63 protein-coding genes (2 of these 63 running past the window's edge) are annotated in these 54883 nt (G+C 61.0%); 49 read left to right on the top strand and 14 right to left on the bottom strand.

The window, feature by feature from the left end; all coding sequences use genetic code 11:
• Both Q1A07_RS15280 and Q1A07_RS15285 read left to right on the top strand, forming a co-directional pair.
• Window positions 1-266, top strand: the 3' portion of a protein-coding gene (locus Q1A07_RS15280; protein ID WP_299782821.1) for an FAD-binding oxidoreductase. 1081 nt of this gene lie to the left of the window's left edge; the window shows 266 of its 1347 coding nt (coding positions 1082-1347); its start codon lies off the left edge, out of view; it ends in the stop codon at window positions 264-266.
• Window positions 267-451: 185 nt separating this feature from the next.
• Complete coding sequence (locus Q1A07_RS15285; RefSeq protein ID WP_299782823.1) at window positions 452-1618, top strand: M20 aminoacylase family protein; 1167 nt, start codon at window positions 452-454, stop codon at window positions 1616-1618.
• A gap of 23 nt (window positions 1619-1641) precedes the next feature.
• Here the strand turns inward: Q1A07_RS15285 and Q1A07_RS15290 are convergent, their stop codons facing one another.
• Genes Q1A07_RS15290 through moaA form a run of 3 tightly spaced genes read right to left on the bottom strand, consistent with a single transcriptional unit; the run spans window position 1642 to window position 5020 of the window.
• Window positions 1642-2709, bottom strand: coding sequence for a glycosyltransferase family 4 protein (locus Q1A07_RS15290; RefSeq protein ID WP_299782825.1), 1068 nt, complete (start codon window positions 2707-2709; stop codon window positions 1642-1644).
• A complete protein-coding gene (locus Q1A07_RS15295; protein ID WP_299782827.1) occupies window positions 2706-4004 on the bottom strand; it encodes a 3-deoxy-D-manno-octulosonic acid transferase in 1299 nt (432 codons plus the stop codon). Before Q1A07_RS15295 ends, Q1A07_RS15290 begins: the two co-directional genes overlap by 4 nt.
• Before the next feature lie 8 nt (window positions 4005-4012).
• On the bottom strand, window positions 4013-5020 hold the full coding sequence (moaA, locus tag Q1A07_RS15300) for a GTP 3',8-cyclase MoaA (protein ID WP_299782829.1): 1008 nt from the start codon (window positions 5018-5020) through the stop codon (window positions 4013-4015).
• Window positions 5021-5104: 84 nt separating this feature from the next.
• Between moaA and Q1A07_RS15305 the strand changes: the two genes are divergently transcribed.
• Window positions 5105-5590, top strand: coding sequence for a hypothetical protein (locus tag Q1A07_RS15305; RefSeq protein ID WP_299782832.1), 486 nt, complete (start codon window positions 5105-5107; stop codon window positions 5588-5590).
• Between the two features lie 2 nt (window positions 5591-5592).
• On the opposite strand, the gene Q1A07_RS15310 is transcribed toward Q1A07_RS15305, so the two are convergent.
• From Q1A07_RS15310 to glmU, 3 genes are read right to left on the bottom strand one after another with little or no spacing between them, the layout of a single operon-like run.
• On the bottom strand, window positions 5593-6147 hold the full coding sequence (locus Q1A07_RS15310; RefSeq protein ID WP_299782834.1) for a pyridoxamine 5'-phosphate oxidase family protein: 555 nt from the start codon (window positions 6145-6147) through the stop codon (window positions 5593-5595).
• A 3-nt stretch (window positions 6148-6150) separates the two neighbouring features.
• Window positions 6151-7971 carry a glutamine--fructose-6-phosphate transaminase (isomerizing) gene (glmS, locus tag Q1A07_RS15315; protein WP_299782836.1) on the bottom strand — a complete coding sequence of 607 codons (1821 nt, stop codon included), beginning with the start codon at window positions 7969-7971 and terminating at the stop codon, window positions 6151-6153.
• A 2-nt stretch (window positions 7972-7973) separates the two neighbouring features.
• Window positions 7974-9326, bottom strand: coding sequence for a bifunctional UDP-N-acetylglucosamine diphosphorylase/glucosamine-1-phosphate N-acetyltransferase GlmU (gene glmU, locus Q1A07_RS15320; protein WP_299782839.1), 1353 nt, complete (start codon window positions 9324-9326; stop codon window positions 7974-7976).
• A 138-nt stretch (window positions 9327-9464) separates the two neighbouring features.
• On the opposite strand from glmU, the gene Q1A07_RS15325 reads away from it, so the two are divergent.
• The 3 genes from Q1A07_RS15325 to Q1A07_RS15335 all read left to right on the top strand — a co-directional run bounded on the left by Q1A07_RS15325 (window position 9465) and on the right by Q1A07_RS15335 (window position 12643).
• A complete protein-coding gene (locus tag Q1A07_RS15325) occupies window positions 9465-10130 on the top strand; it encodes an HAD-IA family hydrolase (RefSeq protein ID WP_299782841.1) in 666 nt (221 codons plus the stop codon).
• 48 nt (window positions 10131-10178) lie between these two features.
• On the top strand, window positions 10179-11387 hold the full coding sequence (locus Q1A07_RS15330; RefSeq protein ID WP_299782843.1) for an aminotransferase class I/II-fold pyridoxal phosphate-dependent enzyme: 1209 nt from the start codon (window positions 10179-10181) through the stop codon (window positions 11385-11387).
• Between the two features lie 92 nt (window positions 11388-11479).
• Entirely contained in the window at window positions 11480-12643 is a 1164-nt protein-coding gene (locus tag Q1A07_RS15335) for an isovaleryl-CoA dehydrogenase (protein WP_299782845.1), read from the top strand.
• 46 nt (window positions 12644-12689) lie between these two features.
• On the opposite strand, the gene Q1A07_RS15340 is transcribed toward Q1A07_RS15335, so the two are convergent.
• A complete protein-coding gene (locus Q1A07_RS15340; protein ID WP_299782847.1) occupies window positions 12690-13295 on the bottom strand; it encodes an OmpW family outer membrane protein in 606 nt (201 codons plus the stop codon).
• A gap of 200 nt (window positions 13296-13495) precedes the next feature.
• On the opposite strand from Q1A07_RS15340, the gene Q1A07_RS15345 reads away from it, so the two are divergent.
• The 7 genes from Q1A07_RS15345 (at window position 13496) to Q1A07_RS15375 (ending at window position 20404) form a co-directional block, all read left to right on the top strand.
• The gene (locus tag Q1A07_RS15345) at window positions 13496-13813 is read left to right on the top strand and encodes a hypothetical protein (RefSeq protein ID WP_299782849.1); all 318 of its coding nucleotides are present in this window, start codon (window positions 13496-13498) and stop codon (window positions 13811-13813) included.
• A gap of 40 nt (window positions 13814-13853) precedes the next feature.
• Complete coding sequence (locus Q1A07_RS15350) at window positions 13854-15458, top strand: carboxyl transferase domain-containing protein (protein ID WP_299782851.1); 1605 nt, start codon at window positions 13854-13856, stop codon at window positions 15456-15458.
• 153 nt (window positions 15459-15611) lie between these two features.
• Window positions 15612-17552, top strand: a complete 1941-nt coding sequence (locus tag Q1A07_RS15355; protein WP_299782854.1) for an acetyl/propionyl/methylcrotonyl-CoA carboxylase subunit alpha — start codon at window positions 15612-15614, stop codon at window positions 17550-17552.
• On the top strand, window positions 17549-18214 hold the full coding sequence (locus tag Q1A07_RS15360) for a glutathione S-transferase family protein (RefSeq protein WP_299782855.1): 666 nt from the start codon (window positions 17549-17551) through the stop codon (window positions 18212-18214). Before Q1A07_RS15355 ends, Q1A07_RS15360 begins: the two co-directional genes overlap by 4 nt.
• A 28-nt stretch (window positions 18215-18242) precedes the next feature.
• A complete protein-coding gene (locus Q1A07_RS15365) occupies window positions 18243-19100 on the top strand; it encodes a hydroxymethylglutaryl-CoA lyase (RefSeq protein WP_299782856.1) in 858 nt (285 codons plus the stop codon).
• 10 nt (window positions 19101-19110) lie between these two features.
• A complete protein-coding gene (locus Q1A07_RS15370; protein WP_299782857.1) occupies window positions 19111-19626 on the top strand; it encodes a DUF6653 family protein in 516 nt (171 codons plus the stop codon).
• Entirely contained in the window at window positions 19619-20404 is a 786-nt protein-coding gene (locus Q1A07_RS15375) for a crotonase/enoyl-CoA hydratase family protein (RefSeq protein ID WP_299782858.1), read from the top strand. Before Q1A07_RS15370 ends, Q1A07_RS15375 begins: the two co-directional genes overlap by 8 nt.
• Window positions 20405-20501: 97 nt before the next feature.
• Here Q1A07_RS15375 and Q1A07_RS15380 read toward each other — a convergent pair whose 3' ends face one another.
• Window positions 20502-21083, bottom strand: coding sequence for a periplasmic heavy metal sensor (locus Q1A07_RS15380; protein WP_299782859.1), 582 nt, complete (start codon window positions 21081-21083; stop codon window positions 20502-20504).
• A gap of 66 nt (window positions 21084-21149) precedes the next feature.
• Between Q1A07_RS15380 and Q1A07_RS15385 the strand changes: the two genes are divergently transcribed.
• On the top strand, window positions 21150-21680 hold the full coding sequence (locus tag Q1A07_RS15385) for a Crp/Fnr family transcriptional regulator (RefSeq protein ID WP_299782860.1): 531 nt from the start codon (window positions 21150-21152) through the stop codon (window positions 21678-21680).
• 17 nt (window positions 21681-21697) lie between these two features.
• Here Q1A07_RS15385 and Q1A07_RS15390 read toward each other — a convergent pair whose 3' ends face one another.
• The gene (locus tag Q1A07_RS15390; protein WP_299782861.1) at window positions 21698-22141 is read right to left on the bottom strand and encodes a cytochrome c; all 444 of its coding nucleotides are present in this window, start codon (window positions 22139-22141) and stop codon (window positions 21698-21700) included.
• Window positions 22142-22439: 298 nt separating this feature from the next.
• Here Q1A07_RS15390 and Q1A07_RS15395 point away from each other — a divergent pair, with 298 nt between their 5' ends.
• The 4 genes from Q1A07_RS15395 to Q1A07_RS15410 all read left to right on the top strand — a co-directional run bounded on the left by Q1A07_RS15395 (window position 22440) and on the right by Q1A07_RS15410 (window position 25640).
• Complete coding sequence (locus tag Q1A07_RS15395) at window positions 22440-22787, top strand: copper resistance CopC family protein (protein ID WP_299782863.1); 348 nt, start codon at window positions 22440-22442, stop codon at window positions 22785-22787.
• A 147-nt stretch (window positions 22788-22934) separates the two neighbouring features.
• The gene (locus tag Q1A07_RS15400) at window positions 22935-23753 is read left to right on the top strand and encodes a CopD family protein (RefSeq protein ID WP_299782864.1); all 819 of its coding nucleotides are present in this window, start codon (window positions 22935-22937) and stop codon (window positions 23751-23753) included.
• Window positions 23750-25138, top strand: a complete 1389-nt coding sequence (locus Q1A07_RS15405; protein WP_299782865.1) for a multicopper oxidase family protein — start codon at window positions 23750-23752, stop codon at window positions 25136-25138. Before Q1A07_RS15400 ends, Q1A07_RS15405 begins: the two co-directional genes overlap by 4 nt.
• A 40-nt stretch (window positions 25139-25178) precedes the next feature.
• On the top strand, window positions 25179-25640 hold the full coding sequence (locus Q1A07_RS15410; RefSeq protein WP_299782866.1) for a DUF411 domain-containing protein: 462 nt from the start codon (window positions 25179-25181) through the stop codon (window positions 25638-25640).
• A 295-nt stretch (window positions 25641-25935) separates the two neighbouring features.
• On the opposite strand, the gene Q1A07_RS15415 is transcribed toward Q1A07_RS15410, so the two are convergent.
• The gene (locus Q1A07_RS15415; protein ID WP_299782867.1) at window positions 25936-26229 is read right to left on the bottom strand and encodes a DUF1330 domain-containing protein; all 294 of its coding nucleotides are present in this window, start codon (window positions 26227-26229) and stop codon (window positions 25936-25938) included.
• A gap of 11 nt (window positions 26230-26240) precedes the next feature.
• Window positions 26241-26699, bottom strand: a complete 459-nt coding sequence (locus Q1A07_RS15420) for a globin family protein (RefSeq protein ID WP_299782868.1) — start codon at window positions 26697-26699, stop codon at window positions 26241-26243.
• A gap of 126 nt (window positions 26700-26825) precedes the next feature.
• On the opposite strand from Q1A07_RS15420, the gene Q1A07_RS15425 reads away from it, so the two are divergent.
• Window positions 26826-27683 carry a LysR substrate-binding domain-containing protein gene (locus Q1A07_RS15425; protein WP_299782869.1) on the top strand — a complete coding sequence of 286 codons (858 nt, stop codon included), beginning with the start codon at window positions 26826-26828 and terminating at the stop codon, window positions 27681-27683.
• A gap of 207 nt (window positions 27684-27890) precedes the next feature.
• On the opposite strand, the gene Q1A07_RS15430 is transcribed toward Q1A07_RS15425, so the two are convergent.
• A complete protein-coding gene (locus Q1A07_RS15430) occupies window positions 27891-28397 on the bottom strand; it encodes a fasciclin domain-containing protein (RefSeq protein WP_299782870.1) in 507 nt (168 codons plus the stop codon).
• Between the two features lie 307 nt (window positions 28398-28704).
• Here Q1A07_RS15430 and Q1A07_RS15435 point away from each other — a divergent pair, with 307 nt between their 5' ends.
• The 30 genes from Q1A07_RS15435 (at window position 28705) to Q1A07_RS15580 (ending at window position 52732) form a co-directional block, all read left to right on the top strand.
• Window positions 28705-29070: an NADH-quinone oxidoreductase subunit A gene (locus Q1A07_RS15435; RefSeq protein WP_195820540.1), complete on the top strand. Its 366-nt coding sequence runs from the start codon at window positions 28705-28707 to the stop codon at window positions 29068-29070.
• On the top strand, window positions 29061-29594 hold the full coding sequence (locus Q1A07_RS15440; RefSeq protein WP_195820539.1) for an NADH-quinone oxidoreductase subunit B family protein: 534 nt from the start codon (window positions 29061-29063) through the stop codon (window positions 29592-29594). The genes Q1A07_RS15435 and Q1A07_RS15440 overlap by 10 nt, the downstream gene beginning before the upstream one ends.
• 9 nt (window positions 29595-29603) lie before the next feature.
• A complete protein-coding gene (locus tag Q1A07_RS15445) occupies window positions 29604-30209 on the top strand; it encodes an NADH-quinone oxidoreductase subunit C (RefSeq protein WP_299782871.1) in 606 nt (201 codons plus the stop codon).
• Window positions 30209-30382, top strand: a complete 174-nt coding sequence (locus tag Q1A07_RS15450) for a hypothetical protein (RefSeq protein WP_299782872.1) — start codon at window positions 30209-30211, stop codon at window positions 30380-30382. The genes Q1A07_RS15445 and Q1A07_RS15450 overlap by 1 nt, the downstream gene beginning before the upstream one ends.
• The gene (locus Q1A07_RS15455; protein ID WP_299782873.1) at window positions 30382-30744 is read left to right on the top strand and encodes a hypothetical protein; all 363 of its coding nucleotides are present in this window, start codon (window positions 30382-30384) and stop codon (window positions 30742-30744) included. Before Q1A07_RS15450 ends, Q1A07_RS15455 begins: the two co-directional genes overlap by 1 nt.
• Window positions 30744-31967 (top strand): NADH-quinone oxidoreductase subunit D, encoded by a 1224-nt coding sequence (locus Q1A07_RS15460; RefSeq protein WP_299782875.1) that lies wholly within the window; start codon window positions 30744-30746, stop codon window positions 31965-31967. The genes Q1A07_RS15455 and Q1A07_RS15460 overlap by 1 nt, the downstream gene beginning before the upstream one ends.
• A complete protein-coding gene (locus tag Q1A07_RS15465) occupies window positions 31964-32503 on the top strand; it encodes a hypothetical protein (RefSeq protein WP_299782877.1) in 540 nt (179 codons plus the stop codon). Before Q1A07_RS15460 ends, Q1A07_RS15465 begins: the two co-directional genes overlap by 4 nt.
• Window positions 32503-33600, top strand: a complete 1098-nt coding sequence (locus tag Q1A07_RS15470; protein WP_299782879.1) for an NADH-quinone oxidoreductase subunit E — start codon at window positions 32503-32505, stop codon at window positions 33598-33600. Before Q1A07_RS15465 ends, Q1A07_RS15470 begins: the two co-directional genes overlap by 1 nt.
• Before the next feature lie 70 nt (window positions 33601-33670).
• Window positions 33671-34363, top strand: coding sequence for a hypothetical protein (locus tag Q1A07_RS15475; RefSeq protein ID WP_299782881.1), 693 nt, complete (start codon window positions 33671-33673; stop codon window positions 34361-34363).
• A 49-nt stretch (window positions 34364-34412) separates the two neighbouring features.
• The gene (locus Q1A07_RS15480) at window positions 34413-34661 is read left to right on the top strand and encodes a DUF5337 domain-containing protein (RefSeq protein ID WP_299782883.1); all 249 of its coding nucleotides are present in this window, start codon (window positions 34413-34415) and stop codon (window positions 34659-34661) included.
• A gap of 12 nt (window positions 34662-34673) precedes the next feature.
• On the top strand, window positions 34674-35969 hold the full coding sequence (gene nuoF, locus Q1A07_RS15485) for an NADH-quinone oxidoreductase subunit NuoF (protein ID WP_299782885.1): 1296 nt from the start codon (window positions 34674-34676) through the stop codon (window positions 35967-35969).
• Window positions 35970-36227: 258 nt separating this feature from the next.
• Complete coding sequence (locus tag Q1A07_RS15490) at window positions 36228-36710, top strand: DUF3291 domain-containing protein (RefSeq protein ID WP_299782887.1); 483 nt, start codon at window positions 36228-36230, stop codon at window positions 36708-36710.
• Window positions 36707-37201, top strand: coding sequence for a DUF3291 domain-containing protein (locus Q1A07_RS15495; protein ID WP_299782889.1), 495 nt, complete (start codon window positions 36707-36709; stop codon window positions 37199-37201). Before Q1A07_RS15490 ends, Q1A07_RS15495 begins: the two co-directional genes overlap by 4 nt.
• A 5-nt stretch (window positions 37202-37206) precedes the next feature.
• Window positions 37207-37530, top strand: a complete 324-nt coding sequence (locus Q1A07_RS15500) for a hypothetical protein (protein WP_299782891.1) — start codon at window positions 37207-37209, stop codon at window positions 37528-37530.
• A 110-nt stretch (window positions 37531-37640) separates the two neighbouring features.
• Window positions 37641-38048, top strand: coding sequence for a DUF5333 domain-containing protein (locus tag Q1A07_RS15505; protein WP_299782893.1), 408 nt, complete (start codon window positions 37641-37643; stop codon window positions 38046-38048).
• Between the two features lie 39 nt (window positions 38049-38087).
• Window positions 38088-40100 carry an NADH-quinone oxidoreductase subunit NuoG gene (gene nuoG / locus Q1A07_RS15510; protein ID WP_299782895.1) on the top strand — a complete coding sequence of 671 codons (2013 nt, stop codon included), beginning with the start codon at window positions 38088-38090 and terminating at the stop codon, window positions 40098-40100.
• A complete protein-coding gene (locus Q1A07_RS15515) occupies window positions 40097-40480 on the top strand; it encodes a hypothetical protein (RefSeq protein ID WP_299782897.1) in 384 nt (127 codons plus the stop codon). The genes nuoG and Q1A07_RS15515 overlap by 4 nt, the downstream gene beginning before the upstream one ends.
• A 6-nt stretch (window positions 40481-40486) precedes the next feature.
• A complete protein-coding gene (nuoH, locus tag Q1A07_RS15520; RefSeq protein WP_299782899.1) occupies window positions 40487-41524 on the top strand; it encodes an NADH-quinone oxidoreductase subunit NuoH in 1038 nt (345 codons plus the stop codon).
• Between the two features lie 2 nt (window positions 41525-41526).
• Complete coding sequence (locus Q1A07_RS15525) at window positions 41527-41934, top strand: hypothetical protein (protein WP_299782901.1); 408 nt, start codon at window positions 41527-41529, stop codon at window positions 41932-41934.
• A complete protein-coding gene (gene nuoI / locus Q1A07_RS15530) occupies window positions 41931-42425 on the top strand; it encodes an NADH-quinone oxidoreductase subunit NuoI (RefSeq protein WP_195820523.1) in 495 nt (164 codons plus the stop codon). Before Q1A07_RS15525 ends, nuoI begins: the two co-directional genes overlap by 4 nt.
• The gene (locus tag Q1A07_RS15535) at window positions 42422-42805 is read left to right on the top strand and encodes a carboxymuconolactone decarboxylase family protein (protein WP_299782904.1); all 384 of its coding nucleotides are present in this window, start codon (window positions 42422-42424) and stop codon (window positions 42803-42805) included. The genes nuoI and Q1A07_RS15535 overlap by 4 nt, the downstream gene beginning before the upstream one ends.
• Entirely contained in the window at window positions 42802-43221 is a 420-nt protein-coding gene (locus Q1A07_RS15540) for a carboxymuconolactone decarboxylase family protein (protein WP_299782906.1), read from the top strand. Before Q1A07_RS15535 ends, Q1A07_RS15540 begins: the two co-directional genes overlap by 4 nt.
• Entirely contained in the window at window positions 43218-43820 is a 603-nt protein-coding gene (locus Q1A07_RS15545; protein ID WP_299782908.1) for an NADH-quinone oxidoreductase subunit J, read from the top strand. Before Q1A07_RS15540 ends, Q1A07_RS15545 begins: the two co-directional genes overlap by 4 nt.
• Before the next feature lie 97 nt (window positions 43821-43917).
• Window positions 43918-44223 (top strand): NADH-quinone oxidoreductase subunit NuoK, encoded by a 306-nt coding sequence (nuoK, locus tag Q1A07_RS15550; RefSeq protein WP_011569388.1) that lies wholly within the window; start codon window positions 43918-43920, stop codon window positions 44221-44223.
• A 128-nt stretch (window positions 44224-44351) separates the two neighbouring features.
• Window positions 44352-46472, top strand: a complete 2121-nt coding sequence (nuoL, locus tag Q1A07_RS15555) for an NADH-quinone oxidoreductase subunit L (protein WP_299782911.1) — start codon at window positions 44352-44354, stop codon at window positions 46470-46472.
• On the top strand, window positions 46472-48013 hold the full coding sequence (locus Q1A07_RS15560) for an NADH-quinone oxidoreductase subunit M (protein ID WP_299782913.1): 1542 nt from the start codon (window positions 46472-46474) through the stop codon (window positions 48011-48013). The genes nuoL and Q1A07_RS15560 overlap by 1 nt, the downstream gene beginning before the upstream one ends.
• Window positions 48014-48024: 11 nt before the next feature.
• On the top strand, window positions 48025-49467 hold the full coding sequence (nuoN, locus tag Q1A07_RS15565) for an NADH-quinone oxidoreductase subunit NuoN (protein ID WP_299782915.1): 1443 nt from the start codon (window positions 48025-48027) through the stop codon (window positions 49465-49467).
• Between the two features lie 56 nt (window positions 49468-49523).
• Window positions 49524-50273 (top strand): biotin--[acetyl-CoA-carboxylase] ligase, encoded by a 750-nt coding sequence (locus Q1A07_RS15570; protein WP_299782917.1) that lies wholly within the window; start codon window positions 49524-49526, stop codon window positions 50271-50273.
• Window positions 50274-50285: 12 nt separating this feature from the next.
• Complete coding sequence (locus Q1A07_RS15575) at window positions 50286-51059, top strand: type III pantothenate kinase (RefSeq protein WP_299782919.1); 774 nt, start codon at window positions 50286-50288, stop codon at window positions 51057-51059.
• 5 nt (window positions 51060-51064) lie between these two features.
• Window positions 51065-52732 carry a ribonuclease J gene (locus Q1A07_RS15580; protein WP_299782920.1) on the top strand — a complete coding sequence of 556 codons (1668 nt, stop codon included), beginning with the start codon at window positions 51065-51067 and terminating at the stop codon, window positions 52730-52732.
• Window positions 52733-52807: 75 nt separating this feature from the next.
• Here the strand turns inward: Q1A07_RS15580 and Q1A07_RS15585 are convergent, their stop codons facing one another.
• Entirely contained in the window at window positions 52808-54265 is a 1458-nt protein-coding gene (locus Q1A07_RS15585) for a DEAD/DEAH box helicase (protein ID WP_299782921.1), read from the bottom strand.
• Window positions 54266-54539: 274 nt separating this feature from the next.
• On the bottom strand, window positions 54540-54883 hold the 3' portion of the coding sequence (locus tag Q1A07_RS15590) for a peptide chain release factor 3 (protein ID WP_299782923.1). 1264 nt of this gene lie beyond the right edge of the window; only the last 344 of its 1608 coding nucleotides appear in the window; its start codon lies off the right edge, out of view — the gene reads right to left on this strand; its stop codon occupies window positions 54540-54542.

Raw genomic sequence — 54883 nt, forward strand, 5'->3', positions numbered from 1 at the left:
AGCTCCCTCACTTCGATATCTCGCACGCCTGGGCGGGGATGATCGATACGATGCCCGATGTCGTGCCCGTCGTGGACCGTGTCTGCGCGCTGCCCGGCCTGACGCTGGGCACCGGGATGAGCGGTCATGGCTTTGGCATCGGACCTGCGATGGGCCGTATTCTGGCAGACATCGTGATGGGCAATCCGCCGGGTCATGATCTGACCCGGTTCCGGTTGGACCGCTTCACCGATGGCACGCCGATGGTGCTCGGACCGGCGCTGTAACGCTGCTGACGCACGCGTGTTCGGCTTCGGGTTGAAGCCGCCGGGCAGAGGATTAAGATAGCTGCAAGGGGCCAGAATCGTTCAGAGTTCCCGGTGCAGAACAACGCAGTCGTGTCCGTTTCAGATCAATATTCGACAGCGACATCAGCCCGAACGGCCCATGCCACCTCAAGGAGAGACATCCGATGCCCGTGAAAAACCGCTTTGCCGAATTGCACGATGAAATCACCGAATGGCGCCGCGATCTGCATGCACATCCGGAACTGCTCTTTGACACCCATCGCACCTCGGCGCTGGTTGCGGAAAAGCTCGCCGCATTCGGCTGCGACGAGGTGGTGCCCGGGATCGGGCGCACGGGTGTTGTCGGGGTGATCAAGGGAAAATCGGACACTTCGGGCAAGGTCATCGGGTTGCGCGCGGACATGGATGCGTTGCCCATTCTGGAACAGACAGGTGTGGAATACGCCTCCAAAACCCCCGGAGCCATGCATGCCTGCGGGCACGATGGGCACACCGCGATGTTGCTGGGGGCCGCGAAATACCTGGCTGAGACGCGTAACTTTGATGGTACCGCCGTTGTGATCTTTCAGCCAGCCGAAGAGGGCGGCGGCGGTGGGCGCGAGATGTGCGACGATGGCATGATGGCGCGGTTTGGTATTCAGGAAGTCTATGGCATGCACAACTGGCCGGGCCGCCCGATGGGTAGTTTTGCCATTCGTCCCGGTGCCTTCTTCGCGGCCACGGATATCTTCGAGATCGAGGTTGAGGGCCTTGGCGGGCACGCGGCGAAACCGCATGAGACCATCGACACGACCGTGGTGGCCAGCCACATTGTCATTGCCGCACAAACCATTGCCAGCCGCAATGCCGATCCAGTGGACCAGATTGTCGTTTCGGTCACCTCTTTCGAGACCTCTTCCAAGGCCTTCAACGTCATTCCGCAGCGTGTGACGCTCAAGGGTACCGTGCGCACGTTGTCGGATGAGATGCGCGACCTTGCAGAGATGCGCCTGAAAAAAATCGCCAAAGGTGTGGCCGAGAGTTTCGGAGCTCAGGTGCAGGTGGACTACACGCGCAACTATCCGGTGATGGTCAACCACCCCGAGCAGACGGAATTTGCGGCCGCCGTCGCAGCATCGGTCGCCGGGGCGTGCGAAGACGCGCCGCTGGTCATGGGCGGCGAGGACTTTGCCTTCATGCTTGAAGAGCGCCCCGGCGCCTATATTCTGGTGGGCAATGGCGACAGCGCGGCGGTGCATCACCCGGAATACAACTTCAACGACGACGCCATCCCGGCTGGCTGCAGCTGGTGGGCGGAAATCGTGGAACAGCGTCTGCCTGCCGCAGGCTAAACGCCAACGGCCTGGCCGGTGCGTCAGGCGGCGAGCAGGGCGCGATACATCGCGATAATGGCGGCGGCTTCCTGTTCGATCCGGAAATGGTCCAGCACGTTCTGCCGCGCTGCCTTCGACATGGTATCCAGTGCTTGGGGATCGGACAGCATACGACTGACGCGCTCGGCAATGGCGGCGGCGTCTTCGATGTCGACCAGATAGCCGGTTTCGCCTTCGATGATCAGTTCCTCGAAGGCGCCGACCCTGGTGGCGACAGCAGGTGCGCCGCAGGACATGGCCTCAAGCGGGGTCAGGCCGAACCCTTCCCAGCGTTGCGGGGCGACATAGAGGTCAAGCGCTTGAAAATGCTTTGAAAGGTCGGCAATCGGCACTTCGTCCCGGAAGAGGATGCGGTCCGTCAGACCGGCAGTCGCGACCTCCTCCTTGAGGGCTTTGAGGAAATCCTGATGCTCTGCCGTGGCGCGGCCCATGATCAACGCCTTGCCTTGCGGATGGCTTTTGAAGACCTCCACCATCGCGGTGACAAAAAGGTCATTGCCCTTTTGGTGCCGGATACGCCCGAAACAACCGATCAGCGGCCCGTCTTCCGGCAGATCCAGTGACCGGCGCAGGGCGGCACGGTCCGCCACGGGGGCGAATTGTTCACAATCCACGCCGTGCCGGATGACCGTCGCCTCGCGTTCGAGGTAGCCGGCGGATTTGGAAGAGGTGGCAATCACATCGTCCATCTGCCGGATAAGCCAGCGCGTGAACCCGGTGTGACGCCGCTGTGCAGCTGAGGTGAAAAGAAGTTTGAGACGTTTGCCCGCAAGGTATTTCAACGCCAGCCCCGCGAGCATTTCCACGTTCCGGCGGGCGTGCCAGACCCGCGCGCCGGAAGGTCCGGACCGGGGCAGCGACAGCAGGCGGGCGGGGGCGATGTTGGGCACTTCAGGCGGCAGATCGGGCGCCGAGGCGGTGATCGCGATATCCTGCGCCTGCAAGGGCACCAGACGGATCACCGTCGATGTCACGCCGGAATGACGGCGTTTGAAATTCGGGGCAATCACCTCGATGTCGCGCAAGGGCAGCGGGGCAGGCGGCGTCATCTGGCGTCATCCTCCAGCTTGAGCATGTGGACAAGGCGGGCTGCGATACTGCCAAGCGCCTCGGATTTGCCTTTTACAATGGTTGCTGCGGCCTGCAAGGCATCTGTGCGGGCGGCATGATCCCTTAACAGGGTATCGACACCTTGCGCCAACGCATGGGCGTCAGGAACGGTTTTCGCCGCCCCTGCCGCTTCCATATCGGCAAAGGTTTCTGCAAAGTTGGTCACATGTGGGCCGGTGAACACCGCGGCCCCGGCCTCGACGACTTCGAAAGGGTTGTGCCCACCGATGGGCAGCAGCGAGCCACCCAGAAATGCCGTATCCGTCAGGGCGTACCAATTGCCCAGCTCCCCCAGCGTGTCGGCAAGATAGACAGCTTCGCCTGCGCGGGGCCAGGCACCCTGTGAGCGCACCGCAAAGCTGAGGTCGCTTTGCCGGATCAGGTCGATCACCGCGTTACTGCGATCGGGATGGCGGGGCACGAGGATCAGCATCAGATCGGGATGATCCGCCAGCAAGGTCTTGTGCGCCGCCAGAACGATCTGCTCTTCCCCGGGGTGTGTAGAGGCGGCAACCCAAACGGGCCTTCCCTTGAGGGCGGCGCGTGCCTGCGCCAGCACCGCCGGATCGGTGGGCAGCGGGGCAGAGAGAGATTTGAGGTTGATGCCGCGCGCGACCCGGTCCACAGGCGCATGCATATCCACCATCGCCTGCGCCATTTCGTCATTCTGCGTCAGGATCAGGTCAAAGACCTGAAGGATATAGGCGGCCAACTCCGGGCGGCGTGCCCAGGCCGCGCGGGATTTGGCGCTGAGCCGCGCGTTCACCAACGCCATGGGGGTGCCGCGCTCGTGCGTCATCCGCAGCATGCGGGGCCAGAGCTCGCTTTCCACAAAAACCGCGGCATCCGGGCGCCAGTGTCCCAGAAACCGGCTCAGCGGCCCCTTGGCATCCAGCGGCGCGAACTGGTGTACGGTGCGGGGGGGCATACGGTCGGCCACCAGTTTCGCGGAGGTTGGCGTACCCGAGGTGATCAGGAAATGTGCGCGCGGCAACAGTTCGCCCATCCGGGTGATCAGAGCCAGCACCGACAGGCTTTCGCCAACGGAGGCCGCGTGAAACCAGATCAGCGGGCCACTGCCCGAGCGGGGCTGGCTGGCATGCCCCATTTTCTCATGAGCCCGCAGAGCGGAAACGCCTTGCCGGCGCAGCTTGCGGATTTCAGCCCAGGCTGCAAAGGGGGCAAGCAGCACCGTCGCCGCCACGTAAAGATGAAAGAGCGGCGGCGCGCGCATGGACGTATTCAGCCGCCTGTATGGCTCATGTGGCGTGGCATCTGCCCATCCAGCCGCTGGCGCGAATAGTCGAAGTCATGCCCCTTGGGCTTGAGGGCAATCGCCGCGCGGATCGCGTCTTCCAGCGGGCTGTCGTCATCAGGATGGGCACGCAGGGGCGCGCGCAGGTCGGCGGCGTCTTCCTGTCCGAGGCACATGAAAATCTCGCCGGTGCAGGTCACCCGCACCCGGTTGCAGCTTTCGCAGAAATTATGGCTGAGCGGGGTGATGAAGCCGATCTTCTGCCCGGTCTCTTCCAGCCGCACGTAGCGCGCGGGCCCGCCGGTGCGTTCCGCCAGATCGGTCACGGTGTAGTGTTCCGCATAGCGCGCCCGGACGTCTTTCAGTGACCAGTATTGCCCCAGCCGGTCCTCGTTGCCGATATCTCCCATGGGCATGACCTCAATCCACGTCAGGTCAATATCGCGTTCGGCGCACCATTCAGTGATATAGGGCAACTCGTCCTCGTTGAACCCTTTCAGGGCGACTGCGTTCAGTTTCACCCGCAACCCGGCGGCCTGGGCCGCATCGATCCCGCGCAGCACCTGCGGCAGGCGGCCCCAGCGGGTGATCTCTGCAAACTTCGTCTCATCCAGCGTATCGAGCGAGACATTTACCCGGCGGACACCCGCCGCATAGAGGTCGGTGGCAAAGCGCTCCAGCTGACTGCCGTTGGTCGTCAGCGTCAGCTCTTTTAGCGTGCCCGCCTCCAGATGTCGTGACATGCCCTGGAAGAAAGTCAGAATGCCCTTGCGCACCAAAGGCTCCCCCCCGGTGATCCGCAGCTTTTCCACGCCGAGCCCAACGAAGGTCGAGCACAGGCGATCAAGTTCTTCCAGCGTCAGCAATTCCTTTTTCGGCAAAAAGGTCATGTTCTCGGACATGCAGTAGACACATCGGAAGTCACACCGGTCGGTGACGGACACCCGAAGGTAGGTGATGGCGCGGGCAAAGGGATCAATCAATGGAGCTGTCATATCTTTATAGGTAATCCTCCCGGGCAGGCGCAGCAAGAGGTTAACGCCATTGATGCTGAATGGCGGCTATGGTTTAGAGAGAGCATGTCCCGCATCCTTTCATTTCGTCTGACTGCCCTTGCCGTCGTGCTGAGCCTGTCGGCCTGTGCGCAGCTGAACCAGATTAACCTGGCTTTGGGGGGTGGTGATCTGTTGGAAGAACCCGCCGTCTCTGCGCCTGCACAGACGCAGGCCATTCCGACCGGTTCCGCACGGACAGCCGAAGCGTTGGACCAGTCGACCGCACAGGAGCGCGTGGCCGCCACCCGCTCACGTGGGGCGGGCAGGGCTTTGGGGCAAACCGTGGCCTCTCTCGGCAGCCCATCCGAGCCCGGATTTTGGTTGAAGACGCCCCTTGTAAGCGCTCAATCGGCCGGACGGGTGAGAAATCCAGCAACCGGCAAATCCGTCGCCGTCACGCTGATCCCCATCGACGGGCCTGCAACCGCCGGCAGCCGCATCTCCCTCTCTGCGATGCGGGCGCTGGAGGTCAGCCTTGCCGATCTCGTCACCGTGGACGTCAGCTCGTAACCTCAGTCGCTGCCCTGCGCCAGAATATGCGTGGGCGCGCCGTCAATGGTGGTCTGGTTGCGCGTTTCCCAATACTCGGAAATCCCCTCGGCTCCGCGATCCTCGGTCCATTTTTCGAGCACGTCACGCTCGCCCTTGTACTCCATAAAGGGTACGGCATAGCCGCAGCTGGTCTGCACCAGATCCACCGCAACATCATAAATTTGCCGCGCGCCCTGCGAGCCCGGGAAGAGCGCGTTCAGCGCGTCAAATTCCGCGTCCCGCGGGTGCAGGGTCGTTGCGCTGCCGTAACAGCGCAGGATCATCGGCCTGGCCTCGAACCCGCACCACATCAGGGTCATCCGGTTGATCCGGGCCAGATGCCCGGCGGTTTCGTTCCCGGAGCCTGTGAGGTTGCGCCAGACGATGCGGTTAGGACCCAGCACCCGCAGGCTGTCCATGCCCTTGGGCGAAATATTGACCCGACCCTCCGGCGCGGCGGAGCCCACGAAAAACATGTGCTGATCTTCGACAAAACGGGTCAGCGCATCGCTCAGCGCATCAAATTGCTTGGCCATGGGTCATTCCACCGTGACGGATTTGGCAAGGTTGCGGGGCTGGTCCACATCCGTGCCCTTGGCCACAGCGGTGTGATAGGCCAGCAGCTGCGCCGGGATCGCATAGAGGATCGGCGTCATGATATCAGGCACCGTGGGCAGTTCGATGGTGGCAAAGGTGCCTTCGCCAGCCTCCTCGATCCCCTGCCTGTCGGAGACCAGGATCACGCGGCCCTTGCGGGCGATGACCTCCTGCATGTTGCTGACGGTCTTGTCGAACAGCGCGTCGCGGGGTGCCATTACAACGACAGGCACATATTTGTCGACAAGGGCGATGGGGCCGTGTTTGAGTTCGCCCGAAGCATAAGCCTCCGCGTGTATGTAGCTGATTTCCTTTAGTTTAAGTGCGCCCTCAAGGGCCAGCGGGAACATCATGCCCCGTCCCAGAAACAGTACATCACGTGCTTCGGCTATTTTGAGCGCGGCCTTTTGCATTGCTTTGTTCGCTTCCAACGCGGTCGAGAGCATGCTGGGCATGCCGCGCAGGGCCGACAGGTGATCGGCCAGTGTTTCGGCGTCGATTTCACCGCGATCCCGCGCAGCTTTGAGCGCCAGAATGAGCAACACCGCAAGCTGGCAGCTGAAAGCCTTGGTGGAAGCGACGCCGACCTCGACCCCCGCATGGATCGGCAGCACCAGATCACTTTCCCGCGCGATGGAGCTTTCCGGCACGTTGACCACAGAGACGATGCGGTCTGCTTTACCTTCGCAATACCGCAGAGCCGCCAGCGTGTCAGCGGTTTCACCCGACTGGCTGACAAAAAGCGCAGTTGTACGCGCTGGCACGGGCGGCTCGCGATAGCGGAACTCGGAGGCGACATCGACATCAACCGGCAAGCGCGCGATCTGCTCAAACCAGTATTTTGCCGTAAGGCAGGCATAGGAGGCGGTGCCACAGGCAACCATCGTCAGTCGGTCCACCTTTGAGAAATCCATACCGGGGTCGGGCAGGGTAATCTCGCCGTTCGCATCCAGGTAGTTCCCGAGCGCTTGCCCCATAACCGTCGGCTGCTCGGCAATTTCTTTGGCCATGAAGTGTTTGTGGCCTGCCTTGTCGATCCGTGTATCCCCGATTTGCACGGTTTTCACAGGACGATTGGCCAGCGTGCCATGCGCGTCGCGAATTTCGACACCTGTGCGTGTGATGACGGCGCGGTCGCCCTCTTCAAGATAGCTGATGCGGTCGGTAAGCGGTGCCAGCGCAATTGCATCCGAACCCACGAACATCTCGCCGTCGCCATGGCCGATGGCCAGCGGCGAGCCCTTCCGTGCTGCCACGATCAGGTCGTCCTCACCCGAGAACAGGAAGGCGAGGGCAAAAGCGCCGGTCAGGCGATCCAGCGTTTTGCTGGCTGCTTCGACCGGGTCCGAGCCTTCAGTCATGTAGTGTTCGGTCATCAACGCAATGGTTTCGGTGTCCGTTTGCGTCACGAACTCAACGCCATGCTCGGCCAGTTCCGCCCGCAGTTCGCGGAAATTCTCGATGATCCCGTTGTGTACCACCGCGACGCGGCCAGCCTGATGCGGATGCGCATTGACGACGGTGGGTGCGCCATGTGTCGCCCACCGCGTGTGACCAATGCCCGACTTTCCGGTCAGCGGTTCATGTACCAGCAAGTCCGAAAGATTAACCAGCTTGCCGACAGCGCGACGCCGGTCGAGAATGCCGTCTTCGACCGTGGCAATCCCGGCACTGTCATAGCCGCGGTATTCGAGCCGTTTTAGGGCTTCCACCAGAATGGGCGCTACTTCATGACTGCCCAGGACCCCTACAATTCCACACATTTTCAGCTGCCTCTTTGCAGTTTGGCTTTCTTGGCCTTTAAGATATCGAACAATTTCGTCGCCATACCCGGTTTCTCGACCTGTGGCGCACGGGCGATCGCAAGGGCGTCCGCGTCCACGTCCGAGGTAATGACCGACCCGCTCCCGGTCATGGCGCGGTCGCCGATGGACACCGGGGCCACCAGCATTGTGTTGGAGCCGATAAAGGCGTTATCTCCGATCTCGGTGCGGTGTTTCAGAACGCCGTCATAGTTGCAGGTGATCGTGCCCGCACCGACGTTCGTCTGCGCACCAAGCGTGGCATCGCCGATGTAGCTGAGGTGATTGACCTTGGTGCCTTCGCCGATCTGCGCGTTCTTGATCTCCACGAAATTACCGACCCGCACGTTCTCGCTGAGCTCGGCACCGGGGCGCAGCCGGGCATATGGCCCCACAACCGCACCACGGGCCACGTGACAGCCTTCGAGATGTGAAAACGCCCGTATGGTCGCGCCGGATTCTACGGTGACGCCGGGACCAAAGACGACATTTGGCTCAATGACCGTGTCGCGCCCGATCACGGTGTCAAAGGCGAAATGCACGGTGTCCGGCGCGGGCAGAGTGACACCGTCCTCAAAGGCGGCGGCGCGGGCGCGTGCCTGAAAGGCAGCTTCGGCGGCGGCCAGTTCGGTGCGGGAATTGATGCCCAGCGTTTCGCTTTCGTCGCAGGTGACAACGGTTGCGGAGAGGCCTTGGGACCGGGCGATGCCCACGATATCCGTCAAGTAGTATTCTTCCGCCGCGTTCTTGTTGTCGACCGCGTCAATCAGATCGAACAGCAACTCTGACCGGCAGGCAATGACCCCGCTGTTGCAAAGCGTGATGGCACGTTCCGCCGCATCGGCGTCCTTGAATTCGACGATCCGTTCCAGCGTCTCACCCTCAACGACCAGCCGCCCGTATCGGCCAGGATCGGCGGCTTCAAAGCCCAGAACGACCACATCATGCGTGGCTTGGGCCGCAATCATCGTCTCCAGCGTTTCCGGCTGGACGAAAGGCGTGTCGCCGAAGAGCACGATCACGGTACCGTCAAAGTCCTTCAAAAGCGGGGCGGCCTGTCCGGCCGCATGGGCCGTGCCAAATTGATCTGTCTGTTCCGCCACCAGGGCGGTTTCATCATGCGCCTGCGCGGCCTTGCGTACCGATGCGGCGCCATGACCGGCCACAACCACCGTGTGTTCGGGTGCAAGGCTGGCCCCGGCCTGCATTGCGTGGATCAAAAGCGGCGCACCTGCGAGCGGGTGGAGGACCTTGGGCAGGTCCGAGTTCATCCGGGTGCCTTTGCCTGCGGCGAGGATGACCAAAGCGGTTTTCATGTCGTTTCTCTTTGTGTTCTGCTTCGGCCCTGTTTATCCGTCTGGCGCAGCGGCGCAAGCCACGCAGGCATCAAAGAAGGTTGCGGCTTGCAACATGTCTGGGCGGTCATTCGCCCAAGGATGAGGCGGAGAACGGGCATGAAAACTGTTATTTTCGATCTGGATGGGACTTTGGCTGATACCAGTGGCGACCTGATTGCGGCGGCCAATCACTGTTTCCGGGCCATGGGCGAAGGCGATGTGCTGGACCCCGACGCTGATGCGGGCACGGCTCTGCGCGGCGGGCGGGCGATGCTGCGTGCCGGGCTGACGCGTCTTGGTCGCGAGGAAATGGAGCCGATAATTGATCACTACTATCCCCATTTGCTGGACGCCTATGGTGCCGCCATCGATGTCCACACGCAGGTCTATCCGCGGGCGATGGAGGCGGTCGAGCGGTTGAAATCCGGCGGCTACGGTGTCGGCATCTGCACCAACAAACCAGAGCGTCTTGCCGATGTCCTGTTGCAAAAGCTGGGCGTGCGGGATGCCTTTGCCTCGCTTGTGGGTGCCGATACGCTGTCGGTGCGCAAGCCGGACCCGGAGCCGCTACATGAGGCGGTGCGGCGGGCGGGCGGGGCCCCTGGGCGTAGCGTGCTCATTGGCGATTCCGATACGGACAGGAACACGGCGCGGGCGGCGCAGGTGCCTTGTGTGCTGGTCACCTTTGGTCCTGCGGGGGGCGATATGGCGGCATTGGAACCGGAAGGCCTGCTGGCGGATTACGCCGATCTGCCGCAGATGGTTGACCGTCTGCTGGCTTGACCGGAGCCGGGGCCATCGGCAAAGCTGCAATCAATCAAGGGGTGTCAGATGACAGAGATTTTCAGGGGCAGCTTCACCCAGCAGGAGCCCATCCCCGAAGCCGGTATCGAGGCCGCTCTCGCGGTACTGCGCCACGGTCGGCTTCACCGGTATAACACGTCCGCCGAGGAGCTCAGCGAAACGGCCCTGCTGGAGCAGGAGTTTGCCGCAGCAGTCGGTGCGAAGTACTGCCTGGCAGTCGCCTCGGGCGGGTACGCGATGGCCACGGCCCTGCGCGCGCTGGGCGTACAACCCGGTGACCCGGTGCTGTCCAATGCCTTCACGCTGGCGCCTGTTCCGGGGGCAATTGCCGCCGTCGGTGCCAAGCCAGCCTTTGTCGGCGTGACCGAGGCGCTGACCATTGATCTTGATGATCTGCGGGCCAAAGCGGGACAGGCGAAGGTGCTGCTGCTCAGCCATATGCGCGGTCACATCTGCGATATGGAGGCGCTGATGGACATCTGCGATGCCGCGGGCATCAAGGTGATCGAGGATTGCGCGCATACGATGGGCGCTGCGTGGAACGGGGTTCCCTCGGGGCGGCACGGGCTGGTCGGCTGCTATTCCTGCCAGACGTATAAACACGTCAATTCCGGCGAGGGTGGCTTTCTGGTCACCGATGATCCGGAGGTGGCCGCCCGCGCGGTGATGCTCTCGGGCTCCTACATGCTCTATGAACGGCATCTGGCGGCACCGCCAAAAGAGGCCTTTGAGACCATCCGTTATGAGACGCCGAACATCTCGGGCCGGATGGACAATCTGCGCGCCGCAATCCTGCGTCCGCAGGTGGCAGATCTGGCGACACAATGCGCCCGGTGGAATGATCGGTATCACCGGCTCGAAGCTGGGCTGCGCGGCACGCCGGGGCTGACCGTCATCGACCGACCCGAAGAGGAGACGATTGTCGGGTCGTCGATCCAGTTCCTGCTGCTCGACTGGGCAGGGGATGACGTCCGCAGGGTTCTGGCACGCTGCGCCGCGCGCGGGGTGGAGCTGAAGTGGTTTGGCGCGCCCGAGCCTTTGGGCTTCACCAGCCGCTACGACAGCTGGCGCTATGCCGAAACACCGCAGATGCCCGATTCCGACCGGGTATTGGCGGGGATCGTGGATATGCGCGTGCCCCTGACGTTCTCGCTGGAGGACTGTGACCTGATTGCGCGGATCATCCGCGCAGAGGTTGGCGCGGTCTATCAGAAGCAGTCGACTGCGGCCGAGTAACACGCACCGGGCGGCGTGTTATCTTGACCAATCAGGGTGCATGTGTCATTTATGAACGCGTGTTCAATAAATTCTGACGGGAGGGCGGCGCGATGTTTATGGCAACCATGGCTTTCGATCTGGGCGAGGATGTCAACGCGCTGCGCGACGTGGTGCACCGCTGGGCGCAGGACCGCGTCAAGCCGATGGCGGCGGATATCGACGAGAAAAACGCTTTTCCCCCAGAGCTTTGGCCGGAAATGGGCGAGCTGGGTCTGCTTGGCATTACCGTCGATGAAGAGTTTGGCGGGGCGGGCATGTCCTATCTGGCCCACACCGTTGCCATTGAGGAAATCGCCCGCGCCAGCGCGTCGGTGTCGCTGTCTTATGGCGCACATTCCAATCTTTGCGTGAACCAGATCAAGCTGAACGGCTCGCAGGAGCAAAAACAGAAATACCTGCCGGGCCTGATTTCCGGGACGCATGTGGGTGCCCTGGCAATGTCCGAAGCGGGTGCGGGATCAGACGTGGTGTCGATGAAACTGCGCGCGGAAAAGCGCAACGACCACTACCGGCTGAACGGCACCAAATACTGGATCACCAATGGCCCGGACGCGGATACGCTGGTGGTCTATGCCAAGACCGACCCGGAGGCCGGGTCAAAGGGCATCACCGCCTTTCTGATCGAAAAGGAGATGACCGGGTTTTCGACCTCCCCGCATTTTGACAAGCTGGGCATGCGCGGGTCGAACACCGCGGAGTTGATCTTTGAGGATGTCGAAGTGCCGTTCGAGAATGTGCTCGGCGAGGAGGGCAAAGGCGTGCGCGTGCTGATGTCAGGCCTCGACTACGAACGCGTTGTGCTGGCGGGCATCGGCACGGGGATCATGGCGGCCTGTCTCGACGCGATCATGCCGTACCTCTCCGAGCGCAAGCAGTTCGGCCAACCCATCGGGAATTTCCAGCTGATGCAGGGCAAGATCGCCGATATGTACACGGCGATGAACTCCGCGCGTGCCTATGTCTACGAGGTGGCCAAGGCTTGTGACCGCGGGGATGTGACCCGTCAGGATGCGGCGGCCTGCTGTCTTTATGCCTCGGAGGAGGCGATGAAACAGGCGCACCAGGCCGTGCAGGCGATGGGCGGCGCGGGGTTTTTGAACGATAGCCCCGTGGCGCGTCTCTTCCGGGATGCCAAGCTGATGGAAATCGGCGCAGGCACTTCCGAAATCAGGCGCATGCTTGTGGGCCGCGAGTTAATGGCGGCGATGGGCTGACCCGATGGGGAAAATCGGATCAACCCTTTCGCGTGCCTCCCGTGCGTCAGAATCTGTGGACGTAGGCGACACCAAAGAGGAAGGGATCAATCTCGGCAGTGCCGATGGATGCACCGTTGAGAGTGGCGTCAGTGTCGATGTCAAACCACCGAACGTTCAGCCGCAAGGACCCTGCATCGCTGATCTGGTAGTCGACACCGGCCTGCAGCGAGACACCCCAGGAATCATCCAGTTCGAGGGTGCCCAACGGGGATTCCTCTTCGAAGAATGTGGTGTAGTTGATCCCCGCACCAACATAGGGTTTCCATTTGCTCGCATTGGGGAAGTGATAGTTGACCGACAGGGTGGGCGGCAGATGCTTGGTGCTGCCAGCCGCGCCGATGCCGGCAATCGAGATGTCATGCTCGAACGGGGTCGCCGCCAGCAACTCGATTCCCAGATTGTCGCGGATGAAGTATTCGAAGGTGAAGGTAAAGCTGACATCGTCATCGATGTCCGCCTCGCCGCCAGCAAGGGTGCCATTGCCGGATTTCGGGTTCACGGTGGCGACACCAACACCGATTGTCCAATCGCCCTGGGATTGCGCCAGCGCGGGGCCGGTGACAAGCGCAAGCGCGCTGATCAGGAGGAGGGCTTTGATGGTGATCTTCATGATCTTTCTCTTTCCGTTTTTGAATTCTGGCCCCTGATGCGCCGGACCCGAAGTATGGGCATTGATGCAGATCAAGAGAGTGCGAAGACCGGCTGTGCAAAATTGCCGCAGGTGCGAAGAGCCGTTCGGAAACCGGTTCTGAGGATCTGCAAACGTGATGCGGCTGAAGGTGCACAACGGCCCTTCGGGCCCTGGCACTGATGCCGCGATGGTTATGGTTTACCCCTCTGGCCCTGCTGGTGGTCGCTGTCGCGATCTGGGCGTTTCGGCTTGGGTGGATCGCCGTCACCATTTCGGAATCCGACGTGATCAATACCTACGCACAGCGCTACCTGGAAGAGGCCGGTTCTACGGCGCTTCTGACCGACTGCACCGGTTTGTCGGGCACGGGCGACGGTGTCTGGATCATCGTCCGATGCACGCAGGCGGGACGACAGTTCGACTATCCGGTAGACCGTTTTGGGCGGTTGCTGGACCTGCCAGACGGGAGGACGCAACCCGGCGTCCCCCAGACATGAAAATGCCGCGCGGGCGAGGTCCTGCGATGAAGGAGGTTCCATGAAACTGACGTCACAGGCTTTGCCCGCCTCGGAAGGCTTCCAGGCCAATCGGTCCGCTCATCTGGCGGCATTGGAGGAGATTGCCGAGGCCGCTCAGGCTGCAGCACTAGGGGGTGGCGAGCGGTCGCGTGCCCGCCATGTGAGCCGGGGCAAGATGCTGCCGCGCGAGCGGGTGGCGAACCTGCTCGATCCCGGCAGCCCGTTTCTCGAAGTGGGGGCGACGGCGGCGCATGGGCTTTACGATGGCGCGGCGCCTTGCGCCGGGGTGATCGCCGGGGTTGGTCAAGTGCAGGGGCAGGAGGTCATGGTGGTCTGCAACGATGCCACCGTGAAGGGTGGCACGTATTACCCGATGACGGTGAAAAAACACCTGCGGGCGCAGGAGATCGCCCAAGAGAACCATTTGCCCTGTATCTACCTCGTCGATAGCGGCGGGGCCAACCTGCCCAATCAGGATGAGGTCTTCCCTGATCGCGATCACTTTGGCCGTATCTTCTACAATCAGGCGCGGATGTCGGCGCTGGGTATCCCGCAGATTGCCGTGGTCATGGGGTCCTGCACGGCGGGCGGCGCTTACGTGCCCGCCATGTCCGATGTGACGATCATCGTGCGTGATCAGGGCACGATCTTCCTCGCCGGGCCGCCGCTGGTGAAGGCGGCGACGGGTGAAGTCGTCAGCGCCGAGGACTTGGGCGGTGGCGATGTGCACACACGTCTCAGCGGTGTGGCGGATTATCTGGCGGAGGATGACGCACATGCACTGGCGCTGGCACGACGGGCAGTCGTTTCGCTGAACCGCGGCAAGCCCGCAACGGTGCAGTGGGAAAACCCGGAAGAGCCCGCCTACGACCCCGAGGAAATCCTGGGCGTGGTGCCCGCCGATCTGCGCACGCCCTACGATATCCGCGAGGTGATTGCGCGGCTGGTGGACGGCTCGCGGTTCGATGAGTTCAAACCGCGTTTCGGCGAAACCCTCGTCACCGGATTTGCGCATCTCAAGGGCTGCCCCATCGGGATCGTGGCCAACAATGGCGTGCTTTTTTCCGAGTCAGCGCAAAAGGGCGCGCATTTCGTCGAACTCTGCTCGCAGCGCCGTATCCCGCTGGTTTTCCTGCAGAATATCACTGGTTTTATGGTGGGGCGTAAATACGAGAATGAAGGTATCGCGCGTCACGGGGCCAAGATGGTCACGGCCGTGGCCTCCACGAATGTGCCCAAGATCACCATGCTGGTGGGTGGCTCTTTCGGCGCAGGCAACTACGGCATGGCCGGGCGCGCTTATTCTCCACGCTTCATGTGGACCTGGCCCAACAGCCGCATTTCGGTCATGGGCGGGCCGCAGGCTGCAGGCGTTCTGGCCACGGTCAAACGCGATGCGATCGAACGCGCGGGCGAGAGCTGGTCTGCCGAAGACGAGGCCGCCTTTAAACAACCGACCATTGATATGTTCGAGCGCCAGAGCCACCCGCTCTACGCTTCCGCGCGGCTTTGGGATGACGGCGTGATCGACCCGCGCAAGAGCCGAGATGTCCTCTTCCTGTCGCTATCCGCAGCGCTCAATGCCCCGATAGAGGAGACGCGGTTTGGCGTCTTCCGGATGTGAGGTGGCCCGTGGCAGATGCAGAGCACACATCCACGGTAGCTGCTGATCAGAGCGGCGCGACGAGGCACGGTGGCACATCGGGTTCCGTTTCGCGTGGGATCAACGAGCGTGTAAGGCCTTTCATCGGCTCAGGGTTAGATTTGGAGAATGGAAATGTTTGACACGATCCTGATTGCCAACCGGGGCGAGATCGCCTGCCGGGTCATGGAAACGGCACAGGCCATGGGTGTGCGCTGCGTCGCCGTGTATTCCGACGCCGATGCCGGGGCGAAACATGTCGCGCTGGCGGATAGGGCGGTGCATATCGGGAACTCTCCCCCGGCGGAAAGCTATCTGCGGGGCGAGGTGATTATTCAGGCCGCATTGGACAGTGGCGCGCAGGCCATTCACCCCGGATATGGCTTCCTCAGCGAGAACCCGGATTTTGTCGAGGCCGTTGAAGCCGCGGGCCTCGTCTTCATCGGTCCCTCCGCCTCTGCGATCCGCGCCATGGGCCTCAAGGATGCGGCCAAGGCGCTGATGATCGAGGCGGGCGTGCCGGTGGTGCCCGGCTATCACGGAGCAGATCAGGACGACGCCTTGCTGGCGCGGGAGGCTGAAAAGATCGGCTACCCGGTGTTGATCAAGGCCGTCGCGGGGGGCGGCGGCAAGGGCATGCGGCTTGTCGAGAAGGAAAGTGAATTCGCTGCCGCGCTTGCCTCCGCGAGGTCCGAAGCGCAGACCGCCTTTGGCAACCCTGACGTGCTGGTCGAGAAGTTCGTGACGCAACCGCGTCACATCGAAGTGCAGGTCTTTGGCGACGGCACCCGCGCGGTGCATCTCTTTGAACGCGATTGCTCCCTGCAGCGCCGCCATCAGAAGGTGATCGAAGAGGCGCCAGCGCCCGGTATGACCGAGGAGATGCGCAGTGCCATGGGGGAGGCGGCGGTGCGTGCGGCGGAGGCCATTGGCTACAGCGGCGCCGGAACCGTCGAGTTCATCGTGGACGGGTCGGGCGGGCTCAGCCCGGACGGCTTCTTCTTCATGGAGATGAACACCCGACTGCAGGTGGAACACCCTGTGACGGAGGCGATTACGGGCGTTGATCTCGTGGAGTGGCAGCTGCGGGTGGCCGCAGGCGAAGGCCTACCGACCGCGCAAGACCAACTGTCGATCAACGGACATGCATTCGAAGCGCGGCTCTATGCCGAGGACGTGCCCGCAGGCTTTCTGCCTGCAACAGGCACGCTGAGTCATCTGCGTTTTCCCGAGATGGTGCGCGCCGACAGTGGCGTACGCGCCGGGGACACCATCAGCCCGTTCTACGATCCGATGATTGCCAAGGTCATCGTGCATGGGCCGAACCGCGCCGTCGCACTCGCGCGCCTGCGGCAGGGGCTGGCGGGATGCGAGGTTGCAGGCACGGTGACCAACCTTGCCTTTCTCGGCGCGCTTGCCGCGCACAAGGGTTTTGGTCAGGGTGACGTTGACACCGGACTGATTGCCCGCGACATTGATGCGCTGACGGAAATACCGCTAGCGCAGCCGTGGCATCTCGCACTGGCAGGCATGGCCGCCCTTGATCTGACCGACCCTGATCCCGGCACCGGGTTCTCGCTGTGGGCGCCCCTGCGGCGCAGCGTGCAGCTGCTCTGGCGCGATGAAACGCATGCGCTGTCGGTGGAGGTGCTCTCTGCCGATCAACAGCGCTGGGACGTGGCTGGCACGCAGGTCTTGGCAGAGCGTCGCAACGGTCAGTGGGTTTTTGACGGACATGTCACACCGCAGGTGGCGGTGGCAGGCCACGACATCACGATTTTTGACTACTATGGGCTTGTCTTTACCTACATTGATCCGCTGGATCAGGCGGGCGGGGCAGCCGGGGACGGCAACCTCATCGAAGCGCCGATGCCGGGCCTTGTGAAAGCCATCGACGCCGCCATCGGCCAGACCGTCAGCGCAGGCGACAGTCTGGCCGTGCTGGAGGCGATGAAGATGGAACATGCGCTGCTGGCGGCCCGGGACGGCGTGGTGGCCGAGGTGCTGGCCAGAGCCGGCGATCAGGTCGAAGCGGGGGCCGCACTCATAAGGCTGGAGGCGGAAGAGAGCGCATGATCACCCTGCATCATTGTCCGCAGACCCGGTCCATGCGCACGCTCTGGCTGCTGCATGAACTGGATGTGCCGTTCCAGGTGCAGAGTTATCCGTTTGATCGCACGCTGCGCAGTCCTGAGTTTCTGAGCCTCTCGCCTGCAGGCCGCGTGCCCGCCCTTGATATCGATGGCGAACACATGTTCGAAACCGGCGCAATTACCCAGTATCTAAGCGAGCGGTTCAGCCCGGACGGGCTGGGACGGAGCCCGGGGTCGTTCGACCGGATGAGTTGGCTCGTTTGGTTGCATTTTGCGGAAACGATCAGCCAGCACGCGGCTGCGCTGACCCAGCAGCATGTGGCGCTCTATGAAGATCACATGCGCAGCCCCGTCGTGATGAAACTGGAGGCCGCGCGCGTGCGCAAATGCTACGCGGCAATCGAAGCGGGGCTCAGCACCCCCGGGGAGAATCGCGAGTACCTGCTGACGTCAGGCTTTTCAGCCGCTGATATCTCGGTGGGGCAGGCGGTTTACATGGCACGGCATTTCGCGACACTGGACGATTTTCCGGCAACAGCCGCGTGGTATGCGCGGATCACTGCGCGCGCAGGGTTTCAGGCCGCGTTGCCGCAGGGCGATGGAATTTATGCGCAAGACTTTTATGCGCCTTGGCCTGTAGACTAGGGTCAAACACGTCGGGGGAGGATGAAATATGAGCCTGGGGCCGTGTGAGATTTTCGAGGTCGGTCCGCGCGACGGGCTGCAGAATGAAAAGCGGGATATCCCCGTGACCGAAAAGGTGGCGCTTGTCGATTGCCTGAGCCGCGCGGGGTTCTCCCGGATCGAAGTGGCGAGCTTCGTTTCTCCTAAATGGGTGCCGCAGATGGCGGGCTCAGCGGAGGTCATGGCGGGGATCAACCGTGCGGAGGGCGTACGCTATGCGGCACTGACGCCAAATCCGCGCGGGTTCGAGGATGCCAAGGCGGCGGGTGTCGATGAAATCGCGGTTTTCGCATCAGCGTCAGAAGGGTTTTCCAAGGCCAATATCAACGCCAGTATCGCCGAGAGCATCGCCCGGTTCGAGCCGATCCTTGAAGAGGCGCGTCATATCGATCTGCCGGTGCGCGGCTATGTCTCCTGCGTGGTCGAATGCCCCTATGACGGGACCGTGGCCCCTGCTGCCGTGGCCGACGTGGCCGACCGGCTGTTCGCCCTGGGATGTTACGAGATCAGCCTTGGCGATACCATCGGCGCGGGCACGCCCGACAGCATCGCGCGCATGCTGCTGGCGGTGCGCGACGTGGTGCCGGTGGGGCGGCTTGCAGGCCACTACCACGACACTCATGGACGCGCGATCGAGAATATCGACACCTCGCTCAGCCTCGGCGTCCGGGTCTTTGATGCAGCGGTTGGTGGTCTGGGCGGATGCCCCTATGCACCGGGGGCGGCAGGCAACGTGGCGACCGAAGCGGTGGCGGAACATTTGGCCGCACTGGGCTATGACACAGGCCTCGACATCGAGATGATCAAGCAGGCGGCAGAGATGGCGCGCGCCATGCGCGAAGGCTGACGGCACAGGTATGGATATCTTCAAAGGTGCGGAACGGCTGATGTCCATGGATGACGCGGTCTGGCTGCGCCATGCGAACCCGTGGTCGGTCTGGACGCGGATGCTGACCGCCCTGCCATTGCTGGCGCTGGCGATCTGGAGCCGGGTCTGGCTGGGGGTCTGGGCGCTGATCCCCATCGTGCTGGCGTTGCTTTGGATCTGGATCAACCCGCGTGCTTTTCCGCCACCCCAACGTCTCGACAGCTGGGCCAGCAGGGGCGTGCTGGGAGAGCGTATCTTCCTGACGCACCGGAGCGAGATCGCGGCGCATCACCGGCGGGTTGCGGGTGTGCTGAGTGCGCTGAGCTTGCCGGGCGCGGGGATCATGATCTGGGGCCTCTACGTTTTGTGGTGGGAAGGGGCGGTCTTTGGGATGATCCTGACGGCGCTGCCCAAGATATGGTTCGTGGACCGCATGGTCTGGATTTATGACGATTGGGTGCGCGCGGGCCGCGCCGTGCCGGGACTGGAGAGCTTGGATGTTTGAGACCCTGACGATTGAGACAGATTTGCGTGGCGTGGCGACACTGACGTTGAACCGGCCGGAAAAGCATAATGCGATGTCGGCGCAGATGCTGGCGGACCTGACACAGGCGGCCGCCGATCTGGGCGCGGATGAAGCGGTGCGTGTTGTTGTTCTGACGGGCGCGGGCAAGAGCTTCTGCGCGGGCGGCGACCTTGCGTGGATGGCCGCTCAGCGCGAGATGGATGCGGAGACACGATCCGCAGAGGCACGCAAACTGGCGACGATGCTGGGCGCGCTCAACGCCTTGCCGAAACCGCTGATCGGCGCGGTGCAGGGCAATGCCTTTGGCGGCGGGGTGGGCATGGCCTGCGTCTGTGATGCGGCCATTGCAGTCGACAGCGCCAAGTTCGGTTTCACCGAAACCCGGTTGGGCATCATCCCCGCGACCATCGGACCCTATGTTCTGGCCCGCATGGGCGAGGGCCGCGCGCGACGGGTCTTCATGTCGGCGCGGATTTTTGGCGCGGCAGAGGCGGCAGAATTGGGTATTCTGGCCCGCGTTGTGCCTGCCAAGGCACTGGCCGAGGCGGTGGAGGCGGAGGTACAGCCCTATCTCGCCTGCGCGCCCGGCGCGGTAGCAGCGGCCAAGCAGCTGGCCCGCGATCTGGGACCGCGCATTGACGAGGCGGTGGTCGATCACACGATCACTGCTCTTGCCGCGCGTTGGGAGACCGAGGAGGCCGCCGAAGGCATCGGTGCGTTTTTCGACAAGCGCACGCCGGGGTGGGCCGTGGGCTAACTTTGGGCGCAGGACGCTTTCCCGGAGTGAGCAGCAGATGTCGCTACGCGGACAACATGCCGTTAAGGTCTTCTGGGTAAACGACCGCGTTGCGCGGTTAGCTGTCACACCCATTGTGACGTCGCCACATTTCTGCGTTATGACCTTCAGGGATCTTTGCGCAGGGGTCATTGGTGTAGCCACGCAGGTCGTTGTATTGTGCGACTTGCGCAGCACTAAGGACTTCCAGCGTCTCAAGATGACGCGACAAGTGTACAAATCGGAGATTGCTGCGCGCTTGACCGGCGGCATTGACCAAAACCTCCAACTCGGCAGCATCAAGCCCTCCGTTTGAGAAGGCTGTATCCAAAGCGCGTTCCGATGCGATGAAAACCGCTCCCGCGGCAATGGCTTCGGCTTGCATTGCCCCGAAGATGTCCTCCACGCGCGCGCGCTGCTTCGATGACAAACCCAGGTCTTCCGCAAGCTCCAAAACGTGCGCTGGCCCCGGATGCCCGTTCAATTCGGCGGCAAGCGCAAAACCCCAACCACGTCCCGCTTCGAGATCGGCAATATCGCTCTCTGACAGGGTTGCGATGTCCCGGGAGTCCAGCCCCGCATAAGGCGTATGGCTGTCATCGGCGAGAACGGGGGTGCTCAACACTGACGCCGCGAACCCAATAACAATGTGTCTTCTCATGATCCGATCCCGTTTTCATAGAACTTCTCATGGCGCGCGCCGCTCACACATGATTATGATCATGTCATGGACGATTTTCTGAAAGCGCTTTTTGACCATGGGGAACCAATGGAAATGGATGCCGGCGCTTATCTGTTTCACGCGGGTGACCCGGTGCGCTTTGTACATCTCGTTGAGACAGGCGGCGTTCATCTGGAACGGACGCAGATCAGTGGCCAAGTCATGTGCTTTCAAAGAGCGCGTCCGGGTGACATCCTCGCGGAGGCTTCGATTTATGCCGCAGCCTATCACTGCGACGCCAAGGTGATCGAACCGGCGCGCCTGGGAAAGCTTCGCGTCGGGCGTCTGATGGAAACGCTGGAGGCTGATCCTGAGACATCAACGGCTTGGGCTGCACATTTGGCACGGACCGTGCAAACGACCCGCCTGCTTGCGGAAATCAGAGGGTTGAAGACGGTCGAACAGCGCCTTGATGCCTGGATTGATCACAATGGCGCACTGCCCGCGAAGGGTCATTGGCAAACCGTGGCGCAGGAATTGGCGGTCACGCCAGAGGCCCTTTACCGCGAAATCGCGCGCCGCCGCAGCGCGCGGTGATCCGAAAGCCGCACGACCTAGCGCTGAGCTTCATCCTGCGCCGTGACTTGTGCCTGGTGCGCACGTTCCCGCTCCGGCCACTGCGTTTTGATCCATTCGAGGACGTCGCGCAGTTCATCCTCGGAATAGGTGTCTCCGAAGCCCGGCATGTTGCTTTCATAGCCTCTGCCGACGACCGCGGCCGTGCCACGCATGGTGATGTCCAAAAGCACCCGGTCGGAGTGGTGCCACGTGTGACCGGTCGCATCATGCGGTGGTGCTGGCAGCCTGCCATCCGGTCCGGGGGATCGCCAGTTCGGCTCGCCTTGCAGATTTGCGCCATGGCAGGCGGCACAAGCCTCCGCATAGATCGCTTCTCTGCGGGCCAGGTTCGGTTGATCGCTCACAGCAAGCGGCACCGACCCGCCCGTCAGAAGCACTCCGGAGAGTGCGACCAGCAACAGCAAAGCGCCAGATAACATGATCCATTTCCTCATTCCGCGGATACCTCTCACTGTGTTCTCGGGTTTGTACATCTGGGCTCGGCGGTCGCGGCGCACGCTCCCATGACGTTTTGAACTCTGACTACAGCTCGTAATGCGACCTCCAGTTGCTGGAAGGTCAAGCGGCATTTTGCTATTGACCTTCCAGCAACTGGAGGCTGCACACATATATTCGAAAGGCTTCCGGACCATAAGTCTCGGAGAAGTGTCATGTGCGAGCGATCTGCTTGCAAAGACGGCAACTTTGTCGTGCGGAATCGAAGAAGGAAGTTTCAAAGTGAAACGCGAACTCACGGCGATCGCCATCCTCCTATCTCTGAGCGGGGCGGCGGCTGCGCATTCCGAAAAGGAGGGCACGACGCCGGTTCACGGTGCACAACTGACCGAAACACCGGAAATGATCCACATGATCTTCGACGCCCCGATGCGCATCACCATGGTGCGATTGGTCAATGCCGAAGGCTCCGAGATGCCCATGGAGCGTGAAACCGGGCTGGAGCCAACACTTGAGTTCCACGCGGAGCCGGAACCACTGGCACCGGGAAATTATACCGTGGAGTGGCGCGGTCTGGCCTCGGACGGTCATGCCATGCAAGGCAGCTTCTCCTTCAAGTTGGCGAACTGACCCGTGATGCTGGCAACCCTCGCCATTGCCGACAGCGTCACATAGCTGTCGATCATCGTGAAGGCGTTTGCCTACGCGGCAACGCTGGTTGCTGTCGGCAGTGTGTTGGTGGTCATATCCTTGCGCGACCTGAGTGAGGATGGACGCGTGGCTCTTCGTCGAACGGCGGTTCTGTCAGCGTTCGCAGCAGCCATCTTTACCGGGCTGCGTCTTCCTGTGCGGGCAAGCTTCCTCATCGGCGGGACATGGGACGGTGCGATAGATCCCATGATCCTCGGAATGGTGGCGGAGAGCCCGCTTGGAACAAGTGCGGCTGTGCGTCTTACGGGGCTTGCGCTCATTTTCTGTATCCTGTGGCGCGCGCGGGCTGGCCACATCCTCGCACTTGTGGGCGCATTTCTTGCGTCCGCCTCCTTTGCGCTCCGCGGTCACGCGCTCGGCGAGCCGCAGGTGATCCTTGGCGGGCTCATCACCTTGCACATACTGTGCCTCGCTTTCTGGGTCGGCGCCTTCGCGCCGCTCCTGCGTGCGACACGGCGCGACCCACCCGCAAGCGCGGGAGCCTTGGCACATGAGTTCGGTCGCCGGGCGCTGTGGGTTGTCGGCCTGCTCGTCGTTGCGGGTGGGCTGGTCCTTATGCTTCTGGGTGCTGTGACACCCTCCGCTCTGTCCAGCCCCTACGGCCAGATGTTTGCGATCAAGCTCGTTCTCTTTGCGGGGGTCCTGTCTCTGGCTGCAGTGAACAAATTGAAACTGACACCTGAGCTTCTGGCATCGACGCCGGGCACGCGCAGGCGGCTCCGCCGATCAATTGGTTTTGAAGTGGCGCTTGTGGCCGGTATCCTGATCACGACCGCAGCGCTCACCACTGTTTCATCGCCACGCGGCGACGGAGAGAGCGAACAGGCCTCATTGGACACGCGACCGGCTGCGCCGGCGCGTCACACGTTTGGAGACGCTTCATGACACGTCTTAACCGCAGGCAATTCCATCAATCCGTCTTGGCGTCTGCAGCTGCCGCATCTCTGCCGAGCTTTGCGCGTGCAGAAGCCACGCCAATCCTAAATGCCCGGGAAGGCAGCGCGCGGCTTGCACCGGCCGAGTATCCGGAGACGCGCATATGGGGCTATGACGGCCTGACACCCGGCCCGATCCTAAGAGCGCGCCAGGGGGAAAGGATGACGCGGATGTTCCGGAATGACCTTCCGCAGGCCTCAACCGTGCACTGGCACGGTATCCGCATCGAAAACGCCATGGACGGTGTGGCTGGCATGACGCAACCCGCTGTCGAGCCGGGTGCAGACTTCCTCTACGACTTTGCGCTGCCGGATGCAGGCACCTACTGGTACCACCCACACAATCGAACCTACGAGCAGATGGCGCGTGGCCTTTACGGTGCGCTGATTGTCGATGAGCAAACCGGAACGCCGGAGGTCGATCTTGACGAGGTGCTCCTGCTCGACGACTGGCGCCTGACGGATGAGGCCCAGATCGCGGACGGCTTTGGCAATATGCATGATTGGTCCCATGGCGGACGGATCGGTAACTGGATCACGGTGAATGGCGATGGGGCTTGGTCGCGAGAGGTTCCGCGGTATGCGCGGATGCGCCTTCGTCTGATCAACACTGCAAATGCGCGGATTTTCTCGCTTGAAACGAAGGGCCTGGAAGGTTGGGTCGTCGCGCTTGATGGCATGCCGTTGGAGGCACCGCAGCCATTGGGAGACCTCACCCTTGCGCCAGCGCAGCGGGCGGACCTGATCGTCGATGTGGTCGCGGATGAGGGCGAGGAGGCCTTCCTTGTGAGCTTTGAACGCGACGGCGGTTATGCCATCGCGGCCTTCCCGGTTGGCGGTGCTGCTCGACAGACGCGCCGCGCCGCGCCGGACGCTCTCCCGCCAAATCCGGTGCCCGCACTCGGAGACCTTGAAACCGCCCGACACGCGGATCTGCGCATGGAAGGCGGCGCAATGGGCGGCATGCGTGGTGCGATGATGGGCGGTCGGATGATGGACATGCGTGACATGGCCGCCCAGGGCAAGGTCTGGGCCTTCAACGGCATGGCGGATATGGGTGATACGTCGTTGATCGACGCCGACCTTGGCGAGACCGTGCGGATCACCATGACCAACGACACTGCCTGGCCACACGGGATGCATTTGCACGGGCATCATTTCCGGCAGATCGCTTCGGACGGGTCCTCAGGCCCATTACGTGACACGATTTTGATGAACCGCGGCGAAACGGTCGAGATCGCCTTCGTTGCGGACAATCCTGGCGACTGGCTTTTGCATTGCCATATGCTGGAGCATTCCGCCGGCGGGATGATGACGTGGCTGCGTGTCTCATAACGGACAGCGCTAAGGACAATTGAGAAAGGAAGTACGGCACATGAATCGCAGAAACTTCATCCTCACCGGCCTCGCCTCAGGCATTGGCGCGGCTGCGCTGGCCCGCCCAACGCTGGCGATGTCTGGGCAAATGGAGGTCTTCAAAACACCGACATGCGGCTGCTGCTCAGCTTGGGTCGACCACATCGCCCGCGCGGGGTTCAATGTCACTGCACGCGACGTCGATCAGGAAACGCTTTGGACAATTAAAGATCGCGCAAACATTACACCAGAGTTGAGCTCTTGCCATACTGCCTTCATCGAGGGGTATTTCGTCGAGGGCCACGTACCTGCAGAAGACGTCCAGCGATTACTGTCGGAGCGCCCGGACGCAATTGGCTTAACAGTACCGGGCATGCCAATCGGTTCGCCGGGCATGGAGATGGGTAACCAACGCGATGCCTATGACACCTTGCTCGCCTTGCATGACGGCTCGGTCGAAGTGTTTATGAGCCACGCTTAGCTTAGCTCGACATGGGACAAACGAGAGCTGGATATCTGGATCAAGGATTTCAGGTCGAGCTGCTGCGTTGTGAGGTAGCCTTTTTTCGCCCAATGTCTGCTTTCGTTCCGACGCTACCGTTTATGCGGGGCGCAGCAAGTGGGAGGTAACCTGCAGGCGGTAGTTGCTTGGAAACGCGCATACCTTAACGGGGTGCCGGCATTGCAGACAAAGCCGCAGCTCATGATGGACCGGTGAACGACTGCATTCGGTATTGCCCTCCAGTTCCATCAAATTACTGCGGCAGCTTCAAAACCTACCCTCTGCCGCCTTCTACAATCAGGAAGTCCGTTTCAGCGTTCGCCATCCGGATATCCCGCGCTCTTTGGTATTCGGGTGACTGATAACAGGCCAGCGCCGTGTCGTAGTCCTGAAATTCCACCACAACATTTCTATCGCGCGGCGTGCCTTCCGGCGCTGTGTATTTGCCACCTCGAACCAAGAAACGCGCTTTAAACTTCTCGAACGCGGGTTTGGCCGCAGCCAGGTATGACGGGTAATTGTCAGCGTTCTTTACTGATACGCGTACGACCCAATATCCTTTAGACATAATATTTCCTTTCATCTCAATCCGTTGCGATAAGCTTGAACATAGTCGTCGCCCATTTCGGCACGGGCTGCGCCTTTGAGCATTTTTTGAGCAATCAGCCCATAAGCCGCCGCCCAAGCCTCTCGAACCTCGATCGACCAGATATCTGCAAGGCCCTTCTCAAGTGTCCAGAGCAAAGCCTTGCCGACCAGATCATAATGCTCTGGCTGAACGCCATATGTCGCATGCCGATGACCCAGCTCTTCCAAATCCCGGAATAATGTGGCCGGGGCGTGAAGGTCAGCAATTGTGGCGGCGAGCATCTGAAGGAGCTTTCCTTTTTGTGCCGAAAGGTCAGCGTTCTCAAATAGTGCCTTTACGCTCGGGTCGATCTCGAACAGCCGTTCGTAAAAGAGATCGGCGGCCACCTCGGCAATCGGCAGGACGTGCTGCCAAGTATCTTGTACAAGAATGATTTGCTCGCGTTGCATCTTGCGGTCCTATCATTGTTTCGAACAACGACTGGAGCGTCGGCCCCAGCCAACACGCCATATAAGGGTTTCCTAACGCGACAAAAAATGAATAATTAGGATTGTTTTAATCTCCAGGAGAGATGGATGGACCTGAGTGATTTGAGAATATTCACGGCGGTGGTGCGTGAGGGCGGGGTCACCAGAGCGGCGGAGCGCTTGAACCGCGTGCAATCCAATGTAACGACCCGCGTTCGTCAACTTGAAGATCGCCTGCAAACCAAGCTCTTCGATCGGCAGGGCAAACGGCTTATCCTGACGCCATCAGGCCGTGTGCTGCTCGACTACGCGGAACGGCTGCTTGCCCTGGCAAGCGAGGCGGAGGCTGCTTTGCATGATGATAACCCCAGAGGGTTATTTAGGTTGGGGTCGATGGAAAGCACCGCTGCGGTGCGTTTACCGGAACCGCTCTCGGTCTACACCGACCGCTTCCCCAATGTTGTTCTGGAAATGCGAACCGGAAACCCAACACAGCTGGCCACGGCTCTTCTTGCCGGCCACATCGACGCAGCTTTGGTCGCCGAACCCATAGCGGAAGCCAAGTTCGATTGGATCGTCGCGTTCGAGGAAGAAACGGTGATCGTTACTTCACAGGATCATCCGCCCATCAATGAGAAGACCGATGCTCCCCGGGCCATGATTGTTTTTGAGCACGGATGCCCCCACCGGCGCCGATTAGAGGAATGGTACGCCCAGAGGAAGGATTTGCCTGAACGCACAATCGAGCTGGGATCATACCACGCGATGTTGGGATGCGTTCTAACCGGCATGGGCGCCGCGCTTGTGCCCCACAGTGTCATTTCGACCTTCCCAGAAAGCAAACGCCTGCGCGTGACACGATTGCCGGAGGGGCAAAACAAATTGCGAACGCTGATGATCTGGCCAAAGGGGGTCAAATCACCCAAGGTGGACGCGCTGCGCCAAGTGCTGCAAGAGACTTGCTAAACTTCGGTCCTGACCGGTGCATTCTCCCGGCAAATGATGGCACATGATGCCGAAAGCCTTTGAGCGCTTGGTTGCAAGCGGACATCTGCTGCAACCATCGCTCACGTTCGTTATGGGCTCAAACCTGTCGCGAAAAGCCACTCCAAGGCTTAAATAGCGCGTCCCCGCCGGAGGTGGCGGGGAGCTTTGTAGAGCAAGCCTTTGGCGTTACTGCGGCAACAGCACCTTGTCGATCACGTGGATCACGCCGTTGGTCGCCAGAATATCTGCCGAAGTCACGTTGGCATCGTTCACGCGGACCGCGGCGGCAAATTTGCCGCCCGTGCCGTCGACGCGCACCGTCTGGCCTTGCACTGTGGCGACATTGGTCACCGAACCCAGTACATCACCCGATTGAACTGCGCCCGGCAGCACGTGATAGGTCAGGATGCTGACCAGCTGATCCTTGTTCTCGGGCAGCAGCAGGCTCTCGACTGTACCGGCGGGCAGCGCAGCAAAGGCCGCATCCGTGGGAGCAAAGACAGTGAACGGGCCGGGGCTGCGCAGTGTGTCCTCAAGGCCTGCAGCCTGAACGGCGGCGACCAGCGTGTTGAAGTTGCCGTTTGCGGCGGCGATATCTACAATATCGCTGCCTTGCTGCGCAGGTGCGCAGGCAGTGAGGGCGGCGAGAGCGCCAGCGGCGAGGGTCGCTTTGAGGGCGGAACGTCTGTTCATGGTCTGTCCTTCTGATGTTTGGTCGTATTCATGCAAGGCCGGAGTGACCTTGTTTCCCTGTCGTAGACCCTGTGTACGCCTCGGGTGTGACATCAGATCACATATGTTCGGTGGCACTGGCTTTTTGAGCGGAAATACGCACAATGACAGCGCTAACGCCGCTTGCCGGAATGCAACCAAATCAAGGGGTTTTCCGGGGCGGCATCTGTTGACCCTGCCGGAGGAGCGGCGTAAACCCTTGGCAGCCCCGGTCGCTGCGGGGCAGCATGGCGTGTCGCGCGTCAGAGCAGACAAAAGGAGCCAACCCTTGGACGAGATGCTGCGGGAATACCTACCCATCCTGATGTTTCTGGCTGTTGCGATAGGGTTGGGCCTTGTTCTGATCCTGGCCGCCGTGGTGCTGGCAGTGCGCAATCCGGACCCCGAAAAGGTCTCTGCCTATGAATGTGGGTTCAACGCTTTTGACGATGCGCGCATGAAATTCGACGTGCGGTTTTACCTCGTCTCGATCCTCTTCATCATCTTCGATCTGGAGATCGCGTTTCTCTTCCCCTGGGCCGTGGCCTTCAAGGATATCTCGATGGTGGGTTTCTGGTCGATGATGGTCTTCCTCGCGGTGCTGACGATCGGGTTTGCCTACGAATGGAAAAAAGGAGCGCTGGAATGGCAGTAGCCGCCGGAGCCAACGTTGCCGGTGTGGACCGCGACGTCGCCACGCAGGACCTGAACCGTGAATTGCAGGACAAGGGCTTCCTGCTGACGTCGACCGAGGACATCATCAACTGGGCGCGCACAGGCTCGCTGCACTGGATGACCTTTGGTCTGGCCTGCTGTGCGGTGGAGATGATGCACACCTCCATGCCGCGCTATGATCTGGAGCGCTTCGGCACGGCCCCGCGCGCCAGCCCGCGCCAGTCCGATCTGATGATCGTTGCCGGAACCCTGACAAACAAGATGGCGCCCGCGCTGCGCAAGGTCTACGACCAGATGCCAGAGCCACGCTATGTAATCTCCATGGGGTCCTGCGCCAATGGCGGCGGGTACTATCACTATTCCTATTCCGTCGTACGCGGCTGTGACCGCATCGTGCCCGTCGACGTCTACGTGCCCGGCTGCCCGCCCACGGCCGAAGCGCTACTCTATGGCATCATGCAGCTGCAACGCAAAATCCGCCGCACCGGCACAATCGTACGCTGAGGAGGTCCCATGTCTGACGCATTGAAAGAGCTGGGCGCGTATATCGAGGCCAAACGTACCGACTGTGTACTGGCCTGGGACGTGACCCATGGCGAGCTGAACCTCGACGTGACGCCCTCGAACATCGCCGGTCTGGTGGAGTTTCTGAAGGCCGACGCGACGTGCCAGTTCTCCTCGCTGGTGGACATCACGGCGGTGGATTACACCGGGCGCGCCAAGCGGTTCGACGTGGTTTATCACCTGCTGTCGATGTACCAGAACCACCGCATCCGCCTGCGGGTGAGCATCCGCGAGGATGCCATGGTGCCCTCGATCATCTCGGTGCACCCCTCGGCCAACTGGTTCGAGCGTGAGGTGTTCGACATGTTCGGCATCCTCTTCTCCGGCCACCCGGATCTGCGGCGCATCCTCACGGACTACGGCTTTCGCGGCTATCCGCTGCGCAAGGATTTCCCGACCACCGGCTACACCGAAGTGCGATACGACGAGGCGCAGAAGCGCGTGGTCTACGAGCCCGTGAGCCTCGTGCAGGAATACCGGCAGTTCGATTTCATGAGCCCCTGGGAGGGCGCGGAATACATCCTGCCGGGAGATGAAAAGCAGGAGGCCAAGTAATGGACGGCATGTGGTGGCTGGTCCTGTCTGCGCTGACGGCGATCCCGATGATCAAGCTGCTGCCGTTTTTCGGCATCAACAAATACTGGGCGGCGGCCTGCCTGATCCCGCTGGGCACCATTGCCTTGCTGTGGTGGATGGGTCTGAAGCTGCAAGAGCTGGAGAAGTTGTAATGGCGAACTCCTCTTCGTTTACTGCGTTGTTTGTCGAGGGATTTAAACTCGTTTTCTTTGGTCCCGTCATTTTGGTTTTGTACTTCTGTGCCATTGGTTTCTTCTTCGGTGGGAGAAGCGGCGGTTTTCTATATGTTTCAATCTTCTTTTTCTCCATTGGATTGATTGGGGCTATTAAATTTCTTTTCGACCCAGAGGCAGGTTTTGATTTTCCTGCGCCTGACGGCACCGCGTGGCAGCGCACTACGAGTATATTTGGCAATATATTTGGGTATTCGTGCCTGATCGTATCGGGGTACATAGCAAGGCGAATTTATGATCCTTGCAAAACACTGGTCTCCAAACTGCGAGGGTCTGCATAATGGACGGAAGCAAAGGCTTTGACGACGCCCTGACGGGCGAGCAGAAGATCCGCAACTTCAATATCAACTTCGGGCCACAACACCCGGCGGCGCACGGCGTGCTGCGGCTGGTGCTGGAGCTTGACGGCGAGATCGTCGAGCGCTGTGACCCGCACATCGGGCTGCTGCACCGCGGCACCGAAAAGCTGATGGAAAGCCGGACCTATCTGCAGAACCTGCCCTATTTCGACCGGCTCGACTATGTGGCCCCGATGAACCAGGAGCACGCCTGGTGTCTGGCGATTGAAAAGCTGACAGGTGTCGAAGTCCCGCGCCGCGCCAGCCTCATCCGCGTGCTCTTCTGCGAGATCGGGCGGGTGCTGAACCACCTGCTGAACGTCACCACACAGGCGATGGACGTGGGCGCGCTGACCCCGCCGCTCTGGGGGTTTGAGGAACGCGAAGAGCTGATGATCTTCTATGAGCGGGCCTGCGGCGCGCGTCTGCACGCGGCTTATTTCCGGCCCGGCGGTGTGCATCAGGACCTCACGCCAGAGCTGCTCGACGATATTGAGGCCTGGGCCAAGAAATTCATGGCCGGCTTTATGGTCGATATCGACGGGCTGCTGACCGAGAACCGCATCTTCAAGCAGCGCAACGCGGATATCTGCATCGTCACCGAGGAAGACATCCTCGAATACGGGTTTTCCGGCGTGATGGTGCGCGGCTCCGGCCTCGCCTGGGACCTGCGCCGCGCGCAGCCCTATGAATGCTACGACGAGTTCGATTTCCAGATCCCCGTGGGCAAGAACGGCGACTGCTATGACCGCTATCTGGTGCGGATGGAAGAGATGCGCCAGTCGGTCAGCATCATCCACCAGGCGATTGAGAAACTGCGCGCGCCGGACGGGCAGGGCGACATCCTCGCCCGTGGCAAGATCACCCCGCCGAGCCGCTCTGACATGAAAACCTCGATGGAAAGCCTGATCCACCACTTCAAGCTCTACACCGAAGGCTTCCACGTGCCCGAGGGCGAGGTGTATTGCGCCGTCGAGGCCCCCAAAGGCGAATTCGGCGTCTATCTGGTGGCCGATGGCACCAACAAGCCCTACCGCTGCAAAATCCGCGCGCCGGGCTTTTTGCACCTGCAGGCCATGGACCACATGTCGCGCGGCCACCAATTGGCCGACGTGGCGGCGATCATCGGCACCATGGATGTGGTCTTCGGGGAGGTCGATCGGTGACAGCAAATGTCGCGGAATGGTTGATGGCTGCCGCTTCAATTGCAACAGGCGGCTTTGTAGGTTGGCAATCAATGACCTTGAACAATTCCTTGAACTATCCTTTCGAAGCAAACCTTCAAGATCGCCAAATTGAAGTTTGCGCGGCAGCAATAAGGGCTGAGGGAAACTACCTTTCTGCGCAATCGATAATAGCGGTGATGGCTAGCAATAAGTTTTTTTCGAGCGATGAAGCTGGTCCCGACGGATCTTCAAAGAAATTGGAATATGTTGGTGGCTGGAATCCTATTGATGCGTTGAGTACAGCTACAGGTGAGCTTCGCGGTGCCCTGGCAGAGCTAAAGATCTATTCAAGCGACTACACCAAGTCGGCGATCGAAAGAGTGGAGCTAGGTTTGTCTGGCTTCTCATATTGGACAGACGGAGAAGAGTCTTCAAATGTTGAAACTTTGCAAGATAAGGACGTCGAGGCCGCGTTTGCTGCGGTAGAACTAGCATGCGAAGAAGCCATGCTTGGGAAGAAAAAAGGTTTGTTGTAATGCTACGTCGTCTCCACCCTGATCAACCCGACACTTTCGCCTTTACGTCTGACAATCAGGCCTGGGCGGAGGGTCAGATGACAAAGTACCCCGAGGGGCGACAGGCCTCGGCCATCATCCCGCTGCTCTGGCGGGCGCAAGAGCAGGAAGGGTGGCTGAGCCGTCCGGCGATCGAACATGTGGCGGCAATGCTGGGGTTGAGCTATATCCGCGCTTTGGAAGTGGCGACATTCTACTTCATGTTCCAGCTGCAACCCGTTGGCGCTATTGCGCATATTCAGGTTTGTGGGACCACGTCCTGCATGATCTGCGGGGCCGAAGACCTTGTGGCTGTGTGCAAAGACAAGATCGCGCCAAACGCACATGAGCTGTCGGCGGATGGCAATTTCAGCTGGGAAGAGGTGGAATGCCTCGGGTCCTGCTCCAATGCGCCGATGGCGCAGATCGGCAAGGATTACTACGAAGATCTGACCGCGGAGCGCATGGGGGAGATCATCGATGAGCTGGCCGCAGGTAAGGTGCCGGTGCCGGGTCCTCAAAACGGGCGCTATGCCGCAGAACCGCTTAAAGGCCTGACATCGCTAAAACAACATGACAGCGGCAAGACGCAGTACAATGCGAGCGTACAGCTGGCCGTGGACATCGGCGACACCGTCAAGCGGATCGACGGAACAGAGGTGCCGCTGTTGATGCCGTGGCAGGGTAAACCGGCCAATGCATCCGGTAAGCCTGCGAAAGACGCGCGCCCGGCAGAAGGGGCTCCGACCGACAGGACCGGCGTGACTGAACAGCAGGCCACGGAGACTTCCAAGGCCAAGCCACCGTCAAAAGCGGACCCGGGCCCGGGTGAGAAGCCGCAAGCCCTTTCCGCCGCGCGGGACAGCGGCGCGGATGATCTGAAGAAAATCAAGGGGGTCGGACCGAAGCTGGAGAAGCTGCTGAATACCATGGGCTTTTACCACTTTGATCAGATCGCTGCCTGGACGGAGAAGGAAGTGGCCTGGGTGGATGAGAACCTCGAAGGCTTCAAGGGCCGCGTGACGCGGGACAACTGGGTCGCGCAGGCGCGCAGCCTCGCCGAGGGCGCATCCACGTGAATTTCCAAAATTGTTAAAATCCGATAGTGTGAGAGACTGACAGGGAAAAACAGGAAAAAAAGGTACCGGGATGGACAACAATAACGGAATGATCGGCATGGCTCTGGGGAGTTGGCTTGTGGCACTGGCAGGGGGCGTCCTGGCGGCCGTTCTGCTGTGGGTTCTGGGCGGATGGAGTTTCATGCAGGGCGCCTTTGTCGGGCTCTTGGTTTTTGTCATCTTTGGCGGGGTCATCAGTTGGATCATGAGTCGCCCGCTGTCTGCGCCGGACACTGCGCGGGCCCCGGCATCGGATGCACCTGAGGCAGCCCCCGCGACACCCACGGCTCAGGCAGCACCGGCTGCAGCACCGAGCACGTCGGGCGAGGCGAAGGTCAAACCCTCCAAACGTCTGCCCGGCCAAGATGAACTGTCCGCACGCAAGGGCGACTGGAAGTACGAAAAGGAGCCGGAAGCCAAATCTGTGGCCAAGCCGGTGAAGAAAGTCGCCAAAAAGGCAGCACCGGCGACCGACAGCGGGGAGCGCCCCGCGGCTTTGTCCGATGCGCCACGTGCGGGTGGGGCGGATGATCTGAAAAAGATCAGCGGTGTGGGCCCGAAGCTGGAAGAAACGCTGAACAGCCTGGGCATCTGGCATTTTGATCAGGTTGCCAGTTTGACTCAGGATGACATTGCCTGGGTTGACGAACGTCTGCGCTTCAAAGGCCGGATCGAACGGGATGACTGGGTGGGTCAGGCCAAGAAACTGGCGGACGGTGCATGAGCCGTCCGGGATGAAACGCAAGAGCTAACAACGGAAGGCAAGACCGTTCATGAGTGCGCAAGATCACGACAGGCTGGCGCAAGAGCGCGCGCTGGCCGCCAAGGGGCGGCTGGTCAGCCTTGTGATCGTGGGCACAATGGTCTTGTGGCTGCTCGCACTTTGGCTGGGGCCGAAGCTGGGCATGCCCGGACGCTATGCGTTTCTGTTCGATTTTGCGGCACTTGCAGGGCTCTTCTGGGCGCTGGTGGTGTCATTACAGATACGGCGCGCGCGCAAACACGCGCGCGGCAACGAGTGAGAGGGGAGCGCAATGCTTCAGGACAAGGACCGGATCTTTACCAATATCTACGGCATGCATGACCGCACGCTGAAGGGCGCGCAGAGCCGCGGCCATTGGGATGGCACGGCGGACATCATCAAGAAAGGTCGCGACTGGATCGTGGACCAGATGAAAGCCTCCGGTCTGCGGGGGCGCGGTGGCGCGGGGTTTCCCACGGGGCTGAAGTGGTCCTTCATGCCCAAGGAGAGCGACGGCCGGCCCGCATACCTGGTGGTGAATGCTGACGAATCCGAGCCCGGCACCTGCAAGGACCGGGAGATCATGCGGCATGATCCGCATACGCTTGTCGAGGGCTGTCTGATCGCGTCTTTCGCGATGAACGCGCATGCTTGCTACATCTACATTCGCGGCGAGTATATCCGCGAGAAAGAGGCGCTGCAGGCCGCGATTGACGAGGCTTATGACGCGGGGCTGATCGGCAAGAACGCCGCCGGATCGGGGTGGGATTTTGACCTCTATCTGCACCATGGCGCGGGGGCCTATATCTGTGGGGAAGAGACGGCGCTGTTGGAAAGCCTTGAGGGCAAGAAGGGTATGCCGCGCATGAAGCCGCCCTTCCCGGCGGGCGCGGGGCTCTATGGCTGCCCCACGACGGTGAACAACGTGGAATCGATTGCCGTGGTGCCGACGATCCTGCGGCGCGGGCCGGAGTGGTTTGCGGGCTTTGGCCGGGCGAACAATGCGGGTACCAAGCTCTTTGCGATCAGCGGCCACGTGAACAACCCCTGCGTTGTCGAAGAAGCGATGTCGATCACCTTCGAGGAACTGATCGAAACCCATTGCGGCGGTATTCGCGGCGGCTGGGACAACCTCAAGGCGGTCATTCCCGGCGGGTCTTCGGTCCCGATGATCCCCGGTAAGGACATGAAAGACGCCATCATGGATTTCGACTATCTGCGTGAGCAGCGGTCGGGTCTTGGCACGGCAGCGGTGATCGTGATGGACAACTCCACCGATGTGATCAAGGCGATCTGGCGCTTGTCGAAGTTCTACAAGCATGAAAGCTGCGGCCAATGTACACCCTGCCGCGAGGGTACGGGGTGGATGATGCGGGTCATGGACCGTCTGGTCAAAGGTGAGGCGGAACCTGAAGAGATCGATATGCTGCTGGATGTGACCAAACAGGTCGAAGGCCACACCATCTGTGCCCTGGGCGACGCGGCAGCCTGGCCCATCCAGGGCCTCATCCGCCACTTCCGCGACGAGATCGAGGACCGCATCAAGCACAAGCGCACGGGCCGCGTGAGCGCGGTTGCGGCGGAATAGTTGGATGAACAGCCTGTCTTTTCTCATTTACCGTATGTCCCGTTCGAATAGCGGGACCTGTCCGCAGTGCGGCCATGAGAATGGGGTAAAGATTGGTCCGTTCGTCTGTGAGTCGTGCCGTTCTATGATCGACGAGAGTGAATATCAGCGCCTCACGCATCCGACATCGCGCCAGTGGTTAAGACTGTTCTGCGGCGGCTTGCTTGTTGCTTGCGGTATCTACGGATTTCATTTGGCAACGATGGACGTTGGCTAAGCATGCATCTCGCTGAATTCAACATAGGTACACTCAAGTACGACTGGGACAATCCGCGTGTGGCGGATTTCGTGAATGGGCTGGACCTTGTGAACGGGGTCGCGCAGCGCAGCCCGGGGTTTGTGTGGATGATGGACGAAGAGGCGATGGAAGCGGCGCAGGCTGATCCCAACGGGCCGCTCGGGGGCAACCCGCGCACGGCCTCGACGCTCTCGGTCTGGGAGAATGTGGAGAGCCTTGAACACTTTGTCTGGAACACCGTGCACAAGCAGTTCTATGACCGGAAAGAAGAATGGTACGGCGCGGTCGAGACGCTGCGGTTGGTGATGTGGTGGGTGCCGGAAGGGCATCGACCCTCCATCGAGGAAGCCATGGCGCGGTTCCGTCATCTGGAAAAACATGGCGAAACGGAACATGCCTTTGGCTGGTCGCATCTGAAAGATGCTCAGCTCTGGAAGCAAAAACAATGCGGGACTGCGGCATGATCGGACATCATCTTGCTGAACTCAACGTGGGTCGCCTTGTCGCCCCCATCGATGATCCGCGCGTCGCTGACTTCATGGCAAACCTCGACCGGATCAACGGGTTGGGCAAGCGCATGCCGGGGTTCGTGTGGATGATGGAAGGCTCTGGCGCGCCGGGCACGGGCAATACGGAAAACGCGATCGGGGGCGATCCGCTCTTTGTACCGAACCTGAGTGTCTGGGAAACGGCTGAGGCGCTGGAGACCTTTGTCTGGGGGACCATCCACAAGCAGTTCTATGACCGGCGGGCCGAATGGTTCGAGGTGTTGGGAGCGATGCATTTCGTGATGTGGTGGGTGCCCGAGGGGCATGAACCCACGCTGGATGAAGCGCTCGACCGGTTGGAACACCTGAAAAAACATGGGGACAGCGACCACGCCTTTGGCTGGGCGCATTTAAAAGAGGCCCGCCTGTGGCAGCGCAATACCTGCGCGCCGGTGGCGGCGGAGTGAGTGTGATGAGATTTACCGTTGGAAGTTTGATTGTTTGCGCCGTGCTTGCCGGATGCAGCAGCGACGCAGAGAAATTGCGGTTCGACGGGCAGTTCTACCGTACGAAGTTGTCCGATCTGGACGAGCGGCACAAGTTCCAGGTAACGGCATCACCGGTATCGGCCTCGCTGGAAGGGGCCCGCGAGGCAGCGCGCTACGAGGCGACGGTATTCTGCGTGAACGAATATGGCAGTTCGGCCATCGAATGGGTTGTGGGGCCCGATGACCCTGATGAGGCGCTGCCCATCGACAACAACACGCTGACATTGCAGGGGGCCTGCCCGCAGTGAGCCCGCGCGTCGCATATCTGGCGTCTCGCCGCATGTTATTGCATAGCAAGACCTGCGCTCCCCATTTCATGGGGTGGATGGGGCATACCGCCTTGCGCAGGAGACCGGATATGAAAAAGAGTGTTGTGATGCTGGCTACGGTGGCCGCTTTGACCGTGACGGGTGCGACCGCTGACAACCCGCCACTGCGGGAAGTGAAATCCATCGATGATGGACTTTTTGTGGTTGGTCTCGCCGACCAAATCCGCAAGAATTGCCCCGACATTTCGGCACGGGTCTTCCGGGCGCTGGGAGCTCTGCAGGATTTGCATTCTCAGGCGCTTGCGATGGGCTACACGAAGTCGGAGATTGATGCCCATATCGACTCGGATGCGGAAAAAGACCGTCTGCGCACCCGCGCGGCAGACTATATGGCCGCGCAAGGACTGAAGCCGGACGCGGCGGGATACTGTGCCCTGGGCAGGGCGGAAATTGAACGTAACAGCACCGTTGGTGTGCTGCTGCGCGAACAGAATTGATCTGCGGCCAAGGCTGCATGTGGAACAAAGGCACGTGATATGAGCGACTTACGCAAAGTCATAATTGATGATCAGGAAGTCGAGGTAGACGGCGCGATGACGCTGATCCAGGCCTGCGAAGAGGCCGGCATCGAGATCCCGCGCTTTTGTTACCACGAGCGGCTGACGATTGCGGGCAACTGCCGCATGTGTCTGGTCGAAGTGGTGGGCGGGCCACCGAAACCTGCGGCCTCCTGCGCGATGCAGGTCAAGGATTTGCGGCCCGGACCCGAGGGCCAGCCACCAGTCGTGAAAACGAATTCGCCGATGGTCAAGAAGGCACGTGAAGGCGTGATGGAATTCCTACTGATCAATCACCCGCTGGACTGCCCGATCTGTGATCAGGGCGGCGAGTGCGATCTGCAGGATCAGGCGATGGCCTACGGCGTGGATTTCTCGCGCTACCGCGAGCCCAAACGGGCAACAGAAGACCTCGATCTCGGCCCGTTGGTCGAAACCCATATGACGCGCTGCATTTCTTGCACACGCTGTGTGCGGTTCACCACGGAAGTGGCGGGCATTCACCAGATGGGCCAGACCGGGCGTGGCGAGGATGCGGAGATCACGTCGTACCTGGGCCAGACGCTGGATTCGAATTTACAGGGCAATATCATCGACTTGTGCCCCGTGGGCGCTTTGGTCTCCAAGCCCTATGCTTTCACCGCACGGCCCTGGGAGCTGACCAAGACCGAGAGTATCGATGTGATGGATGCGCTGGGATCCAACATCCGCGTCGACACCAAAGGGCGCGAAGTGATGCGCTTTCTGCCGCGCAACCATGACGGCGTGAACGAGGAATGGATTTCGGACAAAACGCGGTTCGTCTGGGACGGGTTGCGGCGGCAGCGGCTGGACAAGCCCTACATCCGCGAGAACGGCAAGCTGCGGGCGGCCACGTGGCCGGAGGCGCTGAGCGCGGCGGCACAGGCGATGGCAGGGAAATCGGTTGCGGGTGTTATCGGCGATCTGGCCCCGGTAGAAGCGATCTATGCGCTGAAACAGATGGTCGAAGGTCGCGGCGGCGTTGTCGAATGCCGCACCGCGGGCACGCAACTGCCAGACACCAACCGCTCGGCCTATGTGGGCACAGCGGTCATCGAGGATATCGACACGGCGCGTAACATCCTGCTGATCGGGTCGAACCCGGCGGTGGAAGCGCCGGTGCTGAACGCACGTATCCGCAAGGCGTGGACGCAGGGTGCCGATATCGCTCTGGTGGGCGAAGAGGTCGATCTGACCTATGAGTATGCCCATTTTGGAGGCGGTCCTGCAGATCTGACCAAGTATCGCGACTGCGCGGTAGAGAACCTCTCGGACAACGGGCTGGTGATTGTTGGCCAGGGGGCGCTGCGGCGTCCCGATGGGTTGGCGGTGCTGGCCGAGGCGATGGCGATTGCCGAGGCGGCGGGCGCGGGCTTCATGGTGCTGCACACGGCGGCAAGCCGTGTTGGCGCGCTGGATGTGGGCGCGACCAACCCGGGCGGTATGGAGGCGGTGGTGCAGGCGGAGGTGATCTACAACCTTGGCGCCGATGAATTCGATATCGATGCCGGACCCTTCGTAATCTATCAGGGCAGCCACGGTGACCGGGGCGCACATCGGGCGGATATCATCCTGCCGGGCGCGGCCTATACCGAAGAGCCGGGCCTGTTTGTGAACACTGAGGGCCGCCCGCAATTGGCCTTGCGCGCCGGGTTTGCCCCAGGGGACGCCAAGGAAAACTGGGCGATCCTGCGCGCGCTTTCGGCTGAAATGGGGGCGACGCTACCCTATGACAGCATTGGACAGCTGCGCAAGATGCTGGTGGATGAGATTTCTCATCTGGGTAAGATTGACGAGATCGCAGAGACAACCCTCCGCCCGATTGAAGGGGGCACCCTGTCGGATGCGCCCTTCAAACAGGCGATCACCGATTTCTACCTGACCAACCCGATTGCACGTGCGTCCGAGCTGATGGCAGAACTTAGCGCGAACGCCAAGGCACGCCGACAGGAAGCGATTGCAGCTGAATGAGGCGGATCGCGCTCATATCCCCCTTGGCGCTTGTCGCCTGCGCGCCGCCCGTACCAATGGCAGAGGATTTCATCCCTGATTATCTCGGGGTTGAGACAGTGCCGCTGGACGGCGATCTCGTGCAATTTAACGTGGCCATGACCAAAGCACTCTCCGAGCAGGATGTGCGGCGCTATGCCGAATGCGCGGCGGCCCAATATACCGTGGACCGCGGATACGGATTTGTACGACATTTGCGCACAAATGTGACCGAAGAGGGTGGCGTGTGGGCAGCAGATGCTGTTTACACGATTTCGCCAACCCTGCCTGACGGGCTAGCTACAGTCGACGCCGAAGTCACCGTGGCCGCTTGCAAGGAAACTGGAATACCGACGGTGTGAGGACCTATGGCTGACTTCTTTACCACCCCCGGCGGCGTTGCCGTCCTGATCCTGGCACAGGTGCTGGCGGTGATCGGCTTTGTCATGGTGTCGCTGCTCTTTCTGGTCTACGGCGACCGCAAGATCTGGGCCGCCGTGCAGATGCGGCGCGGCCCGAATGTGGTGGGCACCTTCGGGTTGTTGCAGACCGTGGCGGATGCGCTGAAATACGTGGTGAAAGAGGTTGTTGTGCCTGCGGGGGCCGACAAGACGGTCTTCATGCTGGCCCCGCTCACGTCTTTCGTGCTGGCGCTGATCGCCTGGGCGGTGATCCCGTTCAACGAGAGCTGGGTTTTGTCCGACATCAACGTCGCGATCCTTTTTGTCTTCGCGGTCTCCTCGCTGGAGGTTTATGGCGTGATTATGGGCGGCTGGGCGTCGAACTCGAAGTATCCGTTTCTGGGGAGCTTGCGCTCGGCGGCGCAGATGATCTCTTACGAGGTCTCGCTGGGGCTGATCATCATCGGGGTGATCATTTCGACCGGCAGCATGAATTTCGGCGGCATAGTGGCCGCACAGGACGGGCCGTATGGCTTCTTCAGCTGGTACTGGCTGCCGCATTTCCCGATGGTGTTTTTGTTCTTCATCAGCTGTCTGGCCGAGACCAACCGCCCGCCGTTTGACCTGCCGGAAGCGGAATCGGAATTGGTTGCGGGCTACCAGGTGGAGTATTCCTCGACGCCCTTCCTGCTCTTCATGGCGGGGGAATATATCGCGATTTTCCTGATGTGCGCGCTGACCTCGCTGCTGTTCTTTGGTGGCTGGCTGTCGCCCATTCCCGGGCTGCCCGATGGTGCGCTCTGGATGGTGGCCAAGATGGCATTCTTCTTCTTCATCTTTGCGATGGTGAAGGCGATCACGCCGCGTTATCGCTATGACCAGCTGATGCGGCTGGGCTGGAAAGTCTTCCTGCCCTTCAGCCTTGTCTGGGTGGTCTTCGTGGCCTTCGCCGCCAAATTCGACTGGTTCTGGGGCGCTTATGCGCGCTGGGGCATGGGAGGGTGAAGATGGCTGCTACAATCCTCAGTCTCTCCGGTGCGATGCACGGCTCTACCGCAGTCGCAGACTGCGAAGCGGCATTCACGCGGTGGATTGAAGCGTTGCCTGAACATCAGGTGGCGGGTGCGCAGGAAATGTACATGAATGCAAAGACCCATGCTGGCAAAGAACAAGCTATGGCCATCTACAAGTACATCGACGAAATGGTTAAGGTTAAATTCAACCTGGAGCGGGACCGACCGGTAAGCTCCACCGTCGCAACTCGATTCATACTGGTTGATGATTGGCTGACATGCACGGAAGAGCTTGGGTATGAGCCTGAAGATCCGTCCGAGATCGAGTTCTTCGACGGCTTCTACGAGACAATTGGCAAGGAACGAAGCTCACTGAGGCAAACAGCGGAGGCTGCTCAATGACACAGATCGACTACACCCGCGCCGCCAAATATTTCCTGCTGCAGGATGTCTGGACCGGCATGAAACTGGGGCTGAAATACTTCTTTGCCCCAAAGGCGACGATCAACTATCCGCATGAAAAGGGGCCGCTATCGCCCCGGTTCCGCGGCGAACATGCGCTGCGCCGCTATCCGAATGGCGAAGAGCGCTGCATCGCCTGCAAGCTCTGCGAGGCAATCTGCCCGGCGCAGGCCATCACCATTGATGCGGAGCCGCGCGAGGACGGCTCGCGCCGCACCACGCGCTATGACATCGACATGACCAAATGCATCTACTGCGGCTTCTGTCAGGAGGCCTGCCCGGTGGATGCGATTGTCGAAGGGCCGAACTTCGAGTTCTCCACCGAGACGCGCGAGGAGCTTTACTACGACAAGGAAAAGCTGCTGGCCAATGGCGAGCGATGGGAAGCCGAGATCGCCCGCAACCTGGAACTGGATGCGCCTTACAGATGACCACCTCTGACGCATATACGCGCGGCAAGGCGATGGCGGAGGCCACCAATCCGGGCATTGAGGATGCGCTGGCCGCACGCTATGACGCCATCCTGCCGGGGTTTTCCACCTCGATGATGGAAGTGGCGTTTGGGCACTATTATACGCGCGAGGGGTTGGACGACCGGACGCGGTATCTCGCAACGGTCGCTGCTTTGGCGGCTTTGGGTGGGCAGACCGGCCCGCAGCTGAAGGTGCACATCCGCAATGCTCTGCGGTCGGGTGCGACCCAGCGCGAGGTGGCCGAAGTGATCAACCAGATGGCGCTTTATGGCGGCTTTCCGGCGATGATCAACGCGCTCAACTCCGCCCTTGAGGTCTTCGAGGAGGAGGCCGCATGAGCGACGCAAAGAACCCCTTCGAAGGCGCGAACCCTTTTGCAGCCATGTTCACGCAGGCGCAGGAGATGGCGAAAGCCTTTCCGGCGATGGAGGCCTTCACGCCCAAAGGGTTCGAGAAGATGATGGGCACGATGCCCAAAGAGATGATGGAAATGATGTTCGGCAACGCGCTGAACGAGGGCTCACTGGATGCGCGCACGCGCATGCTGCTGACGCTTGCGGGGCTGACCATGCAGGGCGCACAGAATGACGTGGCCTTTCGGCAAGCGGTGCGCCATGCGCTGGAGGCCGGGGCCACCGAGCAGCACATTGTTGAGACCATCGGCCAGATGTCGATGTTTGCGGGGCTGCCTGCGATGACCCGCGCGCTGGAACTGGCGCAGCAGGTGCTCGACGAAGGAAAGGACGAAGAATGACGGTTTTTGCCTTTTATCTCTTTGCAATCAGCGTGATCGCGGGCGGGCTCTTTACGGTCATCAGCCGCAATCCGGTGCATTCGGTGCTCTGGCTGATCCTTGCGTTTCTGAGCTCCGCCGGGCTCTTCGTGCTTTTGGGCGCGGAGTTCGTGGCGATGCTACTGATCATCGTCTACGTGGGCGCGGTGGCGGTGCTGTTCCTCTTTGTCGTCATGATGCTCGACGTGGATTTTGCCGAACTCAAGGCGGAGATGGCGAAATACATGCCGCTGGCGCTGCTGATTGCCGTGGTGATCCTGATGCAATTCGTCATGGCTTTCGGGTCGTGGGAGGCCAATGCCGCGGCAGAAGGTCTGCGCGCGAATGTCACGCCTGTTGATCGGCACAACACCGAGGCGCTGGGAATGATCCTTTATGACCAGTATTTCCTTTTGTTCCAGCTGGCCGGTTTGATCCTGCTGATCGCGATGATCGGGGCAATTGTGCTGACACTGCGTCACCGTTCGGATGTGAAACGCCAGGATGTTGTGGCCCAGATGATGCGCGACCCGGCCCTGGCGATGGAACTCAAAGACGTTAAACCGGGGCAGGGTTTGTGATGGACGGAGATCAGGTTGCCATACTGATTGCCATAGGTGTTGCCGTTGTTGCGGCGTTTGGATACTTCAACCGGTCGTAGACGCCGGGAGGGACAGAATGATTGGACTAGAACACTACCTCACCGTGGCGGCGACGCTCTTTGTCATCGGCATCTTCGGGCTGTTTCTCAACCGCAAGAACATCATCATCCTGCTGATGAGCATCGAACTGATGCTGCTGGCGGTGAACATCAACCTTGTCGCCTTCTCCAGCTTTCTGGATGATCTGGTGGGGCAGGTGTTCACGCTCTTTGTACTCACGGTGGCTGCGGCGGAAGCGGCGATTGGTCTGGCCATTCTGGTCTGTTTCTTCCGCAACCGCGGCACCATCGCCGTGGAAGACGTCAACGTGATGAAGGGCTGACGCCATGACACTCGCGATGTGGATCGCAATACTGATCGCGGGCGTGGGCGGCAGCGCAGCTGTACTCTACCTCGCCTGGCCCGACCTGACGCGCGCGGCGTCCAACGATACTCCGGAGAGCTGAGCCAATGGAAACCATCATCCTCTTTGCCCCGCTGGTAGGCAGCCTGCTCTGCGGCTTTGGCTGGCGCATCTTTGGCGAGACGGCAGCGATGTGGATTTCCACGTCCCTCCTCTTTGTCTCGGCCATTCTCAGCTGGGTTGTCTTCCTGACCTTCGACGGCACCACCGAGCAGATCCAGATCCTGCGGTTTATCGAAAGCGGCACGCTGAGCACCGATTGGGCCATTCGTCTGGACAGGCTGACGGCGATCATGCTGATCGTGATCACGACTGTGTCCAGCCTCGTGCACCTCTATTCCTTTGGCTACATGGATCACGACCCGCAGTGGAAAGAAGGTGAAGTCTACAAACCGCGCTTCTTTGCCTATCTGTCGTTTTTCACCTTCGCGATGCTGATGCTGGTGACGGCGGACAACCTTGTGCAGATGTTCTTTGGCTGGGAGGGCGTGGGGGTCGCGTCTTACCTGCTGATCGGCTTCTACTACCGAAAGCCCACGGCCAATGCCGCCGCCATAAAGGCCTTTGTGGTCAACCGGGTAGGCGACTTTGGTTTCGCGCTGGGAATCTTCGCGCTGTTTTTCCTCACGGATTCGATCAATTTCGATGATGTCTTTGCGGCAGCACCCGATCTGGCGGAAACGCAACTGACCTTCCTCTGGGGGGAATGGAATGCGGCAAATCTGGTGGCTATGCTGCTTTTCATTGGCGCGATGGGGAAATCGGCGCAACTGCTGCTGCACACCTGGCTGCCTGACGCGATGGAAGGGCCGACGCCGGTATCGGCGCTGATCCATGCCGCAACCATGGTGACCGCAGGCGTGTTCCTTGTCTGCCGCATGTCGCCGATCATGGAGTTCGCACCCGAAGCGATGATGTTCGTGACCGTGCTGGGTGCGACCACGGCCTTCTTTGCGGCGACCGTGGGTCTGGTGCAGACCGACATCAAACGCGTGATCGCCTATTCGACCTGTTCGCAGCTGGGCTATATGTTCGTGGCGGCGGGCGTGGGGATGTATTCCGCGGCGATGTTCCACCTCTTCACCCACGCGTTCTTCAAGGCGATGCTCTTCCTCGGCGCGGGCTCGGTCATCCACGCGATGCACCACGAGCAGGACATGATGAACTACGGCGGGCTGCGCAAGAAGATCCCCTATACGTTCTGGGCGATGATGATCGGCACGCTGGCGATCACGGGCGTCGGTATTCCTGTGTGGATTCTGACGTTGGGGGAAATACCCATCGGCTTTGCGGGCTTCCAGTCCAAGGACGCGATTGTGGAGAGCGCCTATGCCGCCGGATCCATGTACGGCTTCTGGGCGCTGGTGATCGCGGCGCTTTTCACCAGCTTCTACAGCTGGCGGCTGATGTTCCTGACCTTCTATGGCGAGCCACGCGGGGACAAGCACACCCATGACCACGCGCATGAAAGCCCGATGACGATGATCGTGCCGCTGGGTGTGCTGAGCCTCGGCGCGATCTTCGCCGGGATGGTCTGGTATGGGTCCTTCTTTGGTCACACCGACAAGGTTGCTACGTTCTACGGCATTCCCTACGCGGAAGAAGGCGCGCATGGCGACGATCATGGCGAAGCGAAAGCAGATGATCACGGTGACGATCACAGCGACGCAAAAGGCAAAGAAGGCGAGCATCACTATGCCTTTGCCGGTCAGCCGGGCGAGGGCGCGCTCTACATCGCGCCGGACAACACGCTGCTTGATGATGCGCATAAAGTACCCTACTGGGTGAAGACCTCGCCCTTTGCGGCCATGCTGCTGGGCTTCCTGACCGCCTATTGGTTTTACATCAAGAACCCCTCGCTGCCCGGTCGTCTGGCCGAGAACCAGCGCCCTCTGTATCTGTTCCTCAAGAACAAGTGGTATTTTGACGAGCTCTACGAGGTCATCTTCGTCGGACCCGCCAAATGGATCGGCAGCTTCTTCTGGCGGCGGGGCGATGGCGATGTGATTGACGGCAGCCTGAACGGTGTTGCCATGGGCATCATCCCGTTCTTCACCCGCCTCGCGGGCCGTGCGCAGTCCGGCTATATCTTCACCTACGCCTTTGCCATGGTGATCGGCATTGCGGTGCTGGTCACATGGATGTCGCTGAGCGGGGGAGCAAACTGATGGACAATCTGCTTTCCATTGTCACCTTCATCCCCGCCGTGGCGGCGCTGATCCTGCTGGTCTTCCTGCGCGGCGACGACGAGGCCGCGAACCGTAACGCCAAATGGCTGGCGATGGCGGCGACCTCGATGACCTTCCTCGTGTCGCTGTTCATTCTGGCCGAGTTCGATCCGAACGACACCGGCTTCCAGTTCGTGGAAGAGGCGCCGTGGCTCTTGGGCCTGCAGTACAAGATGGGCGTCGATGGTATCTCGGTGCTTTTCGTGATGCTGACGACCTTCATCATGCCGCTGGTGATTGCCGCGTCCTGGAACGTGACGGAGCGCGTGAAGGAATACATGATCGCGTTTCTGATGCTGGAAACGCTGATGCTCGGCGTCTTCATGGCGTTGGATCTGGTGCTCTTCTACCTGTTCTTCGAGGCGGGGCTGATCCCGATGTTCCTGATCATCGGCATCTGGGGCGGGGCGAACCGGATCTATGCGAGCTTCAAGTTCTTCCTCTACACCTTCCTCGGCTCGGTACTGATGCTGGTGGCGATGGTCGGAATGTTCGCCGAAGCGGGCACCACGGACATAGAGCAGCTGCTGATCCACCAGTTCGACTTTGAGACCTTCAGCATCGCAGGCGTGACCATCGTGGGCGGTCTGCAGACACTGCTGTTCCTCGCGTTCTTCGCCAGCTTCGCGGTCAAGATGCCGATGTGGCCCGTGCACACCTGGCTACCGGATGCGCACGTGCAAGCGCCGACGGCGGGGTCGGTGGTGCTGGCCGCGATCCTGCTCAAAATGGGGGGCTACGGTTTCCTGCGCTTTTCGATCCCGATGTTCCCGGTGGGGGCGGAGGTGCTGACGCCGCTGGTCCTGTGGATGAGCGCCATCGCGATTGTCTACACCTCGCTGGTTGCACTCGTCCAAGAGGACATGAAGAAGCTGATCGCCTATTCCTCGGTCGCGCATATGGGCTTTGTGACCATGGGCATCTTTGCGGCCAACCAGCAGGGCGTGGATGGTGCCATCTTCCAGATGATCAGCCACGGGTTCATCTCCGGCGCGCTCTTTCTTTGTGTGGGCGTGATCTACGACCGTATGCATACCCGTGAGATCGACGCCTACGGCGGCCTCGTGAACCGGATGCCGGCCTACGCGCTGATCTTTATGCTGTTCACCATGGCCAATGTGGGTCTGCCGGGCACCTCCGGGTTCGTGGGTGAATTCCTGACGCTGGTGGCGATCTTCCAGGTCAATACCTGGGTGGCAGCGGTGGCCACCACGGGCGTGATCTTCTCGGCGGCCTACGCGCTCTGGCTCTACCGCCGGGTGGTCATGGGCGATCTGATCAAGGAGAGCCTGCGCTCGATCACCGATATGTCCCCGCGTGAACGCTGGATCTTTGCGCCTCTGGTGGCCATGACGCTGCTGCTGGGCGTCTACCCGGCGCTAGTGCTGGACATCACCGGACCTGCAGTCGCGGCCCTGGTTTCAAACTACGATACGGCGCTGGCCGCGGCAGAAGCCGCCTCCCAGCTTGCGTCGAACTGAAGGATTAACGCATGACTTCCGCTGATCTGACCCTCGTGCTGCCGGAAATCCTGCTGGCGGTCTATGCCATGGTGATGCTGCTGGTGGCGGTCTACACCTCCAAGGACGGGTTGGCCTCGACGCTGGTCTGGATGACCGCCGGGGTGATGGTCGCGCTGGCCGCCTATATCGGTGTCACCGGCGAAGGGGCCAAGAGCGCCTTCAACGGGATGCTGATGATCGACGGCTTTGCGCGGTTTGCCAAGGTCACGATCCTGCTGGCTGCGGCGTCGGTGCTGATCATGTCCGAAGGCTACATGAAGTCCCGCGATCTGCTGCGGTTCGAATACCCGCTGCTGGTGGCGCTCAGCGCCGTGGGTATGATGGTCATGGTCTCGGCGGCGGACCTGATGGCGCTTTACATGGGGCTGGAGCTGCAATCGCTGGCGCTTTACGTGGTGGCCTCACTTCGCCGGGACAGCGTGAAATCCACGGAAGCGGGTCTCAAATATTTCGTGCTGGGCGCGCTGTCCTCGGGTCTGTTGCTCTATGGCGCGTCGCTGGTCTATGGCTACGCGGGCACCACGCTCTTCTCCGGCATCATCGAAACCGCGCAGGCGGGAGAGGTGTCGCTGGGCTTGCTCTTTGGCCTTGTGTTCCTGATGGCGGGCATGGCCTTCAAAGTGTCCGCTGTACCGTTCCACATGTGGACGCCGGATGTCTACGAAGGCTCGCCCACCCCGGTGACCGCCTTTTTCGCCACCGCCCCCAAGGTCGCCGCGATGGGACTTTTCGCGCGAGTGCTGCATGATGCCTTTGGCAATGCAGTCAGCGACTGGAGCCAGATCGTGGCGCTGCTGTCTGTGCTCTCGATGTTCCTTGGTGCGGTCGCGGCGATTGGCCAGACCAATATCAAACGTCTGATGGCCTTCTCCTCGATTGCCCACATGGGCTATGCGCTCATGGGGCTCGCGGCGGGCACCGTGCTTGGCGTGCAGGCGATGCTGATCTACATGGCCATTTATGTGACCATGAACGTCGGCACCTTCGCCTTCATCCTGATGATGGAGAAAGACGGCCAACCGGTGACCGATATTGCGGCGTTGAATATGTATTCCAAGCGCGAACCGGGCAAGGCGCTGGCGATGCTGGTGCTGCTGTTCTCCCTCGCTGGCGTGCCGCCGATGCTGGGCTTCTTCGGCAAGTTCTACGTGCTACGCGCCGCCTATGAGGCGGATCTGGCGTGGCTGGCAATTGCCGGTGTGGTCGCGTCGGTCATCGGTGCCTACTACTATCTGCGCATCGTATTCTACATGTACTTCGGCGACGAAAATGCCGAAGGGCTGGACAGTGGTGGCTCCACCATACTCTGGGGTTTCCTGATGGCGTCAGCGGCCGTGATGGTGCTGGGCATTGCCAATATGTTCGGCGTGGAATCTGCGGCCGCAGCAGCCGCAGCGACACTTGTCAACTGACCATCCTGCGCGTGGTGCACCGATCCTCCGGGAGAAGACCTTGAGTCGAGGACCCCATGATCGGCTGGCCTGAAGGATACGGGCGGCATGTTTTGCCCCAGGTCGACTCGACGTTGGACGAGGTGCAGCGCCGCGCCGGATCAGAACCGGCGCCATTCTGGGTCCTTGCGCAGAAGCAGGCTGCAGCGCGTGGGCGGCGTGGGCGGGCCTGGTCGATGCCCGAAGGCAATTTTGCCGCCACATTGCTGTTACGCCCGGCAGAACCCCCGCATCTCGCCGCTCTGCGTTCCTTTGTCATGTCGCTGGCGCTGCACCGCGCCTTTGTCGAGGTCTGCGGGCGGGCGGATGCCTTTGCCCTGAAATGGCCAAACGATGTGCTGCTGCGCGGCGGCAAGGTGGCGGGCATTCTGCTCGAAAGCACCGGGCTGGGCGCTGCGATGGGGCCGCTGGCCATCGGCGTTGGCGTCAATCTCGTCGCGGCCCCCGGTGCCGACGAAGTCGAACCTGGGGCTGTGCAACCAGTGTCGCTGCGCGGTGAGACGGGGATCACCGTGGCACCAGAAGCCTTTCTGGACGCTCTGGCCCGCGCTTATGCGCCGTTGGAGCAACAGTTCACAACCTTGGGCTTTGCGCCGATCCGCGCCGCCTGGATGGAGCATGCCGCGCGCCTTGGGGAGACGATCATTGCGCGCACCGGGCGTGAGGAAATCACCGGCACCTTTGAGGATGTGGACGCGGATGGTAACCTGCTGCTGCGCACGCCCAAAGGGCTCCGCGCTATCGCCGCGGCGGATGTATTTTTTTGAAGGGGGAGTGCCATGCTTCTGGCCATCGACTGCGGCAACACCAACACCGTTTTTGCGATCTGGGATGGCGAGCAGTTTCTGGCGTCCTGGCGTACCTCCACGGAGTGGCAGCGCACGGCGGATCAGTATTACGTCTGGCTGAGCACGCTGATGAAGCTGCAGGGGATCGAGGCGCAGATCACCGATATGATCATCTCCTCGACGGTGCCGCGGGTGGTCTTCAACCTGCGCGTCATGGCGGATCGGTATTTCAACACGCGGCCCTTGGTGGTGGGGAAACCGGATTGTCTGCTGCCGGTGGATGTGCGGGTGGATCAGGGCACGGCTGTCGGCCCCGACCGGTTGGTGAACACGGTGGCCGGACACGATCTTTACGGTGGCGACCTGATCATGGTGGATTTCGGCACGGCCACGACCTTCGATGTGGTCGACAGGGATGGGGCCTATATCGGAGGGGTCATCGCGCCGGGCGTGAATCTCAGCCTCGAGGCGCTGCACCAAGCCGCCGCCGCCCTGCCGCATGTGGACATTTCCAAGCCGCAGGCGGTCATCGGCACCAATACGGTCACCTGCATGCAATCAGGTGTTTTTTGGGGTTATGTCGGGCTCGTGCGTGAGATATGTGCCCGGATCAAGGCAGAACGCGAACGCGAGATGCGCGTGATATCAACGGGGGGGCTGGCCCCGCTTTTCCAGCAGTCCGAGGCGCTTTTCGACGCCTTCGAGGATGATCTGACAATTCACGGGCTGACCGTGATCCACCAATTCAACAAGGACGCCGCTTAAATAATATGAGCAATGAACGATTGATCTACCTCGCGCTTGGCGGCGCGGGCGAAATTGGCATGAACTGCTATGTCTACGGATACGGTCGCCCGGGCAAGGAGCGGCTGATTGTCGTTGACCTTGGCGTGGCCTTTCCCGACATGGAAACAAGTCCGGGCGTCGATCTGATCCTGCCGGACATCAGCTGGCTGATCGAGCGGCGGGAGCAGATCGAAGCGGTGTTCATCACCCACGCCCATGAAGACCACATCGGCGCTGTGGCGCATACCTATGAGCAGCTCAAGGCGCCGATCTATGCGCGCCCCTTCACCGCCAATATCGCTGCGCGGAAGATGGAAGAACACGGGCATCCCGAGGATGCGGTCCAGGTGGTCTCGGCCTGGCCCGAACAGGTGCAGGCGGGGCCGTTCTCCGTGGGTTTCCTGCCGATTTCGCACTCGATCCCGGAAAGCTCGTCTATGGTGATCGACAGCCCGGACGGGCGGGTCATCCACTCCGGTGACTTCAAGCTGGATGAGACCCCGCTGGTGGGCGAGCCATTTGACCCGGAGCTCTGGGCAGATGTCAGCAAGGGGGGCGTGAAGGCGCTGATCTGCGACAGTACCAATGTCTTTTCCCCGGACCCCGGCCGGTCCGAGGCGAGTGTCGGTCCGGAAATTACCAAACTGGTGCAATCTGCCAAGGGCATGGTGGTTGCCACGACCTTTGCCTCCAACGTCGCGCGTGTGAAAACGCTGGCCGAGGCGGGCGAGCGCGCCGGGCGGTCGATCGTTCTGATGGGGCGGGCGATGAAACGCATGGTGGAGGCGGCAGTGGAAACCGGTGTGCTCACCGATTTCCCGCCTGTTGTGCCGCCGGAAGATGCCAAATCCATCCCGCGTGAAAACCTGATGCTGCTGGTGACGGGGTCACAGGGCGAACGCCGCGCAGCTTCGGCGCAACTGGCGCGGGGCAAGTATCAGGGGATCGAGATGAAAGAGGGCGATCTGTTCCTCTTTTCCTCAAAGACCATTCCGGGCAATGAAAAAGGTGTGATCCGGATCATCAATGCCTTCTCCGAGCAGGGGGTTGATGTGGTCGATGACAGCACCGGGCGCTATCACGTCTCCGGCCATGCGAACCGGCCCGATCTGGAACGGCTGACGAGCATCGTGAAGCCGCAGGTCGTGATCCCCATGCACGGTGAGCACCGGCACCTGCGCGAGCATGTGAAGCTGGCGGAGCACAATGGCATGACCGGGGTTCTGGCCGTCAATGGGATGATGGTGGATCTATCGGGTAACCAGCCGAAGATCGCGGATTACATCGAGACCGGGCGCACCTATCTGGATGGGTCGGTGCAGATCGGCGCGCTGGACGGGGTCGTGCGCGACCGGATCCGCATGGCGCTGAACGGGCATGTGGTGGTGACCGTCATTCTGGATGACGAGGATGAACCCTTGGGTGAGCCGTGGTGCGAGCTGAAGGGGTTGCCGGAGACCGGCAGCAGCCGCGCGTCGCTGGTAGACGTGCTGGAGGCCGATCTGGGGCAATGGTTAGCGCGGGCAGGGGCTAAGACCCTGCGCGACGATGACAAGCTACATGAAGGGCTTAAACGCACGGTGCGTCAGACAGCACTTGACGAGATCGGGCGCAAACCCGAGGTCACGATTGTTGTCAGCCGTCTGAGCTGAGTTGTCTGGCCGGGGGGCTTTTGGCGTCCCGGCCCTTCGGGGAGGATATTTAAGGTCAGAAGAAGCGGGGGCGTGTCAGCCCGCGCTGCGTTCCTTGAAGCTGAGGCCGATGAATTCGGGCGTGTGATCGCCCAAGCCCACGACCTTGTTGCCGCCCCGGTCGGATTTGTCGTTTTGACCGCCACCGCCTGAACCGCGCCGGCCCCTGCTGCGTTTGGGTTGCTCGTCTGGTTTGGGATCCGATTTAAACTCGGGTTTTGCCGCGTTCTCCGGCTGCGCCGTGTCCGCCTCATCCTTCTTGCGGCTGCGGGACCGGCTGCGCTTGGGCTTTTCGTCAGCTGACTGCTCTGGCTTGGCGGGCTGGTCTTCCACCGGTGCGGCACTCTGGAGAGGGTTGTCGATCCGCGGGATCTCCCGTTGCACCAGCCGTTCGATATCGGCAAGGTTTCTTTCGTCGCGCGGCACGCAGATCATCACGGCTTTGCCGTCCCGCCCCGCGCGGCCCGTGCGGCCGATGCGGTGCACGTAGTCTTCCGCATGGCTGGGCACATCGAAATTGAACACGTGGCTCACCGACGGCACATCGAGCCCGCGTGCGGCCACGTCGGAGGCCACGAGGAACCGCAACGTGCCATCGCGAAAACCGTCAAGGGTGCGGGTGCGCTGTGACTGGTCCAGATCACCATGGATCGGAGCGGCGTCATACCCGTATTTCTTCAGTGACTTAGCAACGATATCCACGTCGACTTTTCGATTGCAGAAGACGATGGCATTGGTACATTTTTCACCCTCAGCGTCGATCACGGCGCGCAAAACCTTGCGTTTCTCAGAGGGTTCGCGGTCCTTGCGCGAGCCTTTGAACATCACGACACCCTGCGCGATGTTTTCGCCGGTTGTGGCTTGACGCGCCACCTCGACCCGCTCGGGCGCGGAGAGGAAGGTGTTGGTGATCCGCTCGATCTCCGGCGCCATGGTGGCCGAGAAGAACAGCGTCTGGCGGGTGAAAGGGGTCAGCGAAAAGATCCGTTCGATGTCGGGGATGAACCCCATGTCGAGCATCCGGTCCGCCTCATCCACCACCATGATCTGTACGCCGGTGAGCAGCAGTTTGCCGCGTTCGAAGTGGTCGAGCAGACGGCCTGGCGTGGCGATCAGCACATCCACACCCTTGTCGATCAGCTTGTCCTGTTCCTTGAAAGACACGCCGCCGATGAGCAGCGCCTTGGTCAGTTTCAGGTGTTTGGAGTAGGTGTCGAAGTTCTCGGCCACCTGTGCTGCCAGTTCCCGCGTGGGGCAAAGCACGAGACTGCGCGGCATGCGCGCCCGCGCACGACCCCGCGCCAGCATGGTGATCATCGGCAGCGTAAAGCTGGCGGTCTTGCCGGTGCCGGTCTGGGCGATGCCGAGGACGTCCTTGCCTTCCAGAGCGGGCGGAATCGCACCGGCCTGGATGGGGGTGGGGCTTTCATAGCCCGCTTCGTCAATGGCTTTCAAAACTTTTGGATTCAGATTCAGGTCAGAAAATTTGGTCATATGTGTCCGGTTTTGGCGGACACTTTCTTGGCCCGCAGCAGCATCCATGTCGGCCCGCATGGCCCAAGTGGCGACCGATGTCGCGACATGATGTGCGTCCATAGCAACATGTGCCTCCAGCGTCAAACAGATGCGCTATGTCTTGATGAATTAAGGGAAATGACGGGATGCCGCAGCGTCACACCCGATTTCAGCCCGTCATGGCACGGGATTTGACCGAACGCTGTGCGTCCCGCGGCTGCCGGGTTTTCCTAGGGGCATGCCGCGCCCGATGTCAGGCCATCATTTCCTTGGTGGCGGTCAATGTCACATCCGGATAGTCACGCGCAACGCGGTCGATATCCCACTGCAAGCGGGTCAGATACACAATGTCGCCATCATGATCGTGCGCGATATGTTGCTTGTTGCTTTCGCTAAATTTATCAACGGCTTGCTTGTCGCCGCTGACCCAGCGCGCAGAGGTGAACTGGGAGGCCTCGAAACGCACCGGAAGCCCATATTCCAGCTCGATCCGGCTGGCCAGAACTTCGAACTGCAACTGTCCAACAACACCGACGACAAAGCCCGACCCGATGGAGGGTTTGAAGACCTTTGCCGCGCCCTCTTCGGCAAATTGCA

Source organism: uncultured Roseobacter sp., from assembly GCF_947492555.1.
Lineage (GTDB): Bacteria > Pseudomonadota > Alphaproteobacteria > Rhodobacterales > Rhodobacteraceae > Roseobacter.

Coding starts and splice junctions, on each gene's coding strand:
- Q1A07_RS15330 (WP_299782843.1), top strand. CDS start 10,179: ATGACAGAGATTTTCAGGGGCAGCTTCACCCAGCAGGAGCCCATCCCC.
- Q1A07_RS15310 (WP_299782834.1), bottom strand. CDS start 6,147: ATGGCCAAGCAATTTGATGCGCTGAGCGATGCGCTGACCCGTTTTGTC.
- Q1A07_RS15460 (WP_299782875.1), top strand. CDS start 30,744: ATGGACGGAAGCAAAGGCTTTGACGACGCCCTGACGGGCGAGCAGAAG.
- Q1A07_RS15500 (WP_299782891.1), top strand. CDS start 37,207: ATGAGATTTACCGTTGGAAGTTTGATTGTTTGCGCCGTGCTTGCCGGA.
- Q1A07_RS15545 (WP_299782908.1), top strand. CDS start 43,218: ATGACGGTTTTTGCCTTTTATCTCTTTGCAATCAGCGTGATCGCGGGC.
- nuoI (WP_195820523.1), top strand. CDS start 41,931: ATGACACAGATCGACTACACCCGCGCCGCCAAATATTTCCTGCTGCAG.
- Q1A07_RS15585 (WP_299782921.1), bottom strand. CDS start 54,265: ATGACCAAATTTTCTGACCTGAATCTGAATCCAAAAGTTTTGAAAGCC.
- Q1A07_RS15405 (WP_299782865.1), top strand. CDS start 23,750: ATGACACGTCTTAACCGCAGGCAATTCCATCAATCCGTCTTGGCGTCT.
- nuoF (WP_299782885.1), top strand. CDS start 34,674: ATGCTTCAGGACAAGGACCGGATCTTTACCAATATCTACGGCATGCAT.
- Q1A07_RS15580 (WP_299782920.1), top strand. CDS start 51,065: ATGAGCAATGAACGATTGATCTACCTCGCGCTTGGCGGCGCGGGCGAA.
- Q1A07_RS15375 (WP_299782858.1), top strand. CDS start 19,619: ATGTTTGAGACCCTGACGATTGAGACAGATTTGCGTGGCGTGGCGACA.
- Q1A07_RS15370 (WP_299782857.1), top strand. CDS start 19,111: ATGGATATCTTCAAAGGTGCGGAACGGCTGATGTCCATGGATGACGCG.
- Q1A07_RS15415 (WP_299782867.1), bottom strand. CDS start 26,229: ATGTCTAAAGGATATTGGGTCGTACGCGTATCAGTAAAGAACGCTGAC.
- Q1A07_RS15380 (WP_299782859.1), bottom strand. CDS start 21,083: ATGAGAAGACACATTGTTATTGGGTTCGCGGCGTCAGTGTTGAGCACC.
- Q1A07_RS15355 (WP_299782854.1), top strand. CDS start 15,612: ATGTTTGACACGATCCTGATTGCCAACCGGGGCGAGATCGCCTGCCGG.
- nuoK (WP_011569388.1), top strand. CDS start 43,918: ATGATTGGACTAGAACACTACCTCACCGTGGCGGCGACGCTCTTTGTC.
- nuoG (WP_299782895.1), top strand. CDS start 38,088: ATGAGCGACTTACGCAAAGTCATAATTGATGATCAGGAAGTCGAGGTA.
- Q1A07_RS15490 (WP_299782887.1), top strand. CDS start 36,228: ATGCATCTCGCTGAATTCAACATAGGTACACTCAAGTACGACTGGGAC.
- Q1A07_RS15535 (WP_299782904.1), top strand. CDS start 42,422: ATGACCACCTCTGACGCATATACGCGCGGCAAGGCGATGGCGGAGGCC.
- Q1A07_RS15410 (WP_299782866.1), top strand. CDS start 25,179: ATGAATCGCAGAAACTTCATCCTCACCGGCCTCGCCTCAGGCATTGGC.
- Q1A07_RS15290 (WP_299782825.1), bottom strand. CDS start 2,709: ATGACGCCGCCTGCCCCGCTGCCCTTGCGCGACATCGAGGTGATTGCC.
- Q1A07_RS15285 (WP_299782823.1), top strand. CDS start 452: ATGCCCGTGAAAAACCGCTTTGCCGAATTGCACGATGAAATCACCGAA.
- Q1A07_RS15475 (WP_299782881.1), top strand. CDS start 33,671: ATGGACAACAATAACGGAATGATCGGCATGGCTCTGGGGAGTTGGCTT.
- Q1A07_RS15525 (WP_299782901.1), top strand. CDS start 41,527: ATGGCTGCTACAATCCTCAGTCTCTCCGGTGCGATGCACGGCTCTACC.
- Q1A07_RS15575 (WP_299782919.1), top strand. CDS start 50,286: ATGCTTCTGGCCATCGACTGCGGCAACACCAACACCGTTTTTGCGATC.
- Q1A07_RS15295 (WP_299782827.1), bottom strand. CDS start 4,004: ATGCGCGCGCCGCCGCTCTTTCATCTTTACGTGGCGGCGACGGTGCTG.
- Q1A07_RS15420 (WP_299782868.1), bottom strand. CDS start 26,699: ATGCAACGCGAGCAAATCATTCTTGTACAAGATACTTGGCAGCACGTC.
- Q1A07_RS15450 (WP_299782872.1), top strand. CDS start 30,209: ATGGACGGCATGTGGTGGCTGGTCCTGTCTGCGCTGACGGCGATCCCG.
- Q1A07_RS15560 (WP_299782913.1), top strand. CDS start 46,472: ATGGACAATCTGCTTTCCATTGTCACCTTCATCCCCGCCGTGGCGGCG.
- moaA (WP_299782829.1), bottom strand. CDS start 5,020: ATGACAGCTCCATTGATTGATCCCTTTGCCCGCGCCATCACCTACCTT.
- Q1A07_RS15325 (WP_299782841.1), top strand. CDS start 9,465: ATGAAAACTGTTATTTTCGATCTGGATGGGACTTTGGCTGATACCAGT.
- Q1A07_RS15425 (WP_299782869.1), top strand. CDS start 26,826: ATGGACCTGAGTGATTTGAGAATATTCACGGCGGTGGTGCGTGAGGGC.
- Q1A07_RS15440 (WP_195820539.1), top strand. CDS start 29,061: ATGGCAGTAGCCGCCGGAGCCAACGTTGCCGGTGTGGACCGCGACGTC.
- Q1A07_RS15480 (WP_299782883.1), top strand. CDS start 34,413: ATGAGTGCGCAAGATCACGACAGGCTGGCGCAAGAGCGCGCGCTGGCC.
- Q1A07_RS15305 (WP_299782832.1), top strand. CDS start 5,105: ATGTCCCGCATCCTTTCATTTCGTCTGACTGCCCTTGCCGTCGTGCTG.
- glmU (WP_299782839.1), bottom strand. CDS start 9,326: ATGAAAACCGCTTTGGTCATCCTCGCCGCAGGCAAAGGCACCCGGATG.
- Q1A07_RS15385 (WP_299782860.1), top strand. CDS start 21,150: ATGGACGATTTTCTGAAAGCGCTTTTTGACCATGGGGAACCAATGGAA.
- nuoL (WP_299782911.1), top strand. CDS start 44,352: ATGGAAACCATCATCCTCTTTGCCCCGCTGGTAGGCAGCCTGCTCTGC.
- Q1A07_RS15570 (WP_299782917.1), top strand. CDS start 49,524: ATGATCGGCTGGCCTGAAGGATACGGGCGGCATGTTTTGCCCCAGGTC.
- Q1A07_RS15390 (WP_299782861.1), bottom strand. CDS start 22,141: ATGTTATCTGGCGCTTTGCTGTTGCTGGTCGCACTCTCCGGAGTGCTT.
- Q1A07_RS15340 (WP_299782847.1), bottom strand. CDS start 13,295: ATGAAGATCACCATCAAAGCCCTCCTCCTGATCAGCGCGCTTGCGCTT.
- nuoH (WP_299782899.1), top strand. CDS start 40,487: ATGGCTGACTTCTTTACCACCCCCGGCGGCGTTGCCGTCCTGATCCTG.
- Q1A07_RS15365 (WP_299782856.1), top strand. CDS start 18,243: ATGAGCCTGGGGCCGTGTGAGATTTTCGAGGTCGGTCCGCGCGACGGG.
- nuoN (WP_299782915.1), top strand. CDS start 48,025: ATGACTTCCGCTGATCTGACCCTCGTGCTGCCGGAAATCCTGCTGGCG.
- Q1A07_RS15335 (WP_299782845.1), top strand. CDS start 11,480: ATGTTTATGGCAACCATGGCTTTCGATCTGGGCGAGGATGTCAACGCG.
- Q1A07_RS15455 (WP_299782873.1), top strand. CDS start 30,382: ATGGCGAACTCCTCTTCGTTTACTGCGTTGTTTGTCGAGGGATTTAAA.
- Q1A07_RS15430 (WP_299782870.1), bottom strand. CDS start 28,397: ATGAACAGACGTTCCGCCCTCAAAGCGACCCTCGCCGCTGGCGCTCTC.
- Q1A07_RS15495 (WP_299782889.1), top strand. CDS start 36,707: ATGATCGGACATCATCTTGCTGAACTCAACGTGGGTCGCCTTGTCGCC.
- Q1A07_RS15360 (WP_299782855.1), top strand. CDS start 17,549: ATGATCACCCTGCATCATTGTCCGCAGACCCGGTCCATGCGCACGCTC.
- Q1A07_RS15445 (WP_299782871.1), top strand. CDS start 29,604: ATGTCTGACGCATTGAAAGAGCTGGGCGCGTATATCGAGGCCAAACGT.
- Q1A07_RS15505 (WP_299782893.1), top strand. CDS start 37,641: ATGAAAAAGAGTGTTGTGATGCTGGCTACGGTGGCCGCTTTGACCGTG.
- Q1A07_RS15345 (WP_299782849.1), top strand. CDS start 13,496: ATGCCGCGATGGTTATGGTTTACCCCTCTGGCCCTGCTGGTGGTCGCT.
- Q1A07_RS15540 (WP_299782906.1), top strand. CDS start 42,802: ATGAGCGACGCAAAGAACCCCTTCGAAGGCGCGAACCCTTTTGCAGCC.
- Q1A07_RS15350 (WP_299782851.1), top strand. CDS start 13,854: ATGAAACTGACGTCACAGGCTTTGCCCGCCTCGGAAGGCTTCCAGGCC.
- Q1A07_RS15515 (WP_299782897.1), top strand. CDS start 40,097: ATGAGGCGGATCGCGCTCATATCCCCCTTGGCGCTTGTCGCCTGCGCG.
- glmS (WP_299782836.1), bottom strand. CDS start 7,971: ATGTGTGGAATTGTAGGGGTCCTGGGCAGTCATGAAGTAGCGCCCATT.
- Q1A07_RS15470 (WP_299782879.1), top strand. CDS start 32,503: ATGCTACGTCGTCTCCACCCTGATCAACCCGACACTTTCGCCTTTACG.